Source organism: Desulfobacterales bacterium, from assembly GCA_034520365.1.
Lineage (GTDB): Bacteria > Desulfobacterota > Desulfobacteria > Desulfobacterales > Desulfosalsimonadaceae > M55B175.
Window position 1 is genome coordinate 287,518 of the sequence record JAXHNP010000003.1, and the last position, 57,671, is coordinate 345,188.

The window sequence follows — 57,671 nt, forward strand, 5'->3', positions numbered from 1 at the left end:
AGGTTTGTCTTTTCCGTATCAAGCGGCGCTTTTATAATCTCATAGGTTCTCATGCGGCCAGCCTCCCCTCGATTTCCTTTATCGAAGGCTCCAACAAAACAAGGTGCTGATGATTCAAAATGTCATATACATTCAAGCCGTCCACACGCAGAACCTTTACACCGGGGATATTGCGCGCGGAAAGCTCCAGCGTCCTGTCCGCCTTATCGATGACAATCAGCGGCTTCTCCAGGTTAAGCGAATCAATCGCGGAAGCGACAGCCTTCGTCTTTATCTGCTCCAGTTCAAACTTATCCAGCACAACCAGGGTATCCGCCTGCAGCTTGCTGCTGATGGCCATTTTAAGCGCAAGCCGCCGGGCCTTTTTGGGAATCTTGAATGCATAGGACCGGGGGTCGGGGCCGAAGGTCACGCCGCCGCCTTTGAGCAGCGGGCTCTTGATATCGCCCCGCCGGGCCCGGCCGGTGCCCTTTTGACGGAACATCTTGGCTCCGGAGCCCTTTACATCCGAACGGTGCTTGACCGCAGCGGTTCCCCGCCGCCGGGCCGCCAGCTGGCTTCTGACCACGTCGTGGAGCACGCTCTTTTTCACGGACACATTGAATATGCTGTCGGGCAGCTCCACCTCTGATACTTTGCCACCCGCTATATTTCTGACCTCAAGGACAGCCATGGTTTGCCTCATTTCCTCGAATTCTTAAAAACGGAACTTCAACCGCGTTTTTTGATTTCAATACGGCCGCTGGCCGGGCCGGGGACCGCGCCTTTGACCAGAATCAGGTTTTCCTCCGGCCGTATATCAACGATTTCCAGATTCTTAACTGTCTGCCGGACGTTGCCGTAACGGCCGGGCATCTTTTTGCCCTTGGCCACCTTAGACGGCCAGGCGCTCATTCCGATGGAGCCGGGCAGCCGATAATTTCGGTTGCCGTGGGTCTTGGGTCCCCGATGGAATCCGTGCCGCTTGATTACGCCGGAAAACCCCCGGCCTTTACTTTTCCCGGAGACTTCGACCAAGTCGCCGACGGCAAACATATCCAGGGTTATCTCCTGGCCCAGCTGAAAATCTTCGGGGTTATCCACCCGGAACTCGCTGACATAAGCAAAACACTTGTCTCCGCTTTTGGCAAAATGCCCCTGCAGCGGTTTGTTGACACGGGACTTTTTCTTATCCCCGAAAGCCAGCTGCAAGGCATTGTATCCGTCAGTCGCCTGGGTTTTAACCTGAGTGACCGTGCAGGGGCCGGCTTCAATGACCGTCACCGGCAGATAGCGGCCGTCATGGCCGAAAACCGAGGTCATGCCCAGCTTTTTACCTAGTAATCCGTTACTCATAACCGTCACCACATTCTCGCTACAGTTTAATATCCACATCCACACCCGGCGACAGATCAAGCTTCATCAGGGCATCCACCGTCTGCTGGGTGGGATCCTGAATATCTAACAGCCGCTTATGGGTCCGGACTTCAAACTGCTCTCTCGACTTTTTGTTCACATGGGGTGAACGCAGCACGGTATATTTATTAATCCGCGTGGGCAGCGGAATCGGCCCCACAATCTTTGCCCCTGTTTTCCGGGCCGTATCTACAATATCCCGGGCGGATTGATCAAGCAGTTTATGATCGTATGCTCTCAAGCGTATTCTGATTTTAGAATTCGTTATCATAGTAAATCAGCTCTCGGTGTTATTCGATGATGTCACTGACGACGCCGGCACCGACTGTCCGGCCCCCTTCGCGGATCGCAAACCGAAGCTCTTTCTCCATCGCAATCGGTGTGATCAGCTCCGCCTTAATCTTTACGTTATCGCCCGGCATCACCATCTCCACGCCTTCCGGAAGCGTCAATATACCGGTCACGTCCGTCGTACGGAAATAAAACTGCGGCCGGTATCCGCTGAAAAACGGCGTGTGACGACCCCCCTCATCCTTGCTCAGGACGTAGACCTCGGCCTCAAACCGCGTGTGCGGCGTGATCGATTTCGGGGCCGCAACCACCTGGCCACGTTCCACATCGTCTCGCTTGATCCCGCGAAGCAATAGCCCCACGTTATCTCCGGCCTGGCCTTGGTCCAGAATCTTTCTGAACATCTCAACGCCCGTGCAGGTCGTGTTGATCGTCTCGCCAAATCCCACGATCTCCACCTTGTCGTTGACCTTGACAACCCCGCGCTCCACACGGCCCGTGACCACCGTGCCACGGCCGGAAATCGAGAACACATCCTCCACCGGCATCAGGAAGGGCTTGTCCACATCCCGCTCCGGCTCCGGAATGAAATCATCGATCGCATCCATCAGCTCCCAGATGCACTTGGTCTCCGCTCCGTCCGCATCGTCTGACTCCAGCGCCTTTAATGCGCTGCCACGGACAATCGGCGTGTCATCGCCCGGAAAATCATATGAACTCAACAGCTCGCGAAGCTCCAGCTCCACCAGCTCGATTAACTCCTCGTCATCCACCATGTCGCACTTGTTCAAAAATACCACAATCTGCGGCACACCCACCTGACGCGCCAGAAGAATGTGCTCCCGCGTCTGCGGCATCGGGCCGTCGTCTGCGCCAACCACCAGGATTGCCCCGTCCATCTGCGCGGCACCCGTGATCATATTCTTGATATAGTCCGCGTGGCCCGGACAGTCCACGTGCGCATAATGCCGGGTTTTCGTCTGATACTCCACGTGCGCCGTGGAAATCGTGATCCCCCGCGCCTTCTCCTCAGGCGCCTTGTCGATCTTGTCAAACGCCACGTACTCGGCCAGCCCCCTTAATCCGCAGTGCTTGGTGATCGCTGCGGTCAAGGTCGTCTTGCCATGGTCGATGTGGCCGATCGTCCCTACGTTTACGTGCGGCTTCGTCCGCTCAAACTTCTTCTTTGACATCTTTACTTCCTCCCCCTGACAGGGCTATTGGAGTCCTCCGATTATTGCCGCCAAAGAAAATTCCTTCAGCACCCAATGCCGTGATTCTTATAAAGTTATTTTGCCCATCCGATTCAGGAATGCAGATGGGCAAAAATATGTAAATAAATTCGACTAAAAGCAGCCAGCTACCACCGGTAATGGGCAAACGCCTTGTTGGCCTCTGCCATGCGGTGGGTATCCTCCCGCTTTTTCACCGAGGCCCCGCGGTGCTGCAAGGCATCCATCAACTCGCCGGCCACTTTACGGGCCATGGAGTTCTCAGAACGTTTGCTGGAATAAGCAATGATCCAACGAAGAGCCAGGGCGGTCCGGCGTTTGGGGCGGATCTCAGTTGGTACCTGATAGGTGGAGCCGCCGACCCGCCGGGATTTGACCTCGACCTGCGGTCGGATGTTATCCAAAGCCTGCTCAAAAAGCTTCAGCGCATCGTCGCCGCTTTTCTGCGCCATAAAATCAAGCGCATCATAGACAATATTCTGGGCGACGCTTTTTTTGCCATCTATCATGATATAATTGATAAACCGGGCCACCAGCTCACTGTTATACTTTAAATCCGGCGGCAGTTTTCGTTCTGCGACTTCTCTACGTCTCGGCATAAACTCTACACCATCTGCTCTGGTTAATATGAATCGTTACTTGGGCCGCTTGGCGCCGTACTTGGACCGACCCTGCTTCCGGTCCGCGACGCCCAGGGTATCCAATGTGCCCCGGACCACATGGTAGCGAACACCCGGCAAATCCTTGACCCGACCGCCGCGTACCAGCACCACTGAGTGCTCCTGCAGGTTATGCCCGATACCGGGAATATAGGCGGAAACTTCCACGCCGGTCGTCAGGCGGACCCTGGCCACTTTACGCAAAGCCGAATTCGGCTTTTTGGGTGTGGCCGTATACACACGGACGCACACGCCCCGTTTCTGGGGTGAGCTCTGCAGCGCGGGCGCCGCCTTTTTCTGCTCCACCCGCTTCCGTCCTTTTCGAACCAGTTGATTAATTGTCGGCATAATTCTAATAAACCCCTGTGCTACACAAAATATTTATCACCGAGTTAAAATATTTAATATTACCCTACGAAGTCAACCCTGTCAAGCTTTTTTGCGACCCCATCATTAATTCCTGCTGCCTTTTCATCCTGACCCGCTTTATTCGCTTAGGCCCCATAGGGTGCGGACTCCACTTCAATTTCCGGTGCGGCGTACTCATCCCGGCCGGTTCCGGCCGGAATCAGACGGCCCATGATCACGTTCTCTTTCAAACCTTTGAGCTCATCATAGGCGCCCTCGATGCTGGCATCGGTCAGCACCTTGGTGGTTTCCTGGAACGAGGCCGCAGAGATAAAACTGTCCGTTGACAATGAAGCCTTGGTAATGCCCAGAATAAGCGGTTCGGCCGTTGCCGGGGTGCCGCCCTGTTCGATAATGGCCTGGTTTACCTCTTCGAACCGGCGTTTGTCAACCTGTTCTTCCGGAATAAATTCGGTATCCCCGATATTCTGCACCCGGACCCGTCGCATCATCTGCCGGATAATAACCTCGATATGCTTGTCATTAATCTGCACGCCCTGAAGCCGGTAAACCTCCTGGACCCCGTTTAAGAGGTAACGCGCCAGGGCCACTTCGCCCTGAATGGTCAGGATATCCTGCGGATTGGGGCTGCCGCCGGTCAACTGCTCGCCGGCCTTTACAAAATCGCCGTCATACACATTGATATGCCGGCCCCGCGGAATGAGGTATTCCCTCTTCTCCCCGGCATCCACGGGCGTGACCGTAACCCTCTGCTTGCCTTTTTTCGTGGTTTTGGCCACCGAGACGTATCCGTCAATTTCGGAAAGAAACGCGGTTTCTTTGGGTTTTCTGACCTCAAACAATTCCGCCACCCGCGGCAGACCACCGGTGATATCCTTGGTTTTGGTGGTTTCCCGGGGGAGTTTGCCGATGATATCGCCGGCTTTAACCTCGTCGTTTTCTTCCACCATCAGGATGGTCTCCATCGGCAGATTATAGCGCGCCGCGCCGGAATCCGGAATATTGGCGGTTTTGCCTTCCTTGTCCTTGATGGAAATCCGGGGCCGGGCGTCGGCCTCTTTGGATTCGACCACAGTGAGACTCGATTTGCCGGTCACGGGGTCCACTTTTTCCTGCAAAGTTTTACCGATTGCCAGGTCACCGAATTTCACTTTTCCGGAAACCGCCGTAATAATCGGCGTGGTAAACGGGTCCCAGGAGGCCAGGAGCTGGCCCTGCTCCACCTTTTCGCCGTCTTTGACCGCCAGTTCCGCCCCATAGATAACCGGAAAGCGCTCCAGCTCCCGGCCCGAATCCGAGACGAGTGAGAATTCGCCCCCGCGCCGGTTCATGACAATGGCCCGGTTTTCGGAGTTCACCGCCACGTTCAGGGTGCCGAACTTCACGGTACCGCCCACGCGGGCGCGAATGTCGGCCTGCTCCACCCGGCGGCTGGCGGTCCCGCCGATATGGAAGGTCCGCATGGTCAGCTGGGTGCCCGGCTCGCCAATGGACTGGGCCGCCATGATGCCGACCGTCTGGCCGACTTCCACCGGCCCGCCATGGGCCAGATCCCGGCCATAGCACTTGGAGCAGACCCCGCTTCGGGTCCGGCAGGTAAGTGCAGACCGGATCTTAATGCTGGTCACGCCCGATTCATTAATCCGGGCCACGATGGACTCATCAATTTCATCCCCGGATTTCACCAGGACTTCTTCGGTAAAGGGATCCACCACATCTTCGAGTGACGTGCGTCCGAGCACCCGTTCAGACAGCGGCTGAATCACCTCGCCGCCTTCCAGCAGGGCCTCGACTTCAATGCCAAGCACCGTGCCGCAGTCAAATTCCGACACTGTACAATCCTGGGCCACATCCGCCAGGCGGCGGGTCAGGTAGCCGGAGTTGGCGGTTTTAAGCGCCGTATCCGCCAGCCCCTTGCGGGCGCCATGGGTGGAGATGAAGTATTGGAGCACGGAAAGCCCCTCGCGAAAATTGGCGGTAATCGGCGTTTCAATGATCTCGCCGGAAGGCTTGGCCATCAATCCGCGCATACCCGCAAGCTGCCGCATCTGATCCCGGCTGCCCCGGGCGCCGGAGTCGGCCATGGTGAAAATTGAGTTCACCACGTCAGTGCCGCCGGAGGCCGTCCGGCTGGCCAGCCGTTTATCCACTTCACCGATATTGTCATCTCCGGGCCGCTCGGCATGGGGCGTCTGCATGGCATCCATCATTTCATCGGCGATTTCATCTGTGGCCTTGGCCCAGATATCGACCACCTTGTTGTATTTTTCCCCCTGGGTAATAAGCCCCTCTGTGTACTGGCGGTTGATCTCGGCCACTTCCTTCTCAGCCCGATTAATGACATCCCATTTGCTGTCCGGAATGATCATATCGTCAATGCCAATGGAGAGTCCGCCATAGGTGGCCATCTTATAGCCGATATCTTTCAGCTGGTCCGCCAGGATAACCGTGGCCTTGGGGCCTTTATGCCGATAGGTATAATCCACGAGCTGCCGAAGCCCCTTTTTATTCAAAACCTTATTGACCGTTTCAAAGGGGATTTCAGGGCGGCGTTCTATGACCTGAAACAGATGGTATTTCCCCCCGGTGTAGATCATCTGGCTGACTTCCCCTTCACTCAGAGAAAAAACCGTATCCGCATCCGGGTCGCTTAGCTGAAAGATTTCCTGGAACTCATCTTTTTCCAGCAGTCCGATGTCGCCGTTGTAGGTTTTGTCAAATGCCTCGGAGTGCTCATGGACGAGCGCTTTAAAGGACTGGCCCGCCTCGATGGCATCGGCCACCTCCTCCACGGTCTCCTTGGCAGAGACCATGATATGCCGGAGCACCAGGCTCTCGCCTTTAGGCACCAGCTCCCAGAGAAGCACCCGGCCCACAGTGGTGTCGTAGCGTTTCTGGTTGATCCGCACCTGTATCTTGGCGTGCATATCCACGCTGCCCGCATCATAGGCGGAGCGGACTTCACCCGGGTCGGAAAACCGCATGCCTTCCCCCAGGACCCCGGCGACCCCGAAGGTCATATAGTAAATTCCCAGGACAATATCCTGGGTCGGCACGATAATCGGCTCGCCGTTGGCCGGAGACAAAATATTATTCGAAGCCAGCATCAGCACCCGGGATTCAATCTGCGCCTCAAGCGACAGCGGAAGATGCACCGCCATCTGGTCGCCGTCAAAGTCCGCGTTAAATGCGGTACAGACCAAAGGATGGAGCTGAATGGCTTTTCCCTCGATAAGCACCGGCTCAAACGCCTGGAGGCCCAACCGGTGCAGGGTCGGCGCCCGGTTTAGCATCACCGGGTATTCCTTCACCACCTCGTCCAGGGTGTCCCAGACTTCGGGACTTTTTTGCTCCACCCATTTCTTGGCGCTTTTCACATTGGTGACAATGCCCTTTTCTTCCAGCCGATGGTAAATAAAGGGCTTAAAAAGCTCCAGGGCCATCTGCTTGGGAATACCGCATTGATGCAGGCGCAGGTTCGGGCCGATACTGATAACGGAGCGGCCCGAGTAGTCGACCCGCTTGCCCAGAAGGTTCTGTCGGAATCGGCCCTGCTTGCCTTTGAGGGTCTCGCTCAGGGATTTTAACGGCCGCTTGTTGGTTCCGGTGACGACCCGGCCCTGGCGGCCATTGTCAATCAGGACATCCACCGACTCCTGAAGCATCCGCTTTTCGTTGCGGACGATGATATCCGGAGCATTTAAATCCATCAGGCGCTTTAACCGGTTATTCCGGTTGATCACCCGGCGGTATAAATCGTTTAAATCCGAGGTGGCAAAGCGGCCGCCTTCAAGGGGCACCAGCGGCCGGAGTTCGGGCGGCAGCACCGGAATCACCTCCAGGATCATCCATTCCGGATCCAGCCCGGACTGGCGGAACGCCTCCACCACTTTCAGGCGCTTGGCGAATTTTTTGCGCTTGGCCTCGGAGCCCGTGTTCTGGAGTTCCTCCCGAAGCTCATTATAAAGCGCGGCAATATCCACCCGGCTCAAAAGGTCCTTGATGGCCTCGGCACCGGTGCCGGCCTCAAACTTGTTACCATATAGTTCCAGTGCCTCCCGGTACTTGTCCTCAGAGAGGAGCTGCAGCCGGGTAAGCCCGGTATCCTTGGGATCAATGACAATGTAGTTGTCAAAGTAGATGACCTTCTCCAGGGATTTGAGCGTCAAGTCCAGCAAATTGCCGATCTTACTGGGCAGGCTCTTCAAGTACCAGATATGGGTGACCGGGCAGGCCAGATCAATATGCGCCATCCGTTCCCGGCGCACCTTGGACTGGATGACCTCCACCCCGCACTTTTCACAGATCACCCCGCGGTGTTTCATCCGTTTATATTTGCCGCAGTTGCACTCATAGTCCTTGGTGGGGCCAAAAATTTTGGCGCAGAAAAGCCCGTCCCGCTCCGGCTTAAATGTCCGGTAGTTGATGGTTTCCGGCTTTTTGATTTCCCCGTAGGACCAGCTGCGGATCAGCTCGGGGGAAGCCAGGGAAAGCTTAACGCCTTTATAAAGTCTTGGATTTTTTGGCTTGATGAAAAAATCGTATAGGGTTTCCAATATAACGCTCCTTATTCCTTGTCCTCAATAAGGTTAATGTCGAGTCCGAGACTCTGTAATTCTTTGGTCAGCACCCGGAAGGATTCGGGCAGCCCGGGTTCAAATACATTCTGACCTTTTACAATTTTTTCATACATCCGGGTCCGTCCCGCCATATCATCGGATTTGACGGTAAGAAATTCCTGAAGCGCATGGGCGGCCCCATAGGCCTCCATGGCCCAGACTTCCATTTCACCCAGACGCTGGCCGCCAAACTGCGCCTTGCCACCGAGCGGCTGCTGAGTCACAAGCGAATACGGTCCAATCGAGCGGGCGTGCAGTTTATCATCAACCAGATGATGCAGTTTGAGCATATACTTGGCACCCACGGTAATCTTGCCGTCAAAGGGCTCCCCGGTGCGGCCGTCAAAAAGCGTGGCTTGACCGGTCTGACTAAGGCCGGCCTCGGTTAGCAGCGATTTGATTTCCTCCTCGCGCGCCCCGTCAAAAACCGGCGTGGTCATATGGACCCCTTCCGTATAATTATCTGCAAATTCAAGCAGCGACGCCTCGGGCATCTCATCCAGATCCTTCCGGGCCTTTTCATCTGAAAATATGGCCTTGAATTTTTTCCGGAGCTCTTCGGTCTTTGCGGCCTTTACCAGTTCATTGATCTGATCGCCCAGCCCGCTGGCCGCCCGGCCGAGATGAATCTCCAGGATCTGGCCCACATTCATCCGCGAGGGCACGCCCAAAGGATTTAACACCATATCCACGGCCCGGCCGTCTTCGAAATACGGCAGATCCTCTTCCGGCAAAAGCCTTGAGACAACGCCCTTATTGCCGTGCCGGCCGGCCATCTTATCGCCCACCGAGAGTTTGCGCTTCATGGCCACATAGACCTTGATCATCTTGATGACCCCGGGCGGCAGGTCATCGCCCCGCTCAATGGCGCTGACCTGATTGTCAAACGCCTGACGGGCCATTTCCACCTGCTCCCGGTATCTTGAGACTATCTCCTGAACCTTTTCATTGGTTTTGGCGTCTTTTAAGCTCAGGGATTCAAATTTGGCCAGGGGCACCTCCGCCAGCTGCTGCGGATCAATCCGGGTATCCTTGGGATAGAGCACCTTTTTGCCGTCCGTAAAATCCGCAGACAGCTGTTTGCCGGAAATCAGATTGCCGATCTCCCTTCTGGCCGTCTCAGCGATGATGCTGATCTCGTCATCCCGGTCTTTTTCCAGAAACGCAATTTCCTCGCCCTCAATGGCGCGGGACCGGTCATCCTTGTCCACACCCCGGCGGGAGAACACCTTGGCGTCGATCACAATACCGCTGACACTGGGCGGCACCCGGAGTGAGGTATCCTTGACCTCGCCCGCCTTTTCGCCGAATATGGCGCGAAGGAGCTTTTCCTCCGGCGAGAGCTGGGTCTCGCCTTTGGGGGTGACTTTACCGACCAGGATATCCCCGGGGCCGATCTCGGCGCCCAGGCGGATAATACCGCAATCATCCAAATCCTTAAGGGCCTCCTCGCCCACATTGGGAATATCCCGGGTAATTTCCTCCTTGCCCAGCTTGGTATCCCGGGCCAGGACTTCAAACTCTTCAATATGCACCGATGAAAACACCCCGTCCTTGACCAGGCGATCGCTCACCAGAATCGAGTCCTCGAAGTTGTAGCCACCCCAGGACATGAATGCCACGGTCACATTTTTGCCCAATGCCAGCTCCCCCTGGTCAGTGGCCGGCCCGTCGGCGATAACATCGCCGGCATTCACCCATTCGCCCTTGCTGACGATGGGACGCTGGTTAAAACAGGTATTCTGATTGGACCGGACGAACTTGGACAGGTTGTATATGGTTACCCCCTTATCACTGGGATCACCGGAGGGCTCATGCTTTAAAACAATCCGGGCGGCATCCACATTGGCTACGCGTCCGGCGCGCTTGGCCACAATGGCCACCCCGGAGTCCCTTGCCACAACGCCTTCATTGCCGGTGCCAACCAGCGGTGCGCTGGTCTGCAAAAGGGGCACGGACTGGCGCATCATGTTCGATCCCATGAGCGCCCGGTTGGCGTCGTCATTTTCCAGAAACGGAATCAAGGAGGCAGAGGCGCTGACCAGCTGATTGGGGGAAATATCCATCAGCTCAATCTGCTCCCGGCCTATCTGCATGAACTCGCCCTCCACCCGGGAGATGACCAGGGGATTGACGAATTCGTTCTTCTCGTTTACCGGCGCATTGGCCTGGGCGATGGGGTGATCCTGCTCCTCAAATGCAGAAAGCATGCGGACCTCGTTGGTGAGTGTCGCATTTTTAACCACCCGGTAGGGGGTTTCGATAAACCCGTATTCATTGACCCGGGCATAGGTCGAAAGCGATACGATCAGTCCGATGTTCGGCCCTTCAGGGGTTTCAATCGGACAAATCCGGCCGTAATGGGACGGATGCACGTCACGCACCTCAAAGCCCGCCCGGTCCCGCGTCAGGCCGCCCGGCCCAAGGGCGGAAAGCCGCCTTTTATGCGTCGTTTCAGACAATGGATTGGTCTGATCCAGAAACTGGGAGAGCTGACTGGTACCGAAAAACTCCTTGACCACGGCCGAGACCGGCTTGGGGTTGACCAGATCATTGGGCATCAGGGCATCGACCTCCTGCATGCTCATGCGCTCTTTAATGGCCCGCTCCATCCGGACCAGTCCGATACGGTACTGGTTCTCCAGCAGTTCGCCCACTGCGCGGACGCGGCGGTTACCGAGATGATCAATGTCATCGACCGCGCCCTGGGTATCTCTCAGCTCCACCAGCGTTTTGGCGGTCAGCAGGATGTCTTCTTTCCTCAGAATCCTTATATCAAGGGGCGTCTCAATGCCCAGCCGGTGATTGATCTTTAAGCGGCCGACGCTTGATAGATCGTAATAGGCGGTTTTAAAAAACAGATGATCGATGAAATCCTGGGCCACCTCGGGCGTGGCCGGATTACCGGGCCTAAGCCGCCGGTAGATATCAAGGAGCGCCTCTTCTTTGGTCTCCACTTTGTCCACCGCCAGGGTTTTCTGTATGGCATTACTGGCATACGGCCCTTCCATGAAAAGCACATCAAATTCTTTAATGCCGGCATCCATAATCTGCTCAAGCAGTTTTTCATCCAGGGCATCATTGGATTTGGCGACAATCTCGCCGGTCTGCGGATCTTCAACCTCCGCGGCAATGACCCGGCCGGCCAGATCCTCCCGGGTCATGGGGATCAATTCCACGCCGGCCGCCTGGAGTTCGCGAACCGCCCGTTTGGTGAACATCCGTCCTTTGCGGACCACCACTTCCCCGGTTTCGGGATTGACCACATCCGCGGTGGGGCGCTGGCCTTTGAGAAAGTCGAAATTGAGTTCCCTTAAAAACTTTTTGTTTTTAATACAAATTTTTTCTTTATCGTAGAAATAGGACAGGATATCGTCATCCGTAAACCCGAGCGCCTTAAATAAAAGGGTCACCGGAAACTTGCGCCGCCGGTCAATCCGGATGTGGACGATGTCCTTGGGATCGATTTCCATATCGATCCAGGAGCCGCGCACAGGAATAATACGGGCGGTATAAATAATCTTGCCGCTGGAATGGGTCCGCCCCTTATCGTGATCGAAAAACACGCCGGAAGAGCGATGGAGCTGGCTGACCACAGCCCGCTCCGTGCCGTTAATAATGAACGTGCCCTTCTCGGTCATCAGCGGCAGGGTGCCGAAATAAATCTCCTGCTCCTTGATATCCCGGATATTGGGCACACCTGAGCCTTTGTCCACATCATAGACCACCAGCCGGACCCGGATGCGCAGCGCGATTTCATAGGTCATCCCGCGGTTAACGCATTCACCCACCGAATGCTTCACTTCGCCGAAATGATAGGATACGAATTCCAGGGAAGCGATGCCGGTAAAATCCTTAATGGGAAAAACGGAATTAAAGACTGCCTGCAGCCCGATATCCTCCCGCGCTTCCGGGGCCACATCCATCTGCAGGAAGCGCTGATAGGACTCACGCTGCATCCCGATCAAATCCGGGATGTCGACGATGGATTTGATCTGACCGAAACTTTTCCTGATGCGTTTATATTTCGGCGGGTTCTCTGTCATAATATCTCCAAAAAAAGTATCCACAATCATGAAACACAGCCGCCCGGAAACACTCCGGGCGTCCGTGTCACACAATCAAAATATGCAATGTTATGCAATATGCGGGGCTACTTCACCTCGACGGTAGCGCCGGCCCCTTCAAGCTGCTCTTTGATTTTGTCGGCATCTTCTTTAACAATGCCTTCTTTAACCGGCTTGGGCGCCTCTTCGACCAGGGCCTTGGCTTCTTTCAGACCCAGCCCGGTGATGGCCCGCACCTCTTTAATAACCTGGATTTTCTTGTCACCGGCGCCGGTCAGAACCACATCAAATTCGGTCTTTTCCTCTTCAGCCGGGGCTGCCTCGCCCCCGCCCGCTGCCGGGGCACCGGCCATCGCCACCGGGGCGGCTGCGGATACGCCGAATTTATCTTCCAACTCCTTGATCAGCTCCGAGAGTTCCAGAACCGACATGTTTGCGATGAATTCAATGACATCGTCTTTACTGATATCTGCCATGGATTTTCCTCCAACTCTATTTCAAATATTTCTTATATAAATGTTAATTGATTGAACGATATCTTTATCTGAACTGTCTGCGCCTATGCTGCCTCCCGCTGATCCCGGATCGCCTGCAGGGCATAGACAAGCCGCTCAGGCACATTGTTTAAGGCTCTGACCAGGCCGGTCGGAACGGCATTCATTGCTGAGAGCACCTGGCTGAGCAGGACCTCACGGGAAGGCATATCCGAAAGGCTTTTGATGGCATTAAAATCCAGTGCCCTGCCGCCCATGACGCCGCCCTTGATCTCAAGCTTTTCATTGTCCTTGGCGAAATTGATCAGGGCTTTGGCCGGCTTGACCGGATCATCATAGCCCAGCGCGATGGCGGTTGGACCCTGGAAATGCTCCGTCATCATGGCCACATCGGTATTGTCAGACGCCCGCTTCAGCAGGCGGTTCTTGACCACCTGGTATTCAACGTCGGCTTCGCCCAACCTGCGGCGCAATTCATTCATCTTGACCACGTTTAGACCCTTATAGTCCGTGGCAATCACGATCGCTGTACGCGAGAACTTTTCCGCCAGTTCATCGACGAGCTTTTTTTTATCTTCAAACCGCAAACTAAAAACACCCCCTTTCTGATGCTGTAAAAACCAGCGGTGCTCACAGTATCAGAACACCTGCCTCGGTAGGCCGGAGCTTCAGACTCCGATTAAACACGGCCCAGACGCGTGAACCTACGGTCTTTGACAGACAATAATATTTATAGATGACTATCTATTTTACGATCTCTTTGACGTACGCCGGATCGACTTTAAAGCTCGGGCCCATGGTGGTGGATATAGCGATGCTGCGAATATAGGTGCCTTTACTGGCGGCCGGTTTCATTCGGACCAGGGTATCGATGAAAGTGCCAATGTTATCCTGGATCTTATCCGGCCCAAAAGACACTTTGCCCATGGGCGCATGCACGATACCGCCCTTATCCACACGGAAATCGATTTTACCGGCCTTTAGCTCATTGATGGCCTTTTCCAGCTCAAAAGTGACAGTGCCGGTTTTGGCATTCGGCATCATGCCGCGCGGGCCCAAAATTTTACCGATTTTGCCGACCGCACCCATCATGTCCGGTGTCGCCACGGCCTTGTCAAATTCCAGCCAGCCGCTCTTGATCTGGTCAACCAGCTCCTCAGCGCCGACATAATCCGCGCCAGCCTCACGGGCCTCTTTTTCTTTTTCGCCCTTGGCAAACACCAGAACGCGAACCTCCTTGCCGATGCCGTTGGGCAGCACCACTGAACCGCGAACCATTTGATCGGCATGCCGCGGATCCACACCAAGCTTGACGGCCATATCCACAGTTTCATCAAACTTGACAAACGATGCGTTCAGCGCTCCCTCAATGGCCTCCCGGAACGTAAACCGCTGATCAGGCTCAATATTGGCCTTCGCACTTCTATATTTTTTTCCCCGTTTATGCATGATTCCGTCTGACTCCTTTTCGCCGATTAAACAACCTCAAGCCCCATGCTTCTGGCTGTTCCCGCTATGATTTTAAAGGCGCTTTCCATATCGACGGCATTCAAATCCGGCATTTTCTGCTTGGCAATTTCCTCAACCTGATCCCGGGTGACTTGACCAACCTTTTCCGCCTTTGGATCCCCGGCGCCTTTAGCAATTCCCGCCGCTTTTTTCAATAAAACAGCCGCAGGCGGGGTTTTGGTGATAAACGTAAAGGACTTATCCTGATAAACCGTCAGAACAACAGGTATAATCATCCCCTCATCATTGGCTGTGCGGGCGTTAAACGCCTTGCAGAAATCCATGATATTGACCCCGTGCTGACCCAGCGCCGGTCCGATGGGGGGGGATGGATTCGCCTTGCCGGCTACTACCTGTAGTTTGACCTGCGCGATTACTTTTTTCGCCATGTCAATTTTACTCCTATATTACCCACTTAACTTTTGGAGACTTGCACAAAGTCAAGTTCAACAGGGGTTGCCCGGCCGAAAATGCTGACCAGAACTTTGACCTTGCCCTTCTCCGGGTTGACATCCTCAACAGTGCCGTTGAAATTGGTAAACGGGCCGTCAATCACGCGAACCTCATCACCGGGCTCAAAATAGTATTTGGGCTGCGGATGGGCCTTGCCCTCTTCCATACGGCTTAAAATCTGCTCAGCCTCCTGATCGGTGATGGCCACGGGTTTTTCCCGGCCGCCGAGAAATCCGGTGATCTTGGCCGTCGAGGTCACCAAATGCCAGGTTACCTCATCAAGCTCCATCTGGATCAGAATATATCCCGGATAAAATTTACGGTTCGAGGTTTTTCGCTTGCCTTTGACCAGTTCCACTACCTGCTCAGTGGGCACCACGACCTCTCCGAACTTCTCGGAAAAGCCGGAGGCTGCGATCCGCTCCTCCAGGTTTTTCTTCACCTTGGCCTCAAAACCGGAATATACGTGAATTATGTACCACTTCAGCGCCATTCGGCCACTCATCCTTATTACAGAATAACCCGTATGATACTGGACAGCCCGATATCCACCAAACCGAGAAACATCGCAATGATAAAAACAAAAACAATCACCACAACTGTTGAGCCGATGATTTGCTTCCGTGTCGGCCAGGTCACTTTGCTCAGCTCAATTTTAACTTCCCGTAAAAATTGAATCCAGTTGCCAAAATACCTGTCAATCAGCCGCAGAATGGCTGACTGGCCTGCCGGTGAAACCTTTTTTGCGGATAACGCCCGGTTCGGCTTTTTATCTTTTGCCCGTTCACCGGCACCCGGTCCGCCGGTCCCTGTGGGTGGCGCAGCCCGGCCCCCGGTCTGATTTTCTCCGGCAGTTTCGCCGGACTCCGACTGACGGGGTTTCTTTTTTTTTGTAACTGGTTTCCTTTTTTGTAAACGCGCCATTTAAGCTCCTAAAATATTGAAAGCTCAAAGTTGATCCTCGATTGATCCGAAACGATGGGATATCAATCTTTGAGCTTGCCCGTCGAGATGGAGTGGCAGGCCAGGAGGGATTTGAACCCCCAACCACCGGATTTGGAGTCCGGCGCTCTGCCGTTAGAGCTACTGGCCTGCATGTAAAAGCCTGCCGATCAAACGGGAAGAACTTTTCAATTGCAGAAACCCCACTGGCAGCCGGCGTTACTTGGTCTCCCGGTGCGGGGTGTGCTTCTGGCAGAACCTGCAGTACTTTTTAAATTCCAGCTTATCCGGCTTGGTTCGTTTGTTCTTTGTTGTCGAGTAATTTCTGCGCTTGCATTCATTGCAAGCGAGCGTGATATTAACTTTCACCGGTGACTCCCTGTGCTGTTTTATTCGATGATGTCACTGACGACGCCGGCACCGACTGTCCGGCCCCCTTCACGGATCGCAAACCGGAGCTCTTTCTCCATCGCTATCGGTGTGATCAGCTCCGCCTTGATCTTTACGTTATCGCCCGGCATCACCATCTCAACGCCTTCCGGAAGCGTCAATACACCGGTCACGTCCGTGGTACGGAAATAAAACTGCGGCCGGTATCCGCTGAAAAACGGCGTGTGACGACCCCCCTCATCCTTGCTCAGGACGTAGACCTCGGCCTCAAACCGCGTGTGCGGCGTGATCGATTTCGGGGCGGCCACCACCTGGCCACGCTCCACATCGTCTCGCTTGATCCCGCGCAGCAAAAGCCCCACGTTATCTCCGGCCTGGCCTTGGTCCAGAATCTTTCTGAACATCTCAACGCCCGTGCAGGTCGTGTTGATCGTCTCGCCAAATCCCACGATCTCCACCTTGTCGTTGACCTTGACAACCCCGCGCTCCACACGGCCCGTGACCACCGTGCCACGGCCGGAAATCGAGAACACATCCTCCACCGGCATCAGGAAGGGCTTGTCCACATCCCGCTCCGGCTCCGGGATAAAATCATCGATCGCATCCATCAGCTCCCAGATGCACTTGGTCTCCGCTCCGTCCGCATCCTCTGACTCCAGCGCCTTTAATGCGCTGCCACGGACAATCGGCGTGTCATCGCCCGGAAAATCATATGAACTCAACAGCTCGCGAAGCTCCAGCTCCACCAGCTCGATTAACTCCTCGTCATCCACCATGTCGCACTTGTTCAAAAATACCACAATCTGCGGCACACCCACCTGACGCGCCAAAAGGATATGCTCCCGCGTCTGCGGCATCGGGCCGTCGTCTGCGCCAACCACCAGGATCGCCCCGTCCATCTGCGCGGCACCCGTGATCATATTCTTGATGTAGTCCGCGTGGCCCGGACAGTCCACGTGCGCATAATGCCGGTTTTTCGTCTGATACTCCACGTGCGCCGTGGAAATCGTGATCCCCCGCGCCTTCTCCTCAGGCGCCTTGTCGATCTTGTCAAACGCCACGTACTCGGCCAGCCCCCTTAATCCGCAGTGCTTGGTGATCGCTGCGGTCAAGGTCGTCTTGCCGTGGTCGATGTGGCCGATCGTCCCTACGTTTACGTGCGGCTTCGTCCGCTCAAACTTCTTCTTTGACATCTTTACTTCCTCCCCGTTCTTTACGGCACCCTGTTATACTTTTAAAAAACGGTTTATCATCGGGCCTTTGGGTTTACGCTGAAAAAAACACCTCAAAAAAACTATGGAGCCCACGACCGGACTTGAACCGGTGGACCTCTTCCTTACCAAGGAAGCGCTCTACCGTCTGAGCTACGTGGGCTGATACCTAGATATACACAAAGAATTGGAGCGGGAGACGAGACTCGAACTCGCGACATCCAGCTTGGAAGGCTGAAGCTCTACCAACTGAGCTACTCCCGCCCAAAGTATCGCCTCTCTATTGAATAAACGGCCCCATTTTGTGAATTCCAAGGATTCCCAGTGACGTAGTCCGTTGATTTCGACGCCCGAAATCTCCTACATGCATCTGTTTTATGTATGTGTGGTGGTGGGGGGAGGATTTGAACCTCCGAAGGCTGCGCCGGCAGATTTACAGTCTGCTCCCTTTGACCGCTCGGGAACCCCACCAAATTGTATTTTCTGGAGCCAGCGGAGGGATTCGAACCCCCGACCAACTGATTACAAATCAGTAGCTCTGCCAACTGAGCTACGCTGGCCTGTCATCAGTCAATCCATTGACAAACATGACTGCAAACCAGCGCCCGTTGTCAATGTCCGGCGATCCGAACCATCGCCGCTCCATGCCGACGATTCATATAGCCGGAAAATTTTATTGGCATTGGGCTGCCCACCGCAACGCAATGCCAAGTATTCTGAAGTGTAATTTAACTTTTATAGACCTGAAAAAAACGCTTGTCAATTTTTTTCTTTATATTTTTTTTAATTTTTTAGCTGCCCTCATCCGCATCTGCATCCGGAGTTATCATCCGCCCGCCGAATACCGCTGCATAGCGTTTTTAATTCCTTGACAGGTACATTATTTTCAAGTAGTCACTGTCAATGTTATCCGTAAAGGCAACACCCTGCCCGGCTGGGTTTGCAAAAACGAAATATATGCCATACCCATTTAAAATACGCAAGCAGAATTATAACACATCCTGTCATCCGAATTTAAACGAGGCCCCTATGCCGCATTTGAAGTTCAATACCGCCGGGATCTCCCGGCACTGGCTGTTAATTATAGCGCTATTGTTATTTATGCTGGCCGGATGCACCAGCTTCCCTATTCAAACCGGGAACAGCAATCCATCAGACGGCCAAAATAATTCAAATAACACTTCAAGCAAAGCCGATGATCCGGGCCAAACCGCATTCAACCCCCAAGACGAGATACCGACGGCCGAGATCCTGGCCTATGCAAACACGGATGCCGCGGATGATCTGGACCCGGTCCCCATTGACGAAGACCTTTCGGATAAACCCGAAGATCAACCCCCAGGGGCCGAAGACGAAGACGATACCGAGGCTGAAATCCTTGCACAAATTGAGCAGGCGCTGGATTATTACCAGGCTTCCCAGGATTTCTGGCAGCAGGGAGAGCTTGAAAACGCCCTTCACGCCCTTGACCAGGCCTATGAACAGATAATCCGTGTGGACCCCGGAGATTTTCCCAAACTCGTCCAGCAGAAGGATGACCTGCGGTACATGATTTCCAAGCGGATACTGGAAATCTATGCCTCCCGGCACACCACGGCCAAAGGCAATCACAACGCCATTCCCCATGCAATGAATGAACATATCAAAAAACAGGTTGAGTTTTTCACCCAGGGAAGAGGCCGGCAATTTTTCATCAACTCCTATAAACGCTCCGGCAGATACCGGCCCTATATTCTGGAGGCATTAGAAGAAGAAGGATTGCCGGAAGAGCTTTCCTGGCTTCCCCTTGTTGAAAGCGGCTTTAAGGTAAGAGCCCTCTCAAGAGCCCGTGCTTTAGGACTCTGGCAGTTTATCACATCCACTGGCTACAAATTCGGGCTTGAACGCAATCAATACATTGATGAACGGCTGGACCCTTACAAATCTACGCATGCGGCCATTGCCTACCTTAAAGAGCTCCATTCCATTTTCGGGGATTGGACCACGTGTCTTGCCGCCTATAACTGCGGCGAAAATCGGGTTTTGCGAACCATTAAAAATCAGAACATTAACTATCTGGACAATTTCTGGGATCTATACCGCCTTTTGCCCGGTGAAACGGCGCGCTATGTGCCCAAATTCATGGCGACCCTGCATATTATCGATAACCTGGAAAAATACAACATGGCCGATATTGAGCTCGATCCGCCGGTTCGATACGAAACGGTCAGTATTAAAAAGCAGGCCTATCTAAAAGATATTGCCGAAGCCATTGGGACAAAAAAAGATGTTTTACTCGATCTTAACCCGGAGTTAAGGTATAAGCTGCTGCCTGAAGACAAATATGCGTTAAAAATTCCGCCTGGCAGGAAAGACACCCTGCTTGCGAAACTCGAGCATATTCCGGAATTTACCCAGACCGCCCCGGGTATCGTGTATCACCGCGTCCGGCCCGGCGAAACCCTTTCCACCATCGCCAGCCGGTACCATACAACCGTCAAGCAGATCGCGTTTTACAACAATATCCGCAGTACCAACTATATAGTGGCCGGCAAGATTTTAAAGATTCCGCAGTCCAGCAAAATCGGTGGCGGCAGTGCGGAGGCCAAACTCAAAATCATTACCTATAAAGTCCGGCGGGGCGATTCCTTATGGACCCTGGCCAAGCGCTATCACACCACCACCAGGAAAATTCAGGAGCTAAATGATTTAAAAAGTGTCAACCTGCAGATCGGTCAGACATTAAAAATACCGTCCGGCTATGAGTACAGCATGAATGTCTACAGGGTCAAATCCGGGGATTCGCCGATTAAAATTGCTAAACGGCATGATATGGATCTGGATTATTTTTTGAAGGTCAACAATCTGACCCAAAAAAGTATGATCTATCCCGGCCAAAAAGTCTTTGTCAAATAGCCCCCGTAGCTCAGTGGATAGAGCAATGGATTCCTAATCCATGTGCCGCAGGTTCGATCCCTGCCGGGGGCACCAATAAAATCAGTAGTTTATAGCCCACACAAAAAATTGAAAAACCCTTAAATTATCAATTTGCCCCGCTCCTGCCCCGGAGTTTGCAAATCTGCCCCATTTTTTAAATCTATATTCGCTAAAGATATCCCGGCGGGATCTATGAAGCTAAAACCGGCTGCCTGATTTGCCCCACAAGCGCCGTTTTTATCCAGGATAAGGGGTTAGATCGGGGGAGCTGGCTTGCGGCCGGCAGGTTTCCGGCGCTGGGCTCCAGGCGGGCAAAGCACCCGGCCCGGCACCTGGCCCCGAGATCCAGGACAGACCCAGGAGAAGCCGGCAAGCACAACACCACCATAAATATTTCGACTTGTCTTTAAAGAGATCCGGGCTTGATGGATTGGCCCGCTAAAACCGGCGGCCTGATTTGCCCCACAAGCGCCGTTTTTATCCAGGGTAAGGGGTTACGGGGGAGCTGGCTTGCTGCCGGCAGGTTTCCGGCGCTGGGCTCCAGGTGGGCAAAGCACCCGGCCCGGCACCTGGCCACGAGATATAGGACAGACCCAGGAGAAGCCGAAAAGCAAAACACCACCATAAACATTTCGACTTGTCTTTAAAGAGATCCGGCCGTGATGGATTGGCCCGCTAAAACCGGCTGCCTGATTTGCCCCACAAGCGCCGTTTTTATCCAGGGTAAGGGGTTAGATCGGGGGAGCTGGCTTGCTGCCGGCATGTTTCCGGCGCCGGGCGATATAACCAGGGCAAGATTTATATTTACTCTTCCCCTCTGACCCTTCTCAGGGGTGTCCCGCCCGGCGGGGTTTTGCCCTGGCGGGCTTTTTGCCCTGGAAAGCCGGGCGCCATGCCAAAAGCTCTTTTGTTTTAATAAAGAATAGGGACAAAGCCGAGGCCAGCAAAAAGCATGACAGGGCGAAACCCGGGGGAGCGGCTCCGGGGGGCGGGATACAGATAGACGCGCTAAGGGAGCGCTCATTTTTTCCGCCGGCACCGGAGAAAATGGAACATATGGAATTAACGGCACAGCTTAAGCCTGGCGCTGTTTTTGCCCTTGCAAAAATGGTGACAGTTCGCGGGATCGGTATTTAATCCCGCCTGGCGGCTTTTTTGCGGGAATGCAAAAACAGTGACAGGCGGGGATAATGGTAGAGCTGAAGGCAAGACACCGGACCCGGCGAGGTAGGCCGGCGGAATGGGGTGTGCTTTTTTGGGGGGGTGGCAAAAAAGTTTAAAAAAAATATGGTATAAACTGGCCCCTATTCCTTACATATTTTTTTTAAAGTTTTGCGGGCATATAATAGACCCACACCTTAAACGCCCGCAAAACCACACCCCACACCACACCATCAACCCGGCGCCGGATATGTTTTTACTCGGGCTCCACGCTGGCTTCATATAAATGGCGAATCGCCCAGGCGACCAATGTTTTTTTATTCTCTTTCGGATAAAGATCAAGCAGCTCTTCCATCATTTCAACGGTGGCCGGCTCCAGCCATACTGACAGGCTTTTCCCGCCAGCCCTCGCTTTCTTTTTTCGCCATTCGCGGGCTCGCTCTTTTTCGGTCAACTGCACATCAATGGTGCCGCGTGTTTCCGTTTTGATTTTAGTCATTTTTCAAGCCCTCCACTCAAAGGGTAAAAACGGGGGTTTTCTGGCTCACTGGCTCCACTTTTAAAAGCATCAAACTTTTTCTACAATTGTCCTGATAAACCCCGGCATAAATATAAATTGCTATTTTAATTGCAAATATTATCTGAACAATTCAAAAGTTTACATAATGTCTATTATCGGACATTATATGAACTGGCATTTCATGGGCGTTTATAACAATAAAATAAATTACGCGTCATAAGATTATGGTGGAGGGAGTTTTTAAAAATTCCCTCCACCACTTCATTTAAACAGCTTCCCCAAAAGGCGGCCGGTTATTTTACCAGCACCCCGCCGGCCAATCCGCCTACCGACCTTGCCTTTTTGTATCGCGTTTAAATCCCCAAGCAGACGCCCAAGAGAATAAAGAAAACCGCGAAATGTCATAAGCCCCCCAAAACTTTTGCCGGTATTTTCCGCACTCCAACCCAATATGTACCCGACCCGGTGGCATGCGTAAAACCATCAAGCGCCGCAGCTCCCCGCTAAAAGTCAAAATCGTTTAATATATGGTCTCTCACGGCTTCGGTTTTTTTTGTCCGGATGTATCCACCAAACCACTTAAATCGGTTTTGACGGCTTCAGGATCGACATACGCGCCGCTTTCCTTGTCATGGGGAGACCAAATATAGGTACCATTTTGATCGGCAAGAAAAATCGGGCAGCCGGTTCTTTGACTCCATATTTTTATTAACCGATCCGAAAGGGCATTATAATAAAAAACTTTCTTCGCAATCCGGTAAAACTCCCAATCCTTAAATTCAACCATTTTCGGAAAGCCCGCAACCCCCGCCCATTTATACTGCTCATCAGCCTCAATCATTAAATCATAATATTTCTTGAACTGATGATAGGCGTGCTTATAGCCAACATGGGCATCTTCCTTGGTTAGCATTGAATCAATAAAATCAACTTCGGGATCATCAATCACCCTTACAATATCAATGCCGCTTCTTTCTCTTAAGTCTACTGTCTCCTTTTCTTTAGATTTTTTCAACTCTCTGATGCTTCCCATTTTAACCCCCTTAAAACAAAAAGCGCCGTAGGGGTGCTCACAATCTTGAAAGATTATACCCGGTCCTTTCGGATACCGGCCCCATAGCGCACATATTATCACCAATAAAAATAAATGGCCTTTTAACGCCTGGCCCTGGCGTTCAAGACTGTGAGCACTTTCAACATAGCAAAGGCGGACATATTTTCAACCCCTTTTTTTAGACCCTGGAATTTATACCGGGCACACCGGGCACAACTATATATTATAATATAATATATATAATAACATTATATAATTATATATTATTTACCTTGTGCCCTTTCTTGTGCCCGGTGTGCCCTTTGTGCCCGGTTGCCAAAAACCCGAACGGCCTTTTCTTTTTTTTAAAATCGCTCTTAGGAGATTGATTTTTTTGCGGATTCCGTTTTTCCACTTGGTTTTTTTTTTATACACGGGGAGAGATTGGGGTATCATGACCCCTACCGTTTTCCGACGCTGGGAAGGACCCATTTTTTTCGCGACGGCCCGCCGGCGGCCGACGCCCGCCCGGCTTTTGTTCTGGCCGGGATCGGCCCCAAGGTGTTAAAGAAAGACAGCGGGACCACCACGAGATTGACCCCAGCTTTTTTATATCTTTATTCGCGATTAAACTTGAAGGGAGAAGGAGCGCGGCCCGAGGCATTAACTTGATTGTCCCGGGCTTCGCCCCTCCTGGCGGCCAGATCACCTTTCATTGGGGGCATGGGGGCGGGCGGCTAATAGCGGGCGCATGGGGAGACGACCACCAAAACGATATTATCAATGTTCACATCCAAGCCCCGTTCTGCCCTGGCGGGTGCTTCGTCACCAGGGACAGAATAGAAACAATGATCCAGGTGAACCCACTTATCACTGATGGGTACTGCCGCTTCAAACTCTACCACGGCACCGGCGGCCAGAAATGCCAAATATCGAAACCGATCCATACAAGCCTGCTGAAGCGTATAGGGATAGTTTTTGACCACGGGAATTTTATCGGCATCAATGAATTGCTGATACTCCCAGGGCTCATTGTCATAGCCTTCTTCTGGCCCCGACTGCTGGCACTTATGACAGGGATTTTCATAAGGACATTCGACTTTGTGATTTAGACAATTTTGGTTTTCCATAGCATGTGTCTCCTGTATTGGATAATTAATCAAATGGCGGCCGACCCTCAGCGTCATCCGGCCCCTCTTCTGTATCTTCATCATCTTCATCAAGCCGGGGGATCTTTGCCAGATCAAAGAACCAGCTCTTTTTCGTCGGCCGGGTGCCGTCCGGCTCGATGGCATACCGATGATTTTTATTGCTTGCGACATAGGCGGGGTGCGCCCGCAATGCGGCTTGAAGATCCTTCACCGTCGCCCGGAACTGTCCATAAAGATCCATGACGGCATTGAGGGAGAAACAGAGCTGGCCGGCAGCCGGTGGTTCTCTACTGGCACCTATTCCCTGGAGACCAGGCCAATCAATGCAGCACTTGGCCTCCTCGGTCTTATTGCGAATAAGGCTGAAGCAGCTATCAAAGAAGAAGTCAGCAAGGCCCGACGGCTTGGCCTCTACTTCCTGGATCTTGGCTTTTGTTAACCCTCGAATGGCAGGCGCTAAATCGTATTCAATGTGGAAAACCTCAGTAAAAATACGGTGAAAAGCCAAAACCAAGGCGTGATTTTCTTCAAGCCGTACATTGCCCAGGCCGGACAATTCCCGGCGGGCTTGATTGAAATAATCCAGCCATTTATTTTCAAAAGTTTGCCGATGGCGAAGCACAGCCGGCAGGACCGCCGCCCACTCGCTCCGGGGAATGGTTTTCAATTCATCATAAACGGCTTTGCTATGAGCTGATAGGGCTTCATCATCAAAGCGGACAGATAAGACCCGCTCTCGCATGGCCGCGCTTGAAAAGGCTTCATGATTTTGAATAAAGGCAAGCGTTGATTTGAAGTGAATCGTTTGGGTTTCCAGGCTGTTTGTGGTTCGGGCTCTGACTTGCAGATCACCGAAATTATATAGGGTAAGGAATTGATCGAAATCCATCCGGGCACTCTCCCCCGCGTTTGCCTCCAGGAGGGCACAAAACATACTTGACCGCTGAGCAAGCTCGCGTATACGGCCCTTTGCGGTATTCGCCCGGATCATAGGCAACCCTTCCCCGTCATAACCCTGGCAAGCCTGCATGAACTGTATCAAGGAAGATTTGCCGGTGTGCGGCTCACCGTGGAAAGATAAAAACGGCATAAACCCCAGGGCTTCAGAAATCAGGTGGACAAACCAGGATGCAACCGCCCAGGCCATGCCCACGGCGGCTTTATCCCCCCAGGCAAGGCATAGCTTTGTATAAAGGGAAACCACATCATTTTCGCCCCGCTCGGGCTTTATTAGCCGATCCACCACGCCGTTTGATGGCGGCCGGAGGTATTCCCGGCGCTTGACCTCAAAAAACCCCTTGTCATTTGGCAATTCGGCCCGGCCGTCCGGCTTGATTATAAAATGCTTGAACAGATAGCACCTTGAATCCGCATCATATCCCACGCGCTGAGCTTGCCGGACTACGGGCGCGCGCGTTTCGCTAATTCGCTTTGCCAATTGCACAGATGGCTTACGTTCGCCCGCCCACCATGACTTGGCCCGGGCAAGAAACAGCTTGGACATTTGCCCCGGCTGCCCCAGGTCCTCAGCACTGGCAATAAATGAAACCGGGCGGCCGGTTTTAGGATTGACGGTGATATTATACATGTATTCCGGCCGATCCCGGCTTGTGGCATCTAAGGCAAAATGATTGACTTCGCAGATAAAATTAGCCTGCTTAGCTACTGTCAGCACTTCTTCTTTGCCGACCCGTTTCAATGCGGCAAAATAAATTTCCCCATCGTAATCAAAGAGACCGGGCGGGACCTGGCGCCACTCGTACCATAAATCAGCATATTCTTGCGGGGAGTTTGCCAGCGCTAAGCGGCCCTGAAATTCATATTCCGGCCGATTTGCATCAAACGACGCCCGCGCATTCTGGCCCCAGGACACTAACAAATCATTCCAATCGACGCCCGCCGGCGGCAAAATCGCCCGGAACTCCACGCCGGCTTTGCCGTCAAAATGCCGTTTCCATTTTCGCAGCGCCCGCCGGCCGGCTGGATCGTTATCAAAAGCGGCTGTCAGCTTTTTAAATTCGGATAAACCCAAATTCCCCGGATCTTGCCCGGCGGATAATGCGGCAATGCTTTGAAGGCCATTCTCATCCAGGGATAAAGAATTAATGATGGCCTCGGTAACAAGGATTTCTTTTTCTAAATCATACTCGCGGCCGGGATGTTTCCAAAACCAGCCGGCGGTTGATCCCCAATTATGCGTCTTGCCCTCCCCCGGTGGCGGGCTTATCAGGCGGCCGTTGTAGGGCTTTTTGCCTGGCTCCCCCACGGGAAACATGACGGCACCGGACCCGGTTTTTCTAACGTCTTTCCAGTATTCATAATGAAGCCCTTCAAGGCTTTTTGACAGACCCCGGGTTTCAAGATACTTGGCGGCCGGCCGGTGAGGATCTTTTTTTGTAGGCGGGAACTCTTTTTCTATCTTTTGGTAAAGATCCGGAAAAAGTTCACTGAGCTTGACCACGGCGCCGCACTGGTTAGCCCGGTTACAGTTTATGGCATTCGGCGCCGCTGAATACGCCCAGGCTTTCGCCTGTCCACATTCCGGGCATTTCAAGGGGGAAATTGTCCGGCCGTTATCCCGGGTTTTGCCGGAAATCCAATACTCTGAAGCCTTCAGCGCTTCAATCTGGCGGGTACGAAGATCCCCGGCCGGCATTATTTCCGTCCTTCTTTTCGGCAACACCGCTGTAAAAACCAGGGAATGAAGGTTTCTTTTTCGTAAAACGTGCGGCTTCCGGCTTTATAGCAGGGCGGCCCTTCTCCCTTGCTTTCCAGGTTTGCCAGCGTTTTACCGCTTAAAACCCCTGGCAAAAGATCCCCCACAGCCGGCCGGCCAAAAACTGGCGGCAGTGTTTTTTCAAGAATATCCTTTATCCGTCCCAATCCTTCTAAACAGCCCAGCCGGGTTCGATCCAGTTCATCAAGGTTTTCATTAATTGTTTCGGTCTTTTTTGCTGTCATTTTGAATGCTCCTGTTTTTGGGTTTACTGGCGTTCCTTTTGTCGCCCTGTTTTTAACCCAAACATAATACAAATACCTGATATTCATCAATTTTTGAACTTTAGAAAGTGGCCGGTTTTCCAAGCTTTTTATTAATGTGTGGAAATAATTGATAATTTTTTTTAAAAAAATGGACCGATCTAAAAACGGTCTGTTTTTAAGAGATTTTTTTCTAAAGAAAGGCCAGCAAAGGCAAAATTCAGCCATCGGCCCGAAGGGAAAGACACCGGAAAGGCTCGGAAAATGGGGAAAATTGACAGGCAAAAAAATTTTTTAAGGTTTGGAAAATGAAGTGATTGACCTGGAAAGGATCGGGGGGTGTGCCCGCTCTGTGCCCGACCGGGCACACAACCGGGCACAAAATATCTGTTTATATTATCAGTGTATTATAAAATTTTGTGCCCGTGTGCCCGGTGTGCCCGGTTTAAATCCGGCAGACTTGTTTTTTTATAATTTTGACCAAACCGGCGCCCGCATTTGCTTCACAAGCGCCGTTTTTATCCAGGGTAAGGGGTTAAATCGGGGGAGCTGGTTTGCGGCCGGCATGTTTCCGGCGCTGGGCTCCAGGCGGGCAAAGCACCCGGCCCGGCACATGGCCCCGAGGCCCTGGACAGCTTCAAGAGAAGCCCGGCCGGTAAGCGAAGCACAACCATAAATATTTTGATCTATTTTTAAAGAGATCCGGGCATGATGGATTGGCCCGCTGAAACCGGCGCCCGCATTTGGCGTACAAGCGCCGGTTTTAACCAGGGCAAGGGGTAAGATCGGGGGGAGCTGGCCGGCTGCCGGGAGTGTTTCCGGTGACAAGATCCAGGGCAAAACTTATAGGCTTGTTATGTCTTGTAGTTGGGGTTTCGAAGATCAGGGTAATATTCTTCAATAGCCTTCCATATTAACGTACCTATATCTTTTTCACTTCCCGAAAATTTTTGTTTATTTCTAAAGTCTTTAAGCACCGGCAAAAAATCAACTTCTTTTTCCCCATCCCACTTAGGCTTACCCTGCCACTCTTCGCGTTTCTGATTTTCTCGCTCCATCCAAACAGCCATATAAACAGCCGTTTTTATAGCTTGTTCTACACGCTCATCGCTAAAAAGCTCAGGCCGGGTTAGGGGTTTTGGCGCCGCCACCTGGCTTGATTTCAATTTAAAGTATTTCTTTTTGTTGATATCTGTTTCTTTAAAAAGACAGTCAGAAATATGATACTTATAGGACAAAAGACCCTTAGTCAAAGTATTCATCAATTTTTGTGACTGTGTTTCCCCGGGATTGCTAATGGCCCCTATTTTTTTTTTATTGTTCTCTTCCACTTTTGTTTTATCTATTTCGACTTGAAGAGGATCTAAAGGCTTTTCCAAATCCTCCTGAGAGTATGCGGGCAAGCCCATATTTCTTACCGCATTAAATAACTGATAGGCTTCAATTCCATATTGTGCCTTTGTTCTATCCACGCTTAAAAAATTATCTTTCGCCATAGCGCCCCCGATACGCGCCCCGGTAGTCATCCAGGGGAAGGCAAACCGGGAATTTGCTTTTCAGACGAGGGAGCGACCCCCGGCCTATCCCCTGGAATTTGATTTTATTGTTTATTTTCCAATGAAATGACCTTAGCGCCCGGCTCCTGGCCGTCCTGTTTCCCCGTGAATAGCTCCCCCAGGGCTTTGGCGGCATCCTGGCGCAACCCGGGCGCAAAATGGCTATACCGTGAAGTCATCTCTAAAGATTGATGGCCCATAAGCTCCTGTATTAGCTGAATCGGAAACCCGGCCGCCGCTAACTGGCTGCCGAAGGTGTGGCGTAGAGAATGAAAGCTGATCCGCTGCTTTTGATCGGTGATACCCTCATTCAAGCCCATATCCTTGATGCACTCATAGAAGGATCTGCTCACATGCTTTTGAAGGCGGCCCCGAGTATCCGGGAAAATAAGCCCGGCAAATTCCCGGCCCTTTTTGGTTCTGGCCTCTATCAGCTCATCAAACATTTCCGATATGGCGTCATTAATATACGCGTACCGATCCCGGCCGGATTTTGGGTTTCTGATATGAATGGTGCCGGCGCTGACATTGATATCCGACCACTCCAGGGCGGCAATTTCCCCAAACCGAAGGCCCGCATGAAGGGCAAGGACACACTGACAATAAAGAGTAAGGGATTTTTCTTTTGTCCGCCCGAGCAGCTCATTTGCCTGATCGGGGGAGAGGAACCCAACCCGCTTGTTGTTGATTTTGGGGAATAGATTTTTTGTGTTTTCCGTCGGTATCGGCCCGCTGTATAACCCCCACTCTATGGCCTTGCGATAGATGGCCCGGATTTCCTGGAGAACCTGAAACAAGGTGGCATCGGCAAGCTTTTTTTTCTGGATATCCCGTTTGAGGGTTTCCAGGTGGGGAAAGGCAGAAATATTTTTCATTGGCAGGTGGTCAAACCGTTCCTTCAGGTGGATTTCATGCCGGCTTTTGTCCTGCTCATAAGATTTTTTATTTGTCCTGGACCAATCCAAATACATTTCAGCGGCCACACCGAAGGTAATATTTTCACGCTGTTTTTGCTCATCGGCAAGCGCTTCATCGGCCCGGCGCTGCTCTTCCATTTCCCGCATTTCTTTAAGACTTTGCGGGGATCGGCCAATTCGAATGTTAGATACAATTTGCGCCCTGATTTTGCTGGCCTCAAAAGCTGAATTGTCTTCAGACATCCACCCTACGCACTCTTCAACCGTTCGGCCCTCTTTGTTGTATCGAATAAAAAAGATTTTGTCCTTTTGCCGGTTGAACATACGGGTTTTATGGCGTCGATACCTTACCCCTGGATATGAAGACTTGATTTTTCCACTCATTTGCCCCACCTTTTGCAAAAAGCGACCTGTATTAAGCTGTTTTCAATTAAAAATCTGCCCCGCTCCTGCCCCGGAGTTTGCATATTCCCGCAAATTCCTTAAAATTCATTTAGACTTTGAAAAATAAAAATGTTATTAATGATTTCAGTTACTAAGGATTGATGAGGAAGTCAAGGGTAAATTAGGTAAAAGACCGAAAATATGGCATTTTTTAAATTCCTAATCCATGTGCCGCAGGTTCGATCCCTGCCGGGGGCACCATATTCCCAGATGCATGCACATAGCCGATCGTTTTGAACTTAAATGCGCGTATTTAAACCATACCTGCAAAAAACGGCTGCCGGGGCATTTATTGGGCTGCTTGTCGGGATTACTTACCTGGCGCTGACCCCGATTACCCATGAGGTGTCCACCCTATGCTGGGACAAGCTGAATCATCTGGGGGCCTATCTGTTCCTGGGCATTCTTGCGGATCTCGGGTTTTTAACCGGCTCCCGGCTTGGCTGGAAGCTCTGCCTGCTTCTTGCGTATTCTTTTCTGATTGAAACCGTCCAGCACTTTATTCCCAATCGGCAGTTTTCCGGTTTTGATATGTTTGCCAACGGATTGGGACTGATACTTGCCTATCTCGTTCTGCGGGCAATTCAAAAAACACCGGTCTATCAATCATTTCAGCATCAATAAAGACAAGACCCCGCTACGATTTGCTCAGGGCAATCAGCCGATAAACCAGCATGCCCGCCAGCCAGGCCGCATCCTCGGGCGACATATAGCTGCCCGCGGTTTCATCAAACAGGATATTGGCCTCTGGCGCAAACTCCTCATCGCCTTCCCACAGGATCAGCTGAAGCGGCACTTTGGGCAGTACCCGGAATTCATAGCCCACGTCCCCGTTATCAATGGCCTTTCCCCCGATTTTGTCCGCTGCCGGCGGCAGACCGGCCGTATTCTGACCGAACACTTTCTTTAACGGATCAATGGCGCGCTTGACAAAGGAGCTGTAATAAAATGCCGCGCCCGGTATTTCCCGGTAGGCGATCCACTTGCCGGAAACCGGTTTTTTTTCCATGGCGCTCATATAATGAAGAATCAGCACCTGCTCCTGGATGGGGACTTCCGCATCCGCATCGTTTTCATCCACAAACTCAAAATCCGGAAAACTGACCCGGTACGTCCGGGTTAAAAACGGAATCCGAAAGCCCTCATCTGTTACCTCGAACTCCGTACATGCGGCAATTTCATCAAGCACATGGGCTGATAGGCTTTTTACCGCGATTTTTTTTGCATTAAAATAATCATCCACCCGTGCCATAGTTAATCTCCACAAAAAAAGCCCCACCCCGCAAACAGAGGGTGAGGCTTTGCATATAGATTCGTCTTTCTGTTTTACAGTTCCAGCCAGGAATCCGAGTAAAGGGTCCGGCCCATAATAACGTCAACGGTCTTGACGTAATCGGCCATTTCCTTGTCCAGTTCACTGGGTGACGGGGCTTCACCGTCCATTGCCTTATAGATCATCTCCACGATATCCTCGCGATTGCCTTTGGCAATCTCTGTCAGTTTTTCGTCCCGGGGATCAGAGATCACCGAGTACATCCCGGAGCGCTGCAGCATCACCATGTAGGTCTGATTTAAAATCGGCCGCAGGTGCGCCGGGGGACCGTTGGAAATGTTGGACAGTCCGCAGGTGCTCTTGGCGCCGGGGGCGATATCCTGCAGCATATCATAGAAATTCTTAAGCGCCACCACCTGATCCTGCTGGATGTTGACCGGGGTCACAATGCCGTCCACCCAGATCTTTTCATTCGGAACCCCGGCCTCATTGGCAAAATAGAGCAATTCCACGCAAAGGGCCGCCCGCTCATTCTCATCCCGGGGAAGCCCTTCCGGGCCCCACAGGAGTGCAATAAAGTCCGCATTGTACTCGGCTGCAATGGGCACCATCTTTTCATACCGCTCAGGGCGGCACATAATGGAATTGATCAGCGGCGGCTGCGGGGTCTCCTTATAAACCTTCAGCCCGGCTTCAATGGCGTCAATATTGGATGTATCCAGGGCCAGCGGAATATCCGATACCACTTCCTGAACTGTCTGGACCACCCACGGCATCAACTCCACGCCGTCTTTTTTAGCAGGCCCCAGATTGATGTCAATATAATCCATGCCCTTTTCTTTCTGAAACAGGGCCTCTTCCTGGATGGGCTTTGGGTCGCGCGCCTTAAGGGCAGCCCCAATGGTCTTGCCCATGACGTTTAGACTCTCTCCGATTAGAATCATAAACCAACCTCCATTTGTCATTTAAAAAGGTTATAGCCGGTTCTGGCGCCCGGTCCGGCGCCATTGACAAGCAGCTATAACCGCCCCTTTTTAGGAATTATCTGTTTTTAAGAAACGCCGGGATATGGGCTGCTTCACGCGGCCCGACCGTCACCGTCCACTCCGGCAGCTCTTCTTCCATTTCACCCACGATGGCCGCCGCATAACCCGGAATAATGACCTCCTGGTGTTTAACCTTGTCCTTGATCCCGGATTTATTGATGAACATGCCCACATCATCGCCGGCAAATTTTCCGGCCGCCCAGGCGGTCAATACGGAAAGGCCTTCCGTGTCTTTGACCAGCAGCCAGGTCGGCACTTTGCTGCCTTCGATTTCACCGGAAACCACAAAATAGGTAAGAGCGAAATTGGTGGTAATCATAACCGGTGAGTTTTCATCCGGCTTGCCGATTTCATAGATCCCCTCTTCCATGGTCATAGGCCGCTGCGGGTCGGTGTAGATGTTTAAACGCTCCAAGAGCAGCGGAAACAGCGTTTCCGAAGTAAAATCCGAAACCACCGTAATCGCCCCGTATTTGGCAACAAACATGCCGGCGATCAGTGTCTCCATCTCCAGATTGGATGCCATTTCACAGGGGAAGGTAATCGTGGGGAACCCAAGGGAGCGGTTGCCCGCTTTCAGGGCCGCCCGGCGAATGGCCACCTGATCCTGAAAGGCCTGCTTGACTTCCCGGGAGCCGGAATCAATGACCAGACGCTTCAAGCCCATGCCGAGGAGCTTGTCTGTTAAGGGCATCAGGTTTTCCACTGAATCCGCCTTCACGGCCAGGGGCAGATCATTTTCCTTGGCAAGATTGCCATAATCATCCACGGTCTTGTCTGTGGCCGCATAAATCAGCGGGGCCTTAAAAGCCGTGGCCTCAACACCGGCCTTCATGACGTCCGCATTCTCCGACATGAGGATGAGGTTGAACTCAGAGGTCTCGGCAATGGTTTTGGCCACTTTGGCGAATGCATCCTTATCGCCGTTGACATCCTCCACCGCAACCAGTTCAGGCCGCATATTAAACCCCACCCGCTCAAACTGGAGGGCATTCCAGGTGGTCAGTTTTTTCTTCAGCTCATCTTCGGAAATATCGGAGCCCACTTTGGTCGCAATCACAGTCTGGTTGTAAAATGTTTTTTCATGCCGATACAATACGGTTTCCCCGCCAATGGTGCGCTTTCGCACACCCTTACCGATCTGCACCGGCAGGATGGGGGGGGCAGAGGCTTCCGCCAGTTGTTCCCTTGCTTCATCCGAGACATAGGGGCAGGCATCGAGCTCCGCCTTACCGGAAGCCAGCTGCATGGCAAAGGCAAGACAGGTGGGGAACCCGCACTCCTTGCAGTTGGTCTGCGGAAGAAGCTTAAATATCTGAATACCGGTTAGTGCCATTTTAATCTCCTTATATGTTCAATCAAATTCAATCTTCACTAACACATTAATACAGTGAGACGGGATAAACGGCGCAAACCGATTATCCCGTCAATCCGGTCTACCGATTAACCGACGATCGAGTCAAGTTTCATCGCCGGATGCCCTTTTTCCTTGAGGAATTCCACGACTTCTTCTTCCGTGGTGCCAACGCTCTCATCGGCAATCTTGTCATAGAAATCCGGAACACCCAGCTCTTCGGCCCGTGAATCAATTTTATCTTTGAGCTCTTCTTTGAGCATCTTGGGCATCCAGACGATCCGCAGCAGTCCGCCTTCATCCATATCCGCGGGACCGTCGCCGCGGATAAATTTGCGTTGAATGGTATTGAACTTGGAGTGCCCCACAAAGCCCGGGGTGGTAGCGCCGCCGCCCATGACACCGGCCAGGGTGGTAAACTTCATGCCGCAGGGGGTCTCGCCGCTGTACTCGCGGTTCACCGTCATAACCCCGTTGCAACTCGGCAATACGGCGGCAATAGCCTCGCAGCAGCCGCAAGTGGTCATGGGATCATGCACGATGGAGTAGAAGTTGTAATGATCCACCGCACCGCGGGAGGCCTTGTAAAGGAATTCATTTACGCCTTTCCACTGGCCGAGCCGCGCGTCAATGACCTCACCTTTCTGGACCGGCTGGTTGGGACCGGTGGGGTTGATCTCATAGGAGGCCCGGCAGTCCATCCAGTTATAGGCCCCGCAAAGGCCGGTCCGCTCAGGGCTGACCGTGCAGACATGGTTGGGGGCAAAAGACTGGCAGAGGGTGCAGGAGTAATAGGTTTCCACATCCTCGTCCTTCATATTCTCAACCCGCTCATCCCGCTGTTTGTATTCAGCGCGGGCCCGCTCGGTGAGCTTGGCAACATCATCTTTTTTGGTATAGAGGGTGACCTGGACTTTGTCCAGCACCTTGCCGAAATCCTGGTGCATCTTGGCATGCAGTACCACACCGATATCCTTTAGGGTGAATCCTTTTTCAATGGCTGCCTTGCTCACCCGGATCCAGGAGATGTCGCGCTGGCCGATATGCATGACGCCCTGGATGTAGTTGACCAGATGGTGGATCTGGCGCTCGAGAATCGGCTCAAAGTCAGCCTGGAATTCCCGCCCGGCGATTTGCACATAAATACCCAGCGGCAGGGTATCGCCTTCCTTGATGTCGGTGACATCCTTGCCGACGACTTCGACCTTGCCGTCTTCGATCTCTTTCATATCCGCCATCTTGGCAAGCTCGGTGCACTGGGTCTTGCCGCCGCCCATCTGGGAATGCAGGTCTTTGCCGCGGACCCGCTCACCCTCATAGGCCGGACCGAACGCGCAGGGGATATCAATTTCAGAGACCTGGACCTTAAGGCCCCGGACCTCGACCGAGCGCTGCACGATTTCATCATGGGGCACATTGGCCACCACGTGCTCATAGGTGCAGATACCGGTGGGCAGGATCTCCGGAATATCCGTATCCGCCAGGGTCGGAAAGCCCCAATTCACGCAGCCGGCCGCTGCCACGCCCCATTCGGTGCCGACATCGCCCAAAGCATTGACAAAGGCAAAGATCCGGTCCTTGTTGTATTTGAGGATCTTCTTATAATCACCCGGCTGCAGGCCACCAAACGCCATGGCCGCGCGGTTGGCAAAGCCCAGGGCAAATACGGCTGAAGAGATGTCCGGCCCAAAGGGCACGATTCGGGTGTTCCATCCGACCTGCACATCTTCCTTAATCAGCTGATCAATCACCGAGGTGCCATGATGCTGGGCTGCGCAGAAAATATAAAGATTCCGCCGCTGATAGTCTTCAACAATCTTTTTAGCGGTCGCCGAATCCGGGGCTGCGCCCACGATGGCCGCAAACCCGGGGGCCGAGCCGTCCACGAACTCAACGCCACGCTTTCTCAGGACAATATCATCTGCCGGGCCGACCCATTTCTTGCCGTTTTCCAGATCCGGGTCTTCATACGGATAGTAGAAATCCGGCTCCCGAACGATTCTCAGGGCCTCCTTGATTTCATAAGCAAGAATCGCCGCCATGCCGGCGTCCAGAAGGGGCCCGAGATACGGCAGGTGATGCTTGCCCTTAATGTGCGGGGGAAGCAGTTTCTTGGCAAAGTCCAGCGGCGCCCGCAGATCCTCAAGGGTTTCGACCTTAAGACCGGTCAGGGAATAGATCACCGGCAGAAAGTACCCGGTATTGGGAAACTGCACCGGTGTATCCGCATTATAGCTTTGGAGCATCATTTCATATTCGCCTTCAACCGAAGACACAACCTTGTAGCCGCCCTGTATGGCAGCAAACGCAACTAATTTAGACATATATTCCTCCTTCGTTGAGGATTTTTCATCCTATTTACTATCTTTCTCTATTGTTTTTAAGCTTCCAGCTGCTGACGATCCGCCATATCCATGAGCACACGCTCACGGGCCTTGTCAATGCCAAGCGCCTTGCGCTTGCTGTCGATATGGGCGATCATCTTTTGGGCGTGGGCGATCGGATCCGCCTCAAAATCCCACATACCGCCGTAAAGCTTTTCATATTCTTTAAACAGGTAATCCTGGAACACCGGGGCGCCGGAAGTCGGAAAGGTCACACCGAACACGGTGTAAACACCGGAGGTGACAAAGTAATGGCCGATGCTGATGGCTTTCTCACTCATCCATTCCGGTGCACTGCCGGCTGCCGGCAGATCCGAGATGTCGTCGCCCAGACCGCCGGCTTTGACTACTTCAGTGGCCGCCAGAAGAATCCGGCTGTTGTCAACACATGACCCCAAATGCAGGACCGGCGGAATTCCCACGGTGTCACAGACTTCGGAAAGCCCCGGACCACAATAGACGCCTGCGGATTCAGGGGTCAGGAGCCCTTCCATGGCGCAGGCGATGCCGTTGCAGCCGGTGGTCAGAACAATCACGTCATTTTTGATCAGCTCTTTAACCACCTGGATATGGCCTTCATTGTGTCTGGTGCGGGCGTTGTTGCAGCCAACCACACCGGCAATGCCCCGGATCCGGCCGTTAATGATGTTGTCGTTTAGCGTATAGTAAGTCCCCCGGAAGGTGCCGCCCAGGTGATACTGGATGGATTCCACGCCAAAACCGGCCACCTGGGTGGCTTTCTGCTTGGGAATCATGACCTCAGCGCCGCGGTTTTCAAAGTTATCAATGGCCATCTTGACAATTCGCTTGGCATCGTCCATGGCGTGATGCTCGTCAAACTCGATATGCTCCACGCTGTTTTGTTCCATACGGGCAATGGGATGGGTGGTAATCAGCTTGGTGTGGAAGCATTCGGCCACATTGGCCACGTTCTGGAAGATGCACTGGATGTCAACCACCATGGCATCGCATGCGCCGGTGATAATGGCCAGTTCCTGCTGCAGGAAGGTCCCTGCCGGCGGAATGCCGTGTCGCTGCAGAATTTCATTGGCCGTGCAGCAGATGCCGCCCAGCTGAATCCCTTTGGCGCCTTTTTCCTTGGCATAATCAAGCATTTCCTTGGATTGGGAAGCGGCCACGATCATTTCGGAGAGCACCGGCTCATGGCCGTGTACAATAATATTGACGTGATCTTCTTTCATGATGCCCAGGTTGGCTTCTGACTGCAAGGGATAGGGGGTACCGAACAGGATATCCTGCAAATCAGTGGCCAGCATGGAACCGCCCCAGCCGTCCGCAATGGCCGCGCGGGACCCCTGCTTGATCAGGTTTTTGTAGTCCTGATCAACGCCCATGTGGGTCCGGTGCATAATTTCCACGATTTCCCGGTCGATATTCCGGGGAAGCACGCCCTGCTTCTTCCACTTTTCATACAGCGGGGCGGGCGCGCGCTTCAAATAAAGCAATTCGCCCTCGGGCTTGCCCCATTCATTAAAGGCTACTTCAGCGGTTTCCACCGCGATTTCATCGATATCGCGATCCTTGACCTCGCCGTCCACTTCAACGGTGGTCTCAATACCCAGCGCTTCAGCCACGGCTTTGAGCTTAATCGGATCCTTGATCTGATAATCGTCATTTTCCTTTCTTGCAGTGGAGAGAAAAACTTCAGCCACCGCCCGGCCGTGATCCGAGTGGGCGGCCGCGCCGCCGGCGATCATGCGGATAAAGTTCCGGGCAGCGATAGTGTTGGCTGTCGCCCCGCAAATCCCTTTGCGGGTATCCTCGCCTTCAATGCCGCTCTTGGGCAGCGGCAGGCGGCACGGGCCCATTGCACAGTTTTTACAACAAATGCCCTGGAGGCCGATGTTGCATGGCTTCATGCTTTCTACCCGGTCAAAACAGGTGTCAATCCCCAGCTCCTGCGCCCGGGCGATCATCTGCTGGGATGCCGGGTCGATGGTCGCCTGCATCGGATCGGCAACTTTTGCTTTTTTTTCTTTGCTTGCTTTTTCTTCTGCCATTAGAGGTTCCTCCTCTTGTTTTCTGTTTCAGTAAAAAGCCCTCGCAAAAGCATTGTTGACGGCTTTTTACCTAATATTTTCAAATCTATATATGCTTATGCGCGCCGATGCACCTGATCGAGCATTTCAACGATCTTTTCAAGCTCTGACTTCTGCTCGGCGGCAGGTGTTTTGGAAACTTTTTCTTCTGAGCGCTCAGCCGCCCGCTTTTTCTCAAGCTCCTCGCGTTCCTTGGCCCGTTTTTCGCGGATTTTCTGTTCCTCAGCTTCCCGCTTGCCGGCTTCCTCGGCCTTTTTCTTTTTCTCTGCCTCTTCAGCGGCCTTTTTCTTCTTCTCTTCCGCTTCCGCTTTCTGCTTGGCCTCTTGCTCAGCCTTCTTCTTGGCCTCTTCTTCGGCCTTTACCTTGGCTTCCGCCTCGGCCTTGGCTTTGGCCTCAGCCTCTTCTTTGGATTCCTTGGGTTCTTCAGCGGGTTTGGCCTCAGCAGCCGGTTTTTCCTCTTTCTTTGGCGCGGCTTCTTTCTTGGGCGCCTCTTTTTTGGCTGCGGCCTCCTTCTTGGCAGCCGGCTTTTCTTCCTTCTTTTCTTCCTTCTTGGGCGCTTCCTTCTTGGGCGCCGCCTCTTTCTTGGCCGCCGGTTTCTTCTGTTCTTCCTCTATGGTGAGATCCGGTTTTGGCGCCATGGCGGCAAAATCAATATCCACATCCTGCAGCCGCTTGTTCATTCCGTCGATATTCTCAGCGCTGCCGCCGTCGACCATGAGATCGATAAATGCCTTGACCATGCGCACGGATTCAGGATGCCGAAGGATCAAAATGTTTGAGCCGGCAATCAAATAGGTAACCGCGCCGACCATTTCCATCATGATATCGCGGCGTTCCGGGTCTCCCAGCTCAGGGGCGCTCTCGACCGTATCTTTGGCCTCTTTGCACCGCCAGACCTCGTTGCCCAGATTATTGATGATAGGCAGCTGAAGCTTGTCGTCTCCCTGGGTCATGGCGGCCAGCACCAGCCGCTCCATGACGGAGAAGGAATACTCCATGCCATAGCCCAGCCCGCCGGTAGTGGGATCGATAAGCATCCGCTCGGTGGGCAGTCCCAAATTCTCAAGCAGAATATTGACCTGCTTGGCCAGGTTAACGTCGATGGGAGAAGAGGCGATTACGGTATGGCCAAACCCCATGGCGCTGGCGCCGATGCCTTTATGGTTGTCCTCTTCAACCGGCCCGAGGCAGAGGTTTTCCCCGTCACAAGCCTCGGAAATTTTCTTTAAAACTTCCTCATCCTTCTGGTTATTGGCCGTTCCCCACAACACCAGGGGCACATTAATGGCCTCCAAAACGCTTTTTACCGTCTTGACCGCCGCATCCGGACTCGCATCGTCATCATTGGGGTCCGTGCTTTTTAACTGCAGCACGATAATGTCCGCCCCAAACTCCTCCACATTCTTTTTGGCCCAGGCCGCCGGGTCTGAGAGCACATCCTTGAACGGTTCTTTGGCCGCTTCCGGCCAATCGTCCGGTTCCTTGTCCCAAACCTCCATGGCGACTTTGGGCTTGTTGGGCATATCGCCCTCAAACAGATAAAACGGGAAACAGGTGCTGCCGCCCACAGTCACCGCCTTGTCACCCTTGCCGATGGTAATCGGCTTTATGCTGCCAGCATAATTTTCTTTTGTAATTTCAAAGCCCAATGTTAACCTCCTTTTAATCAACCAAATACACGTTAAATGATATAATTATTCCCAAACCCCTAAGCAATTTACAACCCTGGTTCACGCTAACTCTTTTTTATTATTAACAAATCCCTGTTCTCCGGGATTAAAATGGATCTATAACAAAAAGATTTTATTAAATAGCAAATAAATTTGTTTGTCAATAATAAGAGAATAAATTTTAAATATTTTATCCGTTTTTATTCGGCCTTAAGGCGGCCCTGCTTCTGTCGCTCCTCAAGCCGCGCCTTTAATTTCGGAAACAAGTTCAGGTCCGTATGCGGCAGAAACATCGCTGCCATAAAATTATCCATGAATGAGTTGGTTTCAGACAGCTCAAAGTTGGTCATCCGGGACAGTGTGTCCGTGACGTCGCTCCGGATCCGGTTGGTGAGCGCGCTCATCCGGGCACCCAGCAGCGAACCGTTGCCGATAAATGTCACCTTTTCCGGGTCAATCTCCGGAAGCAGACCGATTACCATGGTCTTTTCCAGATCGATATAGCTGCCGAATCCGCCGGCCATGATAATTCGATCAATATCCTGGATGCCCAGACCAATCTCTTTTAAAAGGGTCATGCATCCGCTGTACATGGCGCCCTTGGCCCGAATCAGGTTGTCGATATCGATCTCCGTCAATACCACATCCCGATCAATGCTGGTCATATCCTTCCAGGCAAGCACGTATTCATGCCCATCCTCGCATTCCCGGATCCGCGGAGTGTCCAGATCCGTATTGAATTTCCCCCGATTATCTATGATTCCCATCTCAAACATGGTGGCCACGGCCGTAATCAAGCCGCTGCCGCATATCCCCTTGGGCCGTTCATTGCCAATGGTGATATTCATGGGCTCAAGCGTTATCGGATCAATGGAAAAATCTTCAATGGCCCCTCTGGCGGCCCGCATACCCAGCTTAATGCCGCCGCCTTCAAATGCCGGCCCCGCGGAGCCGGCCGCACAGACCAGCCAGTCCTTGTTGCCGATAACAATCTCCGCATTGGTCCCGATGTCCATATAAAGGGTGAGTTCTTCCTCATGGGCCATGCCTGATCCCATGACCCCGGCCACGATATCGCCGCCCACGTAACTGGAAACCTGGGGATAGACCAGGGCGGTGACGTGATCCGGCAGCTTCAGACCGATATCAGCGGCCCGAAACGGCGGATACAGCGTGGCTGCGGGGACAAAGGGGGATCTGCGGATATAGCGGGGGTTGATCTTTAAAAACAGCTGGGTCATGGTGGTGTTGCCCGCCAGGGTAATAGTGGAGACCTGATCCAGATCAATTCCGGATCGCTTGGCAATCTTTTCAATAACCCCGGTAATGGTCTCGATCACTTTCTGATGGAGGACGTCCAGACCGTTTCCTTTTTCTGCGTACACAATCCGGGTAATGACATCCTCACCATAGCTCATCTGGGCATTGAAATCGCCATACTGGGCCAGCACCTCGCCGGAGATCAGATCCACCATCTGGCCGTACACCGTTGTGGTGCCGATATCAATGGCAATAGCGTAGTTGCGGTCCGTGGTGTCGCCGGCCTCTATGTTAATGATCCGGTTTTTTCCCTCATCCCGCACGGAGCGGGCAATATTGACCGTCACCTTGAAATCCGACTCCCGCAGGGTGTCCGGAATTTTGCGGATGACGGAGAGGTCGAGCTCAAGCCGATGCTCGCCGTGCGTGTTGCGAAGATTTTGAACAATTCGGGAGACATCCGCCACATTATCGTCATTGCTGGGCTCCGGCAGCTCCAGGTATTTTTTCTCCACCGGCGGGATAAACAGGCCCTTTTCCTTTAAATCATCCAGGTTGGTTTCCTTGATTTTGGCGGTGCGCCGCGGCGTGGAAAGCATATTGAGGACGCTTTTATCAATCTCGGACTCAATGGGCACCCGAACCTTTAAATCACTTTTCACCCTGGCCTGACAGGCCAGGCGGTAGCCCTTGTCCACATCCTCCTGGCTTAATTTTTCCGTGATGCCGCCTTCAACGTCCCCTTCCTCGATCAGAACGCGGCATTTGCCGCAGACCCCTTCGCCGCCGCAGGAGGCGTTGATATGGACCCCGGCATCCATGGCCGCCCGGATCAGGGGCTCGCCGGCTTCAACGGTCACTTCCCTTTCATGCGGAAAAAATTTTACTTTATGTTCAGTCATATAAACCGCCTAACGAATTAATTATTATTAAAGTTTGAAGCAGCCAACCGGCGGGCCGACCCTTTGTGCCGGCCCGCCGCCAAAAATTCAATTCACCACCAGCTGTCGAATTTGTCAAGTAATGCCTTGATCTTTTGACCTAAATTGAGCGTTCCAAATTTTTAAAAATTATGAGCATATGACAAAAAAGAACGGATTTCAAGCTAAGGATGCAACTGGTTTCACGCAATCGATAAATAACTTTAAAGGCACTGAGGCGCTATAGCGTCTCATACCAATTGCGCAGCCACCTGAGGCCCAGAAAAAGCAGCACAAGCACCGCCAGGGTAATCCCGAAGAGCAGCAGGTTCATGTCTGCGGCGGATTTACCCAGAATGAGGACTGGGATGGACAGGGTGCCCTGAATCGCCCAATTTAACCACATGCAGTAACGAAACGGGACGCCTGCCAGCGGGAGAACATAATTTTTCGCCGCATAGGGAAGGACCGGCACGGCCAGAAACAGAAAGCTGAACAGGGCCAGCTTGTTTTCCGGTATTTCGGGGATGTGATAGTTTTTCCGGTTCACCAGAAAATTTCTTATCGGCTGGCGGACGGTGCGGGCAATGATAAAAGAGGTCAGAATATGCACCGGCATAATAAGCATAAGAATCAGGATGCCGTAGCCGATGCCGAATTTGATGCCCAGCACGAAAATAAAGACACTAAGCGGCACCCCGACCAGGGGGAGCACGAGCATCAGGCCGAGAAATACATGGGCCGGCGTATTTTTGTTAATCAGGGTGGTGACCCGCTCAATCAGATTAAACTCTATCAGCCCGTACATGGCGAGCATCAGGCAGCCAAGGATCAACCCAACGAGGATGGCGATACCCGCTTTATTCTGTATTAATCGTTTGACCGCTGGTTCATTCACGTCGATTCGCATCCACCCTTATGGCACAGGCAGGTTTAAATATGCAGGTATTCATGCCTCCGCCTTCTTTAACCTAAACTCTTTCTGAGAAAAATCCGGTATACTGTAATGCGGATAGCCGGCAATGGCAAGCACCATCTCCGTCGGGGCGGCAGCGCTTTTTTTCCAGTCGATATCCAGGTAAACCGTAATCTCATTATCCCCGGCCGTTACCTGCAAGGCCACTTTCCCATAGGGCGTGGGCGTCGGCCCGAAACCGATCGTTTTTCCGGACTCGAGCCATTCCGGAAAAATGCCGGCGCCCAGAACCAGCGAATCCCCCTCTTCCCGAACGAAGAGGTTCCGGATCATCATGATCCACTCCGCAGCCGCCCATCCGTGCTGGCCGTCGCCCATGCAGCCTCCCTCTGTCCGGGGGTGCACGGCCTCCGGCCACTGACCGGTGGAACTCGCCAGATCCACAGCCACCTGAATCAGCTCCCGGTAGCGGCGATCTTCTCTGCGAAGCAGCGTCTGGGCAATGGCCAGGGTCAGATAAATATTTATGCCCGAGTGGATCATGTCCTGAAAAAAAGCGCCCCGATAAAAGCAGTTGTGCATCAAAAACTCCATGGTATGCTTGATCCGCTCATCCATGGGCCCTGTCAGCTGAAGCGGGTAGTCGGCCACCATTGAGCCGATTGCCCCGGCATCCATCCGGCGATACGGACTGGCCGGAATCCCGCCCTGACTACGGTGGGCCGGGAGGTTCTCGATGCTGCCGAATATGGCGGCTTCAAAATCCTTTTCTTCTGCGGCGATATCCTGGCGGCGCTTTAAGGACTGGTTTTCAATGATTCGGCCGGCCGCCTTGAGCCCGGCCAGCCCCCAGAAATCATCCCAATAATAGTAATCATTCGGCCCCAGATGCTCGGCGCTAAAGCCCGCCGGAAAAAGCCCGGCATGGGGCACCGGCTGATCCCGGTCGCACCGCTTGTGCTTGATCCACTGGACCCCCTTATAGATGGAGCGGAGCCACCGGTTGTTGGGATAATCGCCGGAAAGCCGGAGATAGCGCTCCATAATCCAGAGCACCTGCCCGTTGGAATCCCACTCCCCCGCCTGGGACTGAAAATAACCGGTCACCTTCTGCATATCCGGAAATTCATCCAGGATGCGACGGGAACGCTTCAAACAGCCAATGGCCATCAGGGCGTTTAACATCAGACACGCATCACGGAACCAGAACCGCTTGTAGGTATAAGGGCCGGGCACGATCTGTCGGGCGGACAGGAGCAACAGGCTTCTCACCGCCGCATCATAGAGAAATTGGATCTTTTCATCCGGAACATTGAGCGCTGCGGTGCCTGAAAGGGCATCCGACCATGCCTGCTCCGGGGACCTGCCGGTGAAAAGGTGCCGGCGCGGAAGCTCGCTTTCCAGAGGCACCCGCACATCCAGCTTCCGGTCTGTCCACTTGTCCGCCGGAAAAAGCGCGGCGGCGTTCGCCATACCCACCCGGCAGGCGGCCGCATTCTGAAGCCCCGGCTGATCCAGTTGATGGATCACATCGCCTTCATCATAGTTGGAAAATTTGATACCAGCCGGCGCTTCACTGAAGCGAACCATATGACTTCCATTGATCAGCCAGCCGGAAAGCCCTGCCTCATGGGATATTTTTTCGATAAACTGAATCCCTTCCGGATTATAGGGCCGAAGCGCCGCTACCAGCCACCCCGGGGTTTCGGTCTTTGCCCGAACCCGGATATAGAGCTCCGGCATTCCCTTCTCAACATCCAGCCAAACGCTTGAGCGAAGGGCTATATCATCTTCTTTCGCATCCGTATGAACGCAAAGATTGGGGGAAAGCTGCCAGGTCTGTTCAACCGTCTCCAGCCGGGATGGCAAAAGGAAGCGGTGATCCTCGGTCATAAACCAGAAATCCAGGGACCAGCCGTCATAAAGCGGGGTCACCAGCCCCCGGGGGTCGATAATCGGATAAATGGGCATTTCCGGATGCCCCACCGCGGTCCAGTTCCGGTGCGTGAGGTTTACATGGCTGAATGAGAAGGCCCGCGGAATAAAAGAATGATCCGAGGGGTTGAACTGACGCTCCACCCAGTAGGGCCAGACCCAGTCCAGATTATGCTGGATCGCCTTGGTATTGATCAGGCCCCGGGCATGAAAAAGAATGCCCGCCCGCAGGAGCTCAATCGGCTCCTGAACCTCGGATGGCTGGGAAAAGCGGCGGAGCCTTGCCATAAACGTAATCGGATCAAGTACGCCGTAGGCGCGGGCCGCCCGCTTGGTGATAAATTTCCAGGGAATCCAGTGCATAGAGGCTCCGTGTATATGGGTATCAGGTATTGGGTTTCGGGTATTAGGTGTTTAAAACGCTCAATTTCCGTTTAAAAAAAAATAATCAGAAAGCCGGCAAGTATCAAACTACCCGGCCTGTGTCAGGCGGCCGACTTTTCCGCTGCCCGCACGCCCCTGCCGGGGAAATTTCAGGTAAGGAATGATGGCGTGATTTTTTTCCGACCAGGTGCCGTCATAGGTCAGGGATACCACCGGAATGCCGGTTTCGGTCTCGATTTCAGAGGCCATGGCCTCGGTCACCAGGGAGGGACAGCAAAGGGCCGGGCTGGTTTGAATAAAAAGGGAGAGGTCGGGGTGATGCCGGGATAGATAGTAAACTTTCAGGATATTGTCCATGGACTCCCCGGTCTGCTCGGCGATCATCCGGTAAGGGGCCAGGATCTTTTCCGCCGGGGCGTCATAGGCGGGCTCCGCTTCGTTTAAAATCCGGTTGAAATAGCGGAAATACGTTTTCTCCAGATGCGCCAGGCCGATCAACAGGGTTTTGGAGCGGATAAGCTCCAGGTAGCGGCCTTCGGTAAACCATTTCTTGAAATAGGCCCTGGCCACCATTTTGGCATAATCCGTATAGGGCGTGGTAATGGCCTCGCCGCCGCAGGCCTCGATAAAATGAAGAAGGTCCTGATTCATCACCGGATTGTCGCGGACGAACAAATCCCCGAAAATCGCCGCCTTGGGCCGACGCTCCCGCTGCACCGGGATCTCCTCGAACCGGGCCACCACATCGGCAACCGCGGATTCCTTGGACCGCCGGCCCGCAAACGCCTCGCCCAAAACCGTCAGACTGTCATCCGTCACCCGGTCCGTCACCCCTTTGACCGTTTCATAGGGACGGATTTTACACGCGAGTTTTCGCAGCATGCCGCCGAACATGAAGGCAAAATAGGTATTGATCGCCGCCCGAAGCGAAATATCGGTAAACGACAGGGGGCCGGAATATACCCCGGTCTGTTTCATCTCATCCGAATAGTTGTTTAAAATCTGCTTTAGCTCGTACGGATACATACCCAGATGGCAGGCGATATCCGACTTTCCAATCCATAACAGGGTTTTGGCCGGGTCCAGGCTGTGGTTGCGGATATAGTCGACATAGCCTTTCACAATCACATTAATGGGGATGCATTGTCCGCCGTTTAACCCCATGCTCTGCTGGACCATCTCCGGGGTCTGATCCATCAGCCGGGTATCGATGCCTTCGCGCTTTAAATTCTCAACCAAAAGCGGGCAGGTGAGCGGATCCCAATCGGGCAGCACCAGGGTTCGGCCGCTGAGCGTGTGAGGATGCTCGGGATTTATGCGTTTCAGGGCGGCAGGCGACTTATTGGATGCTTCGGCCGCCTTCATTTTCCAGTGGTTGCGGAACGCCCGGATCGCCGCTTCAATGCGGGTTTCGTAGCCCACGCTCGAATCATGCTCGTCCAGCTCAAGCATCAAATAAGGCTTCTGACAGGCGCTCATGATGTCTTTAATCACGCCTTTGACAAACGCATCCGGCGCGCACTTAAAGGATGTAATGAATACCGGATAGAGGCCCGGCGTGCGGGCAGCCACGGTTGCCGCGCAAATGATATCCGCCGCATAATTCCAGTGCACCTCTTCAAGCAGGGGCTTTATCTCCGCATGGGGATCATGGGGGGAGACCATCATGTCCTGAAAAAACGTCTTGATGCCGAATGCGGCAAATATATCCGGAATGCCCTTATTCATTTTGGGTGGCAGGATGGTGTAGGGCCTTCCCAAAAGCGCCACGCTGATATCCGTGGCGGATGCGGATTCATCCGCATAAATCCCGCGCAGCCGCTCAAGGGCCCCGGTCTTGTGGGCAAACGCCTGCTCATAGGCGGAAGCCACCTCAAAATAGTTGATATGCCGTCTGGCAATCCGCTTCAGCATATTGAAGAGCTGAATGCGCGCATGAAAAGCGTTGTAGATGTATTTCAGCACGGGCATGAGAAACCGGTCTCTGTCTGTCGTCATCTCAGAGACCAGCGATGGCACAAACTGCGAATAATAGCAGTATTGCCGGCGGGCGGACGTGTCCTTTTCCCGGTTATCCAGATAAAAGGGCATGAAAATGTAATCCGCCTTATCCAGGAGATAGGCCACATGCCCGTGCATGGCGGAAATGGGCGCGCAGAATTCGGCGCCGGTGTGCTGCTTGCCGGTTTTTACCGCATCCGGACACTTTTCGCTGGTCACGGTCCGGATGCCGAACCAATCAAAAAATTTACGCCAGCACTCCACGTCCTCATAAAGATAGAGGGCCGCCGGGATGCCCACGGTCACCTCATCGGGGTCCCCGTTTTCCGGCTTATACGAAAACACCTTGTTCCGGGTCTTTATCAAATCAAACCCGGAGGTGTTGTTATTGACGAAGTGATGGGTATCATAGTCACGGCCGCACAGGAATCCAAAGGCCACCGGCCCGTCGGCCATCTCGGCAATGGTGATTTTGCAGTGATTCGTACAGAAATTGCAGACCTCGGAGCGTACCGGAATTTTTTCCCGATAAAGGGATATCCCCCGGAAATTCGTCTCCCAGACGCCATCGTCGGCCAGCTGGAGCGCGGTGCCCATGGCCCCGGTCAAGTGGCAGAACCGGGAGACCAGAATCGGTTTATTGAGCCGCTGTTCAAAGGCGGCCACCAGGGCCCGGTTTTTGGCGGTCGCACCCTGGAAAAAGACCACATCGCCGATGCGGCTCTCTTCGGCCACCTTGGTGAGATAATTCTCGCGCACCGAATGAAGGGCGGTGGCCAGCACCTCATCCACGGTATAGCCGCGGCTTAAATAATAGTTGATGTCTCGCTCCATGAAGACCGTGCATCGGTCATTGGCCATCGGCGACCAGCAATTCTCGGCACGATCCGCGTATTCGGAAAGCGGACAGCCGAGCTTCTGGGCCTGCTCTTCAATAAAGCTGCCGGTACCGGCCGCACAGACCGTATTCATGATCGAGGAAGTCACCATGCCGTCTTTTAGCGTCGTAAACTTGGAGTCCTGGCCGCCGATTTCGATAATGGTATCCACGTCCGGATTGAGCTCGCAGGCGGCCCGGGCATGAGCAGTGATCTCATCGATGATCAGATCCGCACCGATGATCCGGCCGACAAATTTACGGCCGGAGCCGGTGGTGCCCACCCCCAGGATATTCACGGACAGACCGCGGGCGTTAATCAAATCATCCATGGCCGCGAGCACCCCGCGCATGGAATCCACCGGCCGGCCGGCGGTTTTGGTATAAAAGCCCGCCAGCACCGTTTTTCCCGGATTGAGCCAGACCGCCTTGGTGCTGGTTGAGCCGATATCCATGCCGATATACATGGCGACCGGGGCCTCCCCGGTTAGGGCTTCATAGACATCCACCTCGACCGCATTCTGATAGGCGTCATCCGCCGCATTGAAATGATAGGACTCAAGGCTTTCAAATGCGGGATAATCCGAGAGCTTTACCTGAAGCGGCGGATTATCGCATTGCTTGCGGCTGCTGCGCGCATAGAGCAGATCCGCCGCCTTTTGAAAGCGTCCGCCCGGAAATTTTATCCCCTGGTCAATCAAATGAAAGGCCGCGCCAATGGCTTCGTAAAGATGGCTCATATCATCGATAAATATCTCAGCCCCGGTCAGCTCGCTGATATGGTTTAGCACGGCCGCGTTCCTGGAGACACCGCCGCAGAAAATAAGCGGACCAGCGGGCTGATCGTCAAAAAACAGGGTATCCGCCAGATTCTTGGCAAGCCCGCGGCAGAGCCCCTCGCAAATTTCCGGGAGTTCATAGCCCTCCTGCTGGGCATGAATCAGGTCGGTTTTGGCAAATACCGCACACCGCGTGGCAATCTTGGGGGTGCGATGGGTATTTGCCAGGGCAAGCCGGCTTAGCTCCCCGATGCCTGAGAGATTTAAGCGGCTGGCCTGCTGATCCAGAAAGCTCCCCGTTCCGGCGGCACATGCGGTATTGGTCCGGCTCCCGGTATATTCGCCGTTCTCATCAAACCGTATCCGCTTAAACTTTTCGCCGCCCACGGTTAATATGCCGGCCGCTTCCGGATGGAAAGCTTTTACCGCCCGGATCAGGGCAATCTGATGATCATAGCGCTGATCCGCAAATATCAGATCCGGGGTGCCGTCTGTCGCCGCCACACCGGCAATATCAGCCATATCCACATCCGCCAGAAGCGTCTCCAGACACGCGGGGATATCACCGTGATGAAATCCGTAACCGGTTTGAACGATATCCTGCGCCGGTGTCACCACCGCCAGACTGATGGATACCGAACCGATGTCAATACCTAAGATATGTTTACTGCCCATTATGTGCCTCTTTCATTTAATCAAATCGAGCTGGCCGGCCTGTTCAAGGACAAGCTCCGGATGGTCATGAAAACCGATTCGAATGTTAGTTAATATAACCCGTGATCCGCTCTCCGGCAACAGGGCCTTATCTTTGGCGTACAGGCGAATTTTTCGCTGGTTCCCGTAGTGCAGCCATCCATTTTGGTAAACGCCCTGCAGCCGGTGAACCACCTCATTAACCAACCCCGGATCCGCAAGCGAGCGATCATCCGGTGAGAGCAACAATTTTTCCGGGTCTATCTGTTTCTCTATCGGTTCTACCGCAGAAAGCTCAGTGATTTCAAGCATGCCATGATAGCGCTTCAATCTTTGAACGGTCAAATGATACATCCGGCCGGGTTCGAGTTTATCCCCTGCCCCGTATATAAGGATTGCCCGGCCGTCAGGCTGCTTTACCACGGCAAAGCCTTGATGCTTGTAAATCACCGCGCACCGGCGAAGGTGATAATTCACCCGGCCGGTCTTGGATGTGTACAGGGCGTCAATGGGCACGGTCTTTTCCGGATACGGCCCATCCCGGAGATATTTAAACGGCTTCTGCGCAAACCAGGCAAAAACCGGGAGGTGGTCGGAAAACCCCTGGCCCAGGTGCCGGCCGCGGCCCCGATCTTCGCGCTGCCACCTTTTGATTCGGGCGCCGTGAAAAAGATAGCCCGGGTCAAATTTATCAAAGGAGTTGTCAATATAGGAAATGCCCTGCGCATCATAGAGGCCGGGGGAGACGATAATATGGTCGGGGCTGTTTTTCTGATGGAAAAACTGCGTGGACCACCGCCTTTCCGGAACCAGCTCAAGCCATAGGTTGTAGAGCGAGATGCCGTCACCGGTCTGTCGGTTCAGCTGCCGCTCGGTGACCAAACGATTGTTTTCGACCGTATTTAAGATATGATTGATGCCGGTGATGCCGCCGGTGTCATTTAGTTCCGGATTTTTTTGAAAAGTTTGAAACTCATTGTAATCGGCGTTTAAATCCCCGACCACGACAAAATCGGCCGCCGGATCAAGGGCCTCGATGGCATCGGCCAGGGCCCGCGCATAGGGCAGCCGCTCACTCTCGGGGCCACTTTTGGATTTCCAGTGATTAACAAAAATAATAAGGTCGTGTCCCGCGATGTCGATCCGGGCTTTCAGGATATTTCTGACGGATTCTTTGGGAACGGCGATTTCATCCGCCGCCTTGACGGGATATCTGGACAGGAGGGCGCATTTTACGGTGGTGGGCTTTTGATCCGCAATGACGGCATGCGGATACGGTTTTTCCAGGCGCTGGTTCAACCGCCTGAGCGCCCGCCGTGACTCGATTTCCTGCAGCGCCAGAATATCCGCATCCAGATCATGGAGGACCCGGGCCAGATTGGATAGCTTCGCATCCAGCATATCCTGATCCCAGCCGGCAGCCCCGCCCGGGATATAGCCCGGATATTCGGTAGAATCCGCTTTCAAATCAAACAGGTTTTCCACGTTATAGCCGGCCACCACCACCCGCGAGGCTGTGCCGGCAGCGGCCATTGTTGCGCCGGCAGATATCCCGGCGCATAAACCGAGGATTATCGCGGCCCAAATCAGGCGGCGGCTTATTTTTTGCCGAATTGTCATCTCAACATCCCCTTGCTTTAAATTTGAACCATCCTATCAGAAGACGCATGTGCAACATACGGTTTTTTCTACTTTCCGACCGGATTTCAGGGCGTCCTGCCCGCCATAAAATACTGGAAAAATTTTAACCCTATGATTATCATACTGAAACTTATTGACAAAATGATATTAGAACCGTTAGTAAAGGAATACAACAGATACTCAAACCGACAAGCCACCGCCGCTTGCTTGGGCCACTTTGCCGGATACGGATATCCGGCTGCAGGCGCGGTAGATGGGATTTTAGAATGGACAAAGTGCTTCTTGCAGACAGTAATCAGGAGACCCTGGAGAAGATCGGGAAAGGCTTTAAAGACCTGCATCATTTTGAGCTCCTGACCGCCACGGATGGCCAAACCGCCATGGATGTCATCACCAAGAATAAGATCGCGGTTTTTGTGACAGCCGTGAATCTGCCCAAGGTTCACGGTGTTGAACTGATTGCTTTCATGACCCGGAAGCGCCCGGATACGCCCTGTATCGTGCTGGTGGATGCGGACACCCCCAAACCGTGGTTTCGCGACCGCATCGGGCACGAAAATGTGCTCTATTACATGCAGAAACCGTTTCAATTCGGTAATCTGGCCTCCGCCATCTTTGTCGCCCAGAACTTAAAAGACGAGGGGTTGAGCCGTAAAGGCATCACCCTTCGCAACTTCCTGCCCCTGATGGAGATGTCCCGGCGGACCTGCCGGCTGGATGTGACCAGCGGCGGGCAGAAAAAGGGGTATTTGTATTTTGACCGCGGAATTCTTCTGGATGCGCACTATGAACATCTCTCCGGTGAACCGGCGGCCCGGGAAATGATCAAATGGGATCGGACCAGCCTTTCACTCTCAGAACTGCCCCAGGAGAAAGCCAAATCCAAAAAAGTCATTAAATCCGAGCTGATGGAACTCGCCGACGGCCTGTGGGGAAAACCCGCCCAGGCGGGAGCCCGCGCGAAACCGCCGGAGCCAAAAGCCCAACCCGCCAATAAGCGGGGCGCCGGCTCTGGTGAAACCCGGCTTCAGACGGCCCTGAACCGATACGTCAACATGCTGCGCACGATTAAAGGCTACCGGGGGCTTGCCATTTTAAGCGCGGATGGCTCTGTACTGGCCTCTGATACGCCTGCTGAACCCATCGACTTTAAGTATTTTGCCGGGGCCTTCAATCAAATGCTCACCACCTGCCACCAGGCCACATTTCAAAAAGGATTTGATAAATGCAACGGGCTGACCGTACATACCACCAAAGGGCTGATCCTGATGATGTCCTCTGATGTCATGAAAGAAGGCAATTTCCGCTTTCTGGTGTTAATGGCGCAGGACGGCAATGCCTTCTTCATGCAGATACAGCTCGCAAAACTCATTCCCAGTATTTTACAGGCCAAATAGCAATTTCCAATATGGCTGATCTTTCTGTTCGGCTACCTGCACTTCTATCTGATCACCCTTCTGGTGGTCCGGCTGCCGACCCTCCGGGCAAAAATTACGGCCGTGGGCATTATTTATGAGATCGCCATCATCGTAAACGCCATCTGCCTGGGGGCCCTCGGCCGGGTTTACTGATTTAGCCAGAATGACAATTAATTTCAAATGGTTAAATTAAAAAAAATAATTGCTTGACGCTCCAAAGGATAATTGCTATCAAACTGCCTTGCTTGCGAATAGTCTATGAAAAAAAAACAGAACCGACGGCTTTTCAAATACAAAGAGAATCAGCCATGGATGGAAAACGTCCAGCTCGTCATGCAGATCGGGCTGACCATGGTGGGATGCATCCTGTTCTGTTTTTTTATCGGTTATTCGATAGATAAATGGCTGGGGGTCAAAGGGCCCCTCACTATTATTTTCACTTTACTGGGGATTGTCGGCGGAGGTGTGGTCGTCTATCGACAGATCATGGAAGCCATAGACACCGACAACCATGACGAAAAAAAGAATGGAAGCGGTTAGGGAAACAGAAAAGCACTACTGTTCGATTGCGCTTGGCATTGCCGTTATTGCCGCCATTATCTGCTTTATGCTGGCATTCAAACCCATTGGCAAGGGCCTGATCCTGGGCAGCCTTTTCAGCGCGGCCAATTTTATCCTCATGGGCGAGACCCTGCCCATGCGCATCGGCCGCAGCCGGAAAAAAGCGGCGGGCATATCTTTTTTATTAATTTTGCTGAGATATGTCTTGATGGCCATCCCTCTGGTCCTTTCCATTCAAATGGCTCAATTCCATCTGGCTGCCACAATTATCGGCCTCTTCAGCGTTCAACTGGTCATTATGTCCGAGCACATAAGCCGGCATATACGAATGAAAACCCGGAAATCTCAAGTCTTTTAAGAAAGCGCCATGGAAGATTTAGGACAAATTCATCAACTTATCGTGCCACTTTTCGGCCATGAATTGACCTTTAACTTAGAGCCGATCATCCAGACCTGGATTGTCATCATCGGGCTGCTTATCTTCGGGTATCTGGCCACCCGGCGCAAAGGAATTATCCCCAACCGGATCCAGGCCGTTGGCGAATTTTTTATTGATCAGTTTTACGGTCTGACCGAGGAGGCGCTGGATAAGGAGTTGAGCCGTAAATACGCCCCCATGATTACGGCCCTTTTCATTTTCCTGCTGTTTTGTAACTGGCTGGGCGTGCTGCCGCACTTGGGCGAGCCCACCAGTGATTTAAACACCACCCTCAGCATGGGAGTTATGGGGTTTGTCATCTCTCATTACGCGGGCATTAAGAAAAAAGGGTTAAAAGCCTACCTGAAAGCTTACTGCGAACCCTTATTCTTTATGATGCCGCTCAACATTATCGGCGAACTGTCCAAAGTTATTTCCATCTCCTTCCGTCTGTTCGGCAACATCATGGGCGGCGATATTATCGTGATCGTGGTCACCTATCTGGTATTCAGCCTGGTGCTTCCTCCGTTTCTGACGGCATTTTTCTTTATCTTCATCGGTGCAATCCAAGCCTTTGTCTTTACAATGCTAACTTTGGTATACATTGCAGTGCAGGTTAATTAGGCATGACATTCGATATTGATACGTGGGTTCAATTAGCGGCTTTTACGGGCGGCGGGCTGGCCATGGGGCTCGGTGCGATAGGGGCCGCATTGGGAGAAGGGTTTACTGCTGGCTTAGCCAATGAAGGGTTGTCAAAGCGACCAGAAAAATCAGGGGAAATCTTCAAAAACATGCTGGTCGGTCAAGCCATCGCCGAATCAGCGGCAATATTTGCCTTGGTAATTGCTGTACTCCTGCTTTTTGTGAATCCAGGCAGTTCTTATTTACTGAAAGCCCCGGCGCTTTTGGCGGCCGGCTTAAGCATGGGAATTGGGGCCTGCGGGTCTGGGCTGGGCTCTGGATTTCCAGCTGGCGAAGCCTGCAGAGGTATAGCCCGCCAGCCACGGATGGGCAGCAATCTAACGACCAATATGCTCATCGGTGCCGCAGTCTGCCAGACGCCTGCTATTTTCGCTATGGTGGTTGCTTTGCTGCTCATATTTTCGGATTTTAGCCACATGCCCTTTTATCCGGCATGGGCAGCCCTTTTGGGGGCGGGCTTAAGTACCGGCTTGTCAGCCATCGGCTCCGGAGTTGGCGGTGGGTTGGCAGCGGGCGCCAGCTGTGAAGGTATTGCACGACAGCCGGAATCGCTGGGCAATGTGACCACAACAATGCTTGTGGGACAAGCGGTTTCCCAGACACCGGCAATTTTTGGCTTATTGATAAGCTTCATCCTGCTTTTCAGGCCCGTTGCCGAAACTACCGCCCTCAGTGCAGCCATGGCTGCCCTGGGGGCTGGCATTTGCATGGGATTTGGCGGCATTGGGCCGGGAATCGGCAATGGTTTTACGGCCAGGGAGGCAATCCGATGGATAGCCAGAAATTTAGAAAATACCGGCGGACTAACACGGACGATGCTTGTGGGACAGGCCGTCTCCCAGTCCACCGCAATTTATGCCATGGTTATAAGCTTGGTTTTGATTTTTGTTGTTTAAGGTAAACATTCAAATAAACATCTTTTTCAAGGAGGAAAAAAAATGGCAATAGAAGGTGCAGAACTAATCAAGGCATCAGCGTTTCTGGGCGCAGGGCTGGCCATGGGGCTCGGAGCGATCGGCCCCGGGATCGGTGAAGGACTCGTAGGCTCCAAGGCTTGTGAGGCTATTGGCAAGAACCCGGGAGAGGCAGGCCTTTTGACCCGGACCATGCTTGTGGGACAGGCCGTTTCAGAATCCACTGGTATTTATGCGCTGGTCATCGCATTGCTTCTGCTTTTTGTTGTGTAAGACATAGCGGGGCAAAGTATGGAAATTATCAGCAAAGTTGTAATGGTCAGCATCAATGAGACGCTTCTTGTCGAGTTGATCTCGTTTTTGATCTTCCTCTTCCTGATCCACCGCATTATGTTCAAGCCGCTTCAGGAGGTCATGCAACAGCGGGATGACCATATCGACGGTCTGGGAAAGGAAATACAGAGCGCCAAAGATCAGATCAATGATTTGAATATCCAGCTTGAAAAGCAGGAAAAAGCGGCGATTGAGGAAGCCAACCGGCATCGCATTGAACTGGAAGATGAGGGTGCCAAACAGGCGGAATCCATACTGGATGACTCCAAAAAAGAGATCAATTCGATTAGGCTTAAAAATCAGGAGTTTGTTGACCAGCAGATTGCCGAGGCCCGCAAAACGCTGAAGACCGAGGCCGAACGATTGGCCATCCAAATGATGGAAAAAATCCTTGAGCGGAGGCTGGTTCGTGAATAACGCCGTCAGACATACAGCTACCCGATTCTTCCGGCTATTGGCAGCCGCCCTGTTTTTGGTGCCCCTGTTTTATACAAGCGCCATGGCAGGTGATGGCGCTGCCGACTGGCGACCCATGTATGATACCATCATGATGTGGGTCAACTTCTTAATCCTCGCATTCGTTATCTATTATTATGGCAAAGCCCCCTTATTGAACTGGCTGAAAGGGCAGCAAAAGGAAGTTTCCGACGAAATTGGGGAGCTGGAACAACGCAAGCAGGCATTCGAACAGCAGATTGAAGAAACCCGCCAGATGATTTCAGACAGCAGCGCCCGGTTTGACAAGATCAAATCCCGGATAACCGAACAAGGCAAGCGCAAACGGCAGGAGATTATCGATCAGGCCAATGAACAGAGCCGTAAAATGCTTGAGATGGAAAAGAAAAAAGCGGCCAACCAGATTGCTCAGGCCAAACAGCTCCTCATGGCCGAACTGACGGATTCCGCCAGCGACAAGGCCCTAAATCGGCTGCCCCAGGAAATTACCGACGCTGACCAGGATAACATGCTGTCGCTCTACATCAACCAGATCACCCAGTACGCTGAACAAACCGGCTGATACAGGGCCGGCACAAGATACCAAAACATGCGTTCCCCCCTTCCCTATAGCGCATGATGAAAAAACCCGGCGCGGCCTTAAAAGGTCGCCCGGGTTTTTTATTGAGCCAGCATTTGGCGGATGCGCTATCGCTTATCCGCCCTACGAGTTGGAACAGGCGACGGACGTAATTGGCCGGGACAATGATCAATGCCGATGAGTTTTCTGTACCTTTTCCCGGTCATACCAGGGAATGGAGGCAACGGGCGCCAGGCGGGAAAGTGCCTCTGCGGCATCCAGTTTTCGTATGGAATTTCTTTGGCCCTTGCTTAGAAAAAACATCCCTTTTAACGGAACCGATGCATTGACGGCATAGCCCGCGCCCCCGGGCCAAGGGGGTGCCGTACATCAAAAATTCATCTGGCAGGCCGGGCCCGGCTGGTTATTCTTGACGAACCCGCAAGCAGCCTGGATCCGCTCATTGAATACGAAATCTTCAGCCGGTTTAAAAACATGCTGAAAAATAAAAGCGCGGTAATAGTCAGCCACCGGTTTTCAACGGTTCAGATGGCGGACCGGATTGTGGCGCTTAAAAACGGGCGCATCGTTGAGCAGGGCACGCACCGCGAGCTGGTGCGGCAGAACGGCTATTACGCCGAGCTTTTTGAAAAACAGGCCAAAGGCTGTTTGCGCTAAATCAGACATGGCGGTCGATCCAACGACGGTTTAGCCCCAGGCACATCTCATTGTCGGGCAAGCCACCGTGCCCGCCTTGAATAAGGTCGGCACGGTGGCCGACCCTACGCTTCCATACCCCATCGTAG

At 52.9% G+C, this 57,671-nt stretch carries 46 protein-coding genes and 7 tRNA genes (1 of these 53 running past the window's edge); 13 read left to right on the plus strand and 40 right to left on the minus strand.

Annotated features, from left to right (window positions below):
• The 22 genes from rplW to U5L07_04665 all read right to left on the minus strand — a co-directional run.
• On the minus strand, nucleotides 1-53 hold the beginning of the coding sequence (rplW, locus tag U5L07_04560; GenBank protein MDZ7831004.1) for a 50S ribosomal protein L23. It extends 235 nt beyond the left edge of the window; the window shows 53 of its 288 coding nt (coding positions 1-53); its start codon is at nucleotides 51-53; its stop codon lies beyond the left edge, outside the window.
• Entirely contained in the window at nucleotides 50-673 is a 624-nt protein-coding gene (gene rplD / locus U5L07_04565) for a 50S ribosomal protein L4 (protein ID MDZ7831005.1), read from the minus strand. Before rplD ends, rplW begins: the two co-directional genes overlap by 4 nt.
• A 38-nt stretch (nucleotides 674-711) precedes the next feature.
• Nucleotides 712-1,335: a 50S ribosomal protein L3 gene (gene rplC / locus U5L07_04570; protein MDZ7831006.1), complete on the minus strand. Its 624-nt coding sequence runs from the start codon at nucleotides 1,333-1,335 to the stop codon at nucleotides 712-714.
• A gap of 19 nt (nucleotides 1,336-1,354) precedes the next feature.
• Nucleotides 1,355-1,663: a 30S ribosomal protein S10 gene (rpsJ, locus tag U5L07_04575; protein ID MDZ7831007.1), complete on the minus strand. Its 309-nt coding sequence runs from the start codon at nucleotides 1,661-1,663 to the stop codon at nucleotides 1,355-1,357.
• A gap of 22 nt (nucleotides 1,664-1,685) precedes the next feature.
• Nucleotides 1,686-2,879: an elongation factor Tu gene (gene tuf / locus U5L07_04580; GenBank protein ID MDZ7831008.1), complete on the minus strand. Its 1,194-nt coding sequence runs from the start codon at nucleotides 2,877-2,879 to the stop codon at nucleotides 1,686-1,688.
• 167 nt (nucleotides 2,880-3,046) lie between these two features.
• Complete coding sequence (gene rpsG / locus U5L07_04585) at nucleotides 3,047-3,517, minus strand: 30S ribosomal protein S7 (GenBank protein MDZ7831009.1); 471 nt, start codon at nucleotides 3,515-3,517, stop codon at nucleotides 3,047-3,049.
• Nucleotides 3,518-3,553: 36 nt separating this feature from the next.
• Nucleotides 3,554-3,925 (minus strand): 30S ribosomal protein S12, encoded by a 372-nt coding sequence (gene rpsL / locus U5L07_04590; protein ID MDZ7831010.1) that lies wholly within the window; start codon nucleotides 3,923-3,925, stop codon nucleotides 3,554-3,556.
• Between the two features lie 146 nt (nucleotides 3,926-4,071).
• Nucleotides 4,072-8,502 carry a DNA-directed RNA polymerase subunit beta' gene (gene rpoC, locus U5L07_04595; protein MDZ7831011.1) on the minus strand — a complete coding sequence of 1,477 codons (4,431 nt, stop codon included), beginning with the start codon at nucleotides 8,500-8,502 and terminating at the stop codon, nucleotides 4,072-4,074.
• Between the two features lie 11 nt (nucleotides 8,503-8,513).
• On the minus strand, nucleotides 8,514-12,611 hold the full coding sequence (gene rpoB, locus U5L07_04600) for a DNA-directed RNA polymerase subunit beta (GenBank protein ID MDZ7831012.1): 4,098 nt from the start codon (nucleotides 12,609-12,611) through the stop codon (nucleotides 8,514-8,516).
• 107 nt (nucleotides 12,612-12,718) lie between these two features.
• On the minus strand, nucleotides 12,719-13,108 hold the full coding sequence (rplL, locus tag U5L07_04605; protein MDZ7831013.1) for a 50S ribosomal protein L7/L12: 390 nt from the start codon (nucleotides 13,106-13,108) through the stop codon (nucleotides 12,719-12,721).
• A gap of 83 nt (nucleotides 13,109-13,191) precedes the next feature.
• Nucleotides 13,192-13,713 (minus strand): 50S ribosomal protein L10, encoded by a 522-nt coding sequence (gene rplJ, locus U5L07_04610; protein MDZ7831014.1) that lies wholly within the window; start codon nucleotides 13,711-13,713, stop codon nucleotides 13,192-13,194.
• 157 nt (nucleotides 13,714-13,870) lie between these two features.
• Nucleotides 13,871-14,575, minus strand: coding sequence for a 50S ribosomal protein L1 (gene rplA / locus U5L07_04615; protein MDZ7831015.1), 705 nt, complete (start codon nucleotides 14,573-14,575; stop codon nucleotides 13,871-13,873).
• A gap of 26 nt (nucleotides 14,576-14,601) precedes the next feature.
• A complete protein-coding gene (rplK, locus tag U5L07_04620; protein MDZ7831016.1) occupies nucleotides 14,602-15,024 on the minus strand; it encodes a 50S ribosomal protein L11 in 423 nt (140 codons plus the stop codon).
• A 26-nt stretch (nucleotides 15,025-15,050) separates the two neighbouring features.
• The gene (gene nusG, locus U5L07_04625) at nucleotides 15,051-15,581 is read right to left on the minus strand and encodes a transcription termination/antitermination protein NusG (GenBank protein ID MDZ7831017.1); all 531 of its coding nucleotides are present in this window, start codon (nucleotides 15,579-15,581) and stop codon (nucleotides 15,051-15,053) included.
• Nucleotides 15,582-15,598: 17 nt separating this feature from the next.
• Nucleotides 15,599-16,012 (minus strand): preprotein translocase subunit SecE, encoded by a 414-nt coding sequence (secE, locus tag U5L07_04630; protein ID MDZ7831018.1) that lies wholly within the window; start codon nucleotides 16,010-16,012, stop codon nucleotides 15,599-15,601.
• A gap of 93 nt (nucleotides 16,013-16,105) precedes the next feature.
• A tRNA-Trp gene (locus tag U5L07_04635) sits at nucleotides 16,106-16,181 on the minus strand.
• Nucleotides 16,182-16,249: 68 nt separating this feature from the next.
• The gene (gene rpmG, locus U5L07_04640) at nucleotides 16,250-16,399 is read right to left on the minus strand and encodes a 50S ribosomal protein L33 (protein MDZ7831019.1); all 150 of its coding nucleotides are present in this window, start codon (nucleotides 16,397-16,399) and stop codon (nucleotides 16,250-16,252) included.
• A gap of 20 nt (nucleotides 16,400-16,419) precedes the next feature.
• Nucleotides 16,420-17,613 (minus strand): elongation factor Tu, encoded by a 1,194-nt coding sequence (gene tuf, locus U5L07_04645; protein MDZ7831020.1) that lies wholly within the window; start codon nucleotides 17,611-17,613, stop codon nucleotides 16,420-16,422.
• Nucleotides 17,614-17,717: 104 nt separating this feature from the next.
• Nucleotides 17,718-17,794: transfer RNA gene (locus U5L07_04650), tRNA-Thr, on the minus strand.
• A 25-nt stretch (nucleotides 17,795-17,819) separates the two neighbouring features.
• Nucleotides 17,820-17,895, minus strand: a tRNA-Gly gene (locus U5L07_04655).
• 122 nt (nucleotides 17,896-18,017) lie between these two features.
• Nucleotides 18,018-18,102: transfer RNA gene (locus U5L07_04660), tRNA-Tyr, on the minus strand.
• Nucleotides 18,103-18,115: 13 nt separating this feature from the next.
• Nucleotides 18,116-18,191: transfer RNA gene (locus U5L07_04665), tRNA-Thr, on the minus strand.
• Nucleotides 18,192-18,660: 469 nt separating this feature from the next.
• Between U5L07_04665 and U5L07_04670 the strand changes: the two genes are divergently transcribed.
• Together U5L07_04670 and U5L07_04675 are read left to right on the plus strand one after the other, a co-directional pair.
• Entirely contained in the window at nucleotides 18,661-20,526 is a 1,866-nt protein-coding gene (locus U5L07_04670) for a LysM peptidoglycan-binding domain-containing protein (GenBank protein ID MDZ7831021.1), read from the plus strand.
• Nucleotides 20,526-20,601 (plus strand) — tRNA-Arg (locus tag U5L07_04675). Before U5L07_04670 ends, U5L07_04675 begins: the two co-directional genes overlap by 1 nt.
• A gap of 1,363 nt (nucleotides 20,602-21,964) precedes the next feature.
• On the opposite strand, the gene U5L07_04680 is transcribed toward U5L07_04675, so the two are convergent.
• The 7 genes from U5L07_04680 to U5L07_04710 form a co-directional block, all read right to left on the minus strand.
• A complete protein-coding gene (locus U5L07_04680) occupies nucleotides 21,965-22,207 on the minus strand; it encodes a hypothetical protein (protein ID MDZ7831022.1) in 243 nt (80 codons plus the stop codon).
• A gap of 556 nt (nucleotides 22,208-22,763) precedes the next feature.
• Complete coding sequence (locus U5L07_04685) at nucleotides 22,764-23,261, minus strand: hypothetical protein (protein MDZ7831023.1); 498 nt, start codon at nucleotides 23,259-23,261, stop codon at nucleotides 22,764-22,766.
• Between the two features lie 737 nt (nucleotides 23,262-23,998).
• Complete coding sequence (locus tag U5L07_04690; protein MDZ7831024.1) at nucleotides 23,999-24,391, minus strand: hypothetical protein; 393 nt, start codon at nucleotides 24,389-24,391, stop codon at nucleotides 23,999-24,001.
• A gap of 25 nt (nucleotides 24,392-24,416) precedes the next feature.
• Nucleotides 24,417-27,068, minus strand: a complete 2,652-nt coding sequence (locus tag U5L07_04695; protein ID MDZ7831025.1) for a toprim domain-containing protein — start codon at nucleotides 27,066-27,068, stop codon at nucleotides 24,417-24,419.
• Nucleotides 27,068-27,676, minus strand: coding sequence for a hypothetical protein (locus U5L07_04700; GenBank protein ID MDZ7831026.1), 609 nt, complete (start codon nucleotides 27,674-27,676; stop codon nucleotides 27,068-27,070). Before U5L07_04700 ends, U5L07_04695 begins: the two co-directional genes overlap by 1 nt.
• Nucleotides 27,677-28,245: 569 nt before the next feature.
• The gene (locus U5L07_04705; protein MDZ7831027.1) at nucleotides 28,246-28,887 is read right to left on the minus strand and encodes a hypothetical protein; all 642 of its coding nucleotides are present in this window, start codon (nucleotides 28,885-28,887) and stop codon (nucleotides 28,246-28,248) included.
• Between the two features lie 104 nt (nucleotides 28,888-28,991).
• Nucleotides 28,992-30,002, minus strand: a complete 1,011-nt coding sequence (locus U5L07_04710) for a site-specific integrase (GenBank protein ID MDZ7831028.1) — start codon at nucleotides 30,000-30,002, stop codon at nucleotides 28,992-28,994.
• Between the two features lie 422 nt (nucleotides 30,003-30,424).
• Here U5L07_04710 and U5L07_04715 point away from each other — a divergent pair.
• A tRNA-OTHER gene (locus U5L07_04715) sits at nucleotides 30,425-30,509 on the plus strand.
• Between the two features lie 42 nt (nucleotides 30,510-30,551).
• Complete coding sequence (locus tag U5L07_04720; GenBank protein ID MDZ7831029.1) at nucleotides 30,552-30,932, plus strand: VanZ family protein; 381 nt, start codon at nucleotides 30,552-30,554, stop codon at nucleotides 30,930-30,932.
• A gap of 13 nt (nucleotides 30,933-30,945) precedes the next feature.
• Here U5L07_04720 and U5L07_04725 read toward each other — a convergent pair whose 3' ends face one another.
• The 11 genes from U5L07_04725 to U5L07_04775 form a co-directional block, all read right to left on the minus strand.
• Nucleotides 30,946-31,560: a DUF3786 domain-containing protein gene (locus U5L07_04725; protein MDZ7831030.1), complete on the minus strand. Its 615-nt coding sequence runs from the start codon at nucleotides 31,558-31,560 to the stop codon at nucleotides 30,946-30,948.
• Nucleotides 31,561-31,634: 74 nt separating this feature from the next.
• On the minus strand, nucleotides 31,635-32,525 hold the full coding sequence (locus tag U5L07_04730) for a dihydropteroate synthase (GenBank protein ID MDZ7831031.1): 891 nt from the start codon (nucleotides 32,523-32,525) through the stop codon (nucleotides 31,635-31,637).
• Nucleotides 32,526-32,622: 97 nt separating this feature from the next.
• Entirely contained in the window at nucleotides 32,623-33,963 is a 1,341-nt protein-coding gene (gene acsC / locus U5L07_04735; protein ID MDZ7831032.1) for an acetyl-CoA decarbonylase/synthase complex subunit gamma, read from the minus strand.
• Between the two features lie 107 nt (nucleotides 33,964-34,070).
• On the minus strand, nucleotides 34,071-36,305 hold the full coding sequence (gene acsB, locus U5L07_04740; GenBank protein MDZ7831033.1) for an acetyl-CoA decarbonylase/synthase complex subunit alpha/beta: 2,235 nt from the start codon (nucleotides 36,303-36,305) through the stop codon (nucleotides 34,071-34,073).
• A gap of 56 nt (nucleotides 36,306-36,361) precedes the next feature.
• Nucleotides 36,362-38,386, minus strand: coding sequence for an anaerobic carbon-monoxide dehydrogenase catalytic subunit (cooS, locus tag U5L07_04745; protein ID MDZ7831034.1), 2,025 nt, complete (start codon nucleotides 38,384-38,386; stop codon nucleotides 36,362-36,364).
• A gap of 95 nt (nucleotides 38,387-38,481) precedes the next feature.
• Nucleotides 38,482-40,074: an acetyl-CoA decarbonylase/synthase complex subunit delta gene (locus U5L07_04750; GenBank protein ID MDZ7831035.1), complete on the minus strand. Its 1,593-nt coding sequence runs from the start codon at nucleotides 40,072-40,074 to the stop codon at nucleotides 38,482-38,484.
• A gap of 221 nt (nucleotides 40,075-40,295) precedes the next feature.
• The gene (locus U5L07_04755; protein MDZ7831036.1) at nucleotides 40,296-42,257 is read right to left on the minus strand and encodes an ASKHA domain-containing protein; all 1,962 of its coding nucleotides are present in this window, start codon (nucleotides 42,255-42,257) and stop codon (nucleotides 40,296-40,298) included.
• A gap of 259 nt (nucleotides 42,258-42,516) precedes the next feature.
• Nucleotides 42,517-43,185: a hypothetical protein gene (locus U5L07_04760; GenBank protein ID MDZ7831037.1), complete on the minus strand. Its 669-nt coding sequence runs from the start codon at nucleotides 43,183-43,185 to the stop codon at nucleotides 42,517-42,519.
• A 39-nt stretch (nucleotides 43,186-43,224) separates the two neighbouring features.
• The gene (locus tag U5L07_04765) at nucleotides 43,225-45,489 is read right to left on the minus strand and encodes a hypothetical protein (GenBank protein ID MDZ7831038.1); all 2,265 of its coding nucleotides are present in this window, start codon (nucleotides 45,487-45,489) and stop codon (nucleotides 43,225-43,227) included.
• Between the two features lie 108 nt (nucleotides 45,490-45,597).
• The gene (locus U5L07_04770) at nucleotides 45,598-49,842 is read right to left on the minus strand and encodes an acyl-CoA dehydratase activase (protein MDZ7831039.1); all 4,245 of its coding nucleotides are present in this window, start codon (nucleotides 49,840-49,842) and stop codon (nucleotides 45,598-45,600) included.
• Nucleotides 49,843-49,854: 12 nt separating this feature from the next.
• The gene (locus tag U5L07_04775) at nucleotides 49,855-51,480 is read right to left on the minus strand and encodes an endonuclease/exonuclease/phosphatase family protein (protein ID MDZ7831040.1); all 1,626 of its coding nucleotides are present in this window, start codon (nucleotides 51,478-51,480) and stop codon (nucleotides 49,855-49,857) included.
• Nucleotides 51,481-51,767: 287 nt separating this feature from the next.
• Between U5L07_04775 and U5L07_04780 the strand changes: the two genes are divergently transcribed.
• From U5L07_04780 to U5L07_04820, 9 genes are all read left to right on the plus strand, one after another.
• Nucleotides 51,768-52,898, plus strand: coding sequence for a response regulator (locus U5L07_04780; GenBank protein MDZ7831041.1), 1,131 nt, complete (start codon nucleotides 51,768-51,770; stop codon nucleotides 52,896-52,898).
• 279 nt (nucleotides 52,899-53,177) lie between these two features.
• Nucleotides 53,178-53,459 carry an AtpZ/AtpI family protein gene (locus U5L07_04785; protein ID MDZ7831042.1) on the plus strand — a complete coding sequence of 94 codons (282 nt, stop codon included), beginning with the start codon at nucleotides 53,178-53,180 and terminating at the stop codon, nucleotides 53,457-53,459.
• Nucleotides 53,431-53,838 (plus strand): ATP synthase subunit I, encoded by a 408-nt coding sequence (locus tag U5L07_04790; protein MDZ7831043.1) that lies wholly within the window; start codon nucleotides 53,431-53,433, stop codon nucleotides 53,836-53,838. Before U5L07_04785 ends, U5L07_04790 begins: the two co-directional genes overlap by 29 nt.
• A 9-nt stretch (nucleotides 53,839-53,847) precedes the next feature.
• The gene (gene atpB / locus U5L07_04795) at nucleotides 53,848-54,522 is read left to right on the plus strand and encodes a F0F1 ATP synthase subunit A (protein ID MDZ7831044.1); all 675 of its coding nucleotides are present in this window, start codon (nucleotides 53,848-53,850) and stop codon (nucleotides 54,520-54,522) included.
• Nucleotides 54,523-54,524: 2 nt separating this feature from the next.
• A complete protein-coding gene (gene atpE / locus U5L07_04800) occupies nucleotides 54,525-55,499 on the plus strand; it encodes an ATP synthase F0 subunit C (GenBank protein ID MDZ7831045.1) in 975 nt (324 codons plus the stop codon).
• A gap of 42 nt (nucleotides 55,500-55,541) precedes the next feature.
• Nucleotides 55,542-55,790, plus strand: coding sequence for an ATP synthase F0 subunit C (gene atpE, locus U5L07_04805; GenBank protein ID MDZ7831046.1), 249 nt, complete (start codon nucleotides 55,542-55,544; stop codon nucleotides 55,788-55,790).
• Between the two features lie 18 nt (nucleotides 55,791-55,808).
• Entirely contained in the window at nucleotides 55,809-56,267 is a 459-nt protein-coding gene (locus U5L07_04810) for a hypothetical protein (protein MDZ7831047.1), read from the plus strand.
• A complete protein-coding gene (locus U5L07_04815; protein ID MDZ7831048.1) occupies nucleotides 56,260-56,868 on the plus strand; it encodes a hypothetical protein in 609 nt (202 codons plus the stop codon). The genes U5L07_04810 and U5L07_04815 overlap by 8 nt, the downstream gene beginning before the upstream one ends.
• A gap of 492 nt (nucleotides 56,869-57,360) precedes the next feature.
• Nucleotides 57,361-57,543 (plus strand): hypothetical protein, encoded by a 183-nt coding sequence (locus tag U5L07_04820; protein ID MDZ7831049.1) that lies wholly within the window; start codon nucleotides 57,361-57,363, stop codon nucleotides 57,541-57,543.
• Nucleotides 57,544-57,671 lie beyond the last annotated feature (128 nt).

What these genes read in the sequence shown, in the direction of transcription:
- atpE (MDZ7831046.1), top strand. Translation starts at nt 55,542, where the DNA reads ATGGCAATAGAAGGTGCAGAACTAATCAAGGCATCAGCGTTTCTGGGC.
- U5L07_04705 (MDZ7831027.1), bottom strand. Translation starts at nt 28,887, where the DNA reads ATGGCGAAAGATAATTTTTTAAGCGTGGATAGAACAAAGGCACAATAT.
- U5L07_04685 (MDZ7831023.1), bottom strand. Translation starts at nt 23,261, where the DNA reads ATGGGAAGCATCAGAGAGTTGAAAAAATCTAAAGAAAAGGAGACAGTA.
- U5L07_04670 (MDZ7831021.1), top strand. Translation starts at nt 18,661, where the DNA reads ATGCCGCATTTGAAGTTCAATACCGCCGGGATCTCCCGGCACTGGCTG.
- atpB (MDZ7831044.1), top strand. Translation starts at nt 53,848, where the DNA reads ATGGAAGATTTAGGACAAATTCATCAACTTATCGTGCCACTTTTCGGC.
- nusG (MDZ7831017.1), bottom strand. Translation starts at nt 15,581, where the DNA reads ATGGCGCTGAAGTGGTACATAATTCACGTATATTCCGGTTTTGAGGCC.
- U5L07_04820 (MDZ7831049.1), top strand. Translation starts at nt 57,361, where the DNA reads ATGCTGAAAAATAAAAGCGCGGTAATAGTCAGCCACCGGTTTTCAACG.
- tuf (MDZ7831020.1), bottom strand. Translation starts at nt 17,613, where the DNA reads ATGTCAAAGAAGAAGTTTGAGCGGACGAAGCCGCACGTAAACGTAGGG.
- U5L07_04780 (MDZ7831041.1), top strand. Translation starts at nt 51,768, where the DNA reads ATGGACAAAGTGCTTCTTGCAGACAGTAATCAGGAGACCCTGGAGAAG.
- rplA (MDZ7831015.1), bottom strand. Translation starts at nt 14,575, where the DNA reads ATGCATAAACGGGGAAAAAAATATAGAAGTGCGAAGGCCAATATTGAG.
- tuf (MDZ7831008.1), bottom strand. Translation starts at nt 2,879, where the DNA reads ATGTCAAAGAAGAAGTTTGAGCGGACGAAGCCGCACGTAAACGTAGGG.
- U5L07_04755 (MDZ7831036.1), bottom strand. Translation starts at nt 42,257, where the DNA reads ATGACTGAACATAAAGTAAAATTTTTTCCGCATGAAAGGGAAGTGACC.
- U5L07_04695 (MDZ7831025.1), bottom strand. Translation starts at nt 27,068, where the DNA reads ATGCCGGCCGGGGATCTTCGTACCCGCCAGATTGAAGCGCTGAAGGCT.
- rplC (MDZ7831006.1), bottom strand. Translation starts at nt 1,335, where the DNA reads ATGAGTAACGGATTACTAGGTAAAAAGCTGGGCATGACCTCGGTTTTC.
- U5L07_04680 (MDZ7831022.1), bottom strand. Translation starts at nt 22,207, where the DNA reads ATGACTAAAATCAAAACGGAAACACGCGGCACCATTGATGTGCAGTTG.
- U5L07_04765 (MDZ7831038.1), bottom strand. Translation starts at nt 45,489, where the DNA reads ATGCACTGGATTCCCTGGAAATTTATCACCAAGCGGGCGGCCCGCGCC.
- atpE (MDZ7831045.1), top strand. Translation starts at nt 54,525, where the DNA reads ATGACATTCGATATTGATACGTGGGTTCAATTAGCGGCTTTTACGGGC.
- U5L07_04690 (MDZ7831024.1), bottom strand. Translation starts at nt 24,391, where the DNA reads ATGGAAAACCAAAATTGTCTAAATCACAAAGTCGAATGTCCTTATGAA.
- U5L07_04710 (MDZ7831028.1), bottom strand. Translation starts at nt 30,002, where the DNA reads ATGGAAGAGCAGCGCCGGGCCGATGAAGCGCTTGCCGATGAGCAAAAA.
- rpoB (MDZ7831012.1), bottom strand. Translation starts at nt 12,611, where the DNA reads ATGACAGAGAACCCGCCGAAATATAAACGCATCAGGAAAAGTTTCGGT.
- U5L07_04730 (MDZ7831031.1), bottom strand. Translation starts at nt 32,525, where the DNA reads ATGATTCTAATCGGAGAGAGTCTAAACGTCATGGGCAAGACCATTGGG.
- U5L07_04785 (MDZ7831042.1), top strand. Translation starts at nt 53,178, where the DNA reads ATGAAAAAAAAACAGAACCGACGGCTTTTCAAATACAAAGAGAATCAG.
- U5L07_04760 (MDZ7831037.1), bottom strand. Translation starts at nt 43,185, where the DNA reads ATGCGAATCGACGTGAATGAACCAGCGGTCAAACGATTAATACAGAAT.
- cooS (MDZ7831034.1), bottom strand. Translation starts at nt 38,386, where the DNA reads ATGGCAGAAGAAAAAGCAAGCAAAGAAAAAAAAGCAAAAGTTGCCGAT.
- U5L07_04725 (MDZ7831030.1), bottom strand. Translation starts at nt 31,560, where the DNA reads ATGGCACGGGTGGATGATTATTTTAATGCAAAAAAAATCGCGGTAAAA.
- U5L07_04810 (MDZ7831047.1), top strand. Translation starts at nt 55,809, where the DNA reads ATGGAAATTATCAGCAAAGTTGTAATGGTCAGCATCAATGAGACGCTT.
- rplK (MDZ7831016.1), bottom strand. Translation starts at nt 15,024, where the DNA reads ATGGCGAAAAAAGTAATCGCGCAGGTCAAACTACAGGTAGTAGCCGGC.
- secE (MDZ7831018.1), bottom strand. Translation starts at nt 16,012, where the DNA reads ATGGCGCGTTTACAAAAAAGGAAACCAGTTACAAAAAAAAAGAAACCC.
- U5L07_04790 (MDZ7831043.1), top strand. Translation starts at nt 53,431, where the DNA reads ATGACGAAAAAAAGAATGGAAGCGGTTAGGGAAACAGAAAAGCACTAC.
- U5L07_04775 (MDZ7831040.1), bottom strand. Translation starts at nt 51,480, where the DNA reads ATGACAATTCGGCAAAAAATAAGCCGCCGCCTGATTTGGGCCGCGATA.
- rplD (MDZ7831005.1), bottom strand. Translation starts at nt 673, where the DNA reads ATGGCTGTCCTTGAGGTCAGAAATATAGCGGGTGGCAAAGTATCAGAG.
- U5L07_04770 (MDZ7831039.1), bottom strand. Translation starts at nt 49,842, where the DNA reads ATGGGCAGTAAACATATCTTAGGTATTGACATCGGTTCGGTATCCATC.
- rpsL (MDZ7831010.1), bottom strand. Translation starts at nt 3,925, where the DNA reads ATGCCGACAATTAATCAACTGGTTCGAAAAGGACGGAAGCGGGTGGAG.
- rplL (MDZ7831013.1), bottom strand. Translation starts at nt 13,108, where the DNA reads ATGGCAGATATCAGTAAAGACGATGTCATTGAATTCATCGCAAACATG.
- rpsG (MDZ7831009.1), bottom strand. Translation starts at nt 3,517, where the DNA reads ATGCCGAGACGTAGAGAAGTCGCAGAACGAAAACTGCCGCCGGATTTA.
- acsB (MDZ7831033.1), bottom strand. Translation starts at nt 36,305, where the DNA reads ATGTCTAAATTAGTTGCGTTTGCTGCCATACAGGGCGGCTACAAGGTT.
- U5L07_04720 (MDZ7831029.1), top strand. Translation starts at nt 30,552, where the DNA reads ATGCGCGTATTTAAACCATACCTGCAAAAAACGGCTGCCGGGGCATTT.
- acsC (MDZ7831032.1), bottom strand. Translation starts at nt 33,963, where the DNA reads ATGGCACTAACCGGTATTCAGATATTTAAGCTTCTTCCGCAGACCAAC.